Consider the following 56,586-nt stretch of genomic DNA (forward strand, 5'->3'; position numbering starts at 1 on the left):
CACCACCAGTACGCCCATGACCCGGCGGTGGTGGATGATGGGTGCACCGAGGAAAGACGCATAGCGCTCCTCTCCGGTCTCGGCAAAATAACGGAAGCGGGGGTGGCTGGCGGCGTCTTCGAGGTTGAGCGGCTCTTCGCGCGTGCCGACCAAGCCGACCAGGCCCTCGTTGGGGGCCATGCTGACCCGACCGATGGACTTCTTGTTCAGGCCTTCGGTGGCCATGAGCACGAAACGATTGGTGTCCGGGTCGAGCAGATAGACGGAGCAGACCTGCGACTGCATGGCCGCGCGGACACGCTGCACGATGATGGACAGTGCCGACCCCAGATCCTTGGCGGCATTGACCTCCTGGACGATCTTGCGCAGGACTCCCAGCATCTAGAGCCTCCGCAGTTGACACCCGGCGGGTCCGCCGGCGTGCATCACGTGTCGTTCATCCTGCATGACCACAGCTTCTCCTCACCTCTTTCGCACCGGCCGCGCCGGCAGTCAGGCCAGCAAGCGGGGTGCCAACTCCTTGAGCGCCCGCCGATAGACCTCGCGTTTGAAGGTCACTACCTGGCCCAGGGGATACCAGTAGCTCACCCAACGCCAGCCATCGAATTCCGGCTTGCCCGTGACATCCATCCGTACCCGCTGCTCTTCCGCCGTCAGCCGCAGCAGGAACCACTTCTGCTTCTGGCCGATGCACAGCGGACGGCTGTGCGTGCGCACCATGCGCTGCGGTAGACGATAGCGCAGCCAGCCCCGAGTACAGGCCAGGATACGGACGTCATCGGGGCTCAGCCCCACCTCTTCGTTCAGCTCCCGGTACAGCGCCTCTTCCGGCGTTTCCCGGTCATCGATTCCACCCTGGGGGAATTGCCAGGCATCTTGGTTGATGCGACGGGCCCACAGTACTTGGCCGGCATCGTTGGCGAGAATGATGCCGACATTGGGGCGAAAACCATCAGCGTCGATCACGGCTGCCACCCTTGAAAAATATCGTTGCCCGCATTGTTCCACAAAGCCCGACAGCCCAGCAATGCAAGCTCCGGACCGACTGGGGCGTGGCCGACCGACGCCGTCTCCAGAAGCGCGATAGGGCCGGCAAAGGTCCGCATTATGGTGAGCCCTTGCTGAACATCGGCTTAAGACCCGGCAATCGTCGCGGATTAGCGGAAATGTCGCTGCAGCGCCATGTAGCCGGCCAGGGCCAGACCGATCCAGCCCACCAGCCAGAAATAGTCGAGATAGCCCAGCACCTGACTCTGCCGGGTGACCAGGCTGGAAATCTGCGCCAGGGCACTGTCCGCGCCGGTGGCCTGCCGATAGCGCTCGCCGTAGGCCTGGTAGGCCTGGGCATAGGGATTGACCGAAGCACTGAGGACCGCGGCGTGAAAGGCGTCACGCCACTGCAGGAAGACATTGGACAGCACGATGCCCATGGGCATGACCAGTTGCTGGGTCATGTTCTTGATCTGGTAGGCCTGGCTGAAATAGGCAGGTTCCACGCGCATGAAGGTGTACATGATGATCACCGCGAAGGTACCGATCAGGTAGGTGCCGTGCATCATCAGGCCGGGGACCAGTTGCTGATGGAGAGGCACGTCGGCGTGCTGGCGCACCATCCAGAAGCCATAGCCGGCCAGCAACAGGTAGCCGGCCACCAGGTATTTACGAAAGCCACCCCAGGGAAAGCGCTCGCGCAGCCAGACCGAGGTGATCATCAACAGCGGTACCAGGCCGCACAGCCAGCCGAGCGCCATGACGCCGCCGGCGGTGTGGACCGGCAGTTGCAGGCCGTTGACCACGTACTGGGGGATGACGAAGTTGTAGGCCCCCAACAGGAAGTAGTTGAGCATCATGAACAGCATGCCGGCGAGAAAGCCGGGGGTGATGGCGTTCTTGAAATCCAGGGTCGGCCGCGCCAGTCCACGTTCGTAGTAGACGTACAGGCCGAGGATGGCCGCGCCCAGCAGCAGCTCCAGGGCCAGCCGCAGGCCATCGCTGAAGAAATCGAAGGCCAGCCGTTGGGTGGTGGTGGTGAGCAGCAGGCTACCGGCGGCGAGCAGCACCATGGATAGCAATGAAGGCGCCCCGGAATTCTGCAGCGGATGGGAACGCCGCGGCAGGGACAGCCAGACGCACACCGCCACCAGCAGGCACGCCAATGCCGGCACCATGAAGATGGCGCGCCATTGATGCCCTTCCAGCAATTCCGCGGTGGTGAAAGAGGCCAGGGCACCGCCCAGGGGCACGCCCGAGGCGAAGGCCCGGATACCGGTCGGTAGCTGAGGGCCGGAAAAGTACATCTGCACCAGCACCCGCGCGCCGGCGAAGAAGGTGGCGGCACCGGCGCCCATCAGCGCGCGGCCGGCGATGAAGAGCGGCAGATCGGTGGCGATCAGGCAGCACACCTGGCCGACGAGGTGAATGCCGACCGCGGCGAAGATCAGGTTGCGATAGCCCAGACGCTGGGCGAACCACTGGTGTGGAGCGCTGGTCAGGATGACCGCGACGCTGTAGCAGGCGGTGGCCAGGGAATAGCTGCGCGGGTCGATGCCCAGACCGCCGTAGACGTAGCGATTGGCCAGGGCGATGGACAGATTGTCGAGAAAATACACCAGCACCATGAGGGTGATGCTCAACAGGAGCAGGCCTTGATGATGAGGGCGGTCGGTATCGTCGGCGTACATGGAGACCCAGACTGGCACGGAAGTAGCCAGCCGTGGACCCCTGAGCCTGGGGCGGGTTCAGCACTCGAGGCATCGCGATGTCGCGCAGGTGAACCGAATCGCTGCCGCCGGTCAGTTCGGCAGCAGTGCCCGAACATCGCTTAGCAGACTATCCGGCACGTCCATCCAGCCGCGCGCCTCGTTGCGCGCTCGCGCCTGGTAGCGCCGCTGCGAGGGCAGGCGTGCGCCCTGGGCCTCGATGCCGGCGAACAGGGCTTCGGCGCGCTGCTGGTACTCGGCCACCGCGCCGCCAAGAAAACGCTGGGGATCGAACGCCAGGATGAGTTCGCCGTGATAGGGCAGCCCTCCCGCCCCGGCGTCGAAGTCGGAGGATTCGGGGCTGGTCAGATCGCCGATCAGCGGACCGGCGAGCAACTCGATCATGGCCGCCAGGGCCGAGCCCTTGTGCCCACCGAAGGTGAGCATGGCCCCCTCCTCCAGCACGGTCTGGGCATGGGTGCTGGGGGCACCCTCGGCATCCACCCCCCAGCCTTCCGGCAGCGCCTGGCCGGCGCGCCGGTGCAGCTCGATCTCGCCGCGGGCTACCGCACTGGTGGCAAAATCGAAGACGAAGGGTTGTCCTTTCGGTCGCGGCCAGCCGAAGGCGATGGGATTGGTGCCGAACAGCGGTCGCCGGCCACCCGCCGGAGCGACATAGGCCTGGGTCGGATTGCAGGCCAGGGCCACCAGGCCGCGGGCAGTGAGGGCTTCCATTTCCACCCAGAGCGCCGAGAAGTGGACGCAACGGTTGATCGCCATCGCCGCCAGGCCGCAGGCACGCGCCTTGGCTTCGAGCAGTGGCAGGCCGGCTGTGAAGGCCAGCGGCGAGAAGCCGCCATGGGCATCGACGCGGACGATGGCCGGGGCCACGTCCTCGACCTGGGGTTTGGCATCCGGCACCACCTTGCCGGCCTTGAGCGTCTTGATGATGCCCAGCAGCCGATAGATGCCGTGGGAGGCGCAGTCGTCGCGCTGGCCGGCCACCAGGGTAGTGGCGATGGCCGCTCCCTGGGCCGGGCTGAAACCATGGGCCGCGAGCACCTCCTCAGCCAGGTGCTGCAAGTCTTCCGGGGTCATCTGGGCCATGGCGGCGCTCCGTCGAGAAAACCCGACTATGCCGCAATCGCTAGCGCCCCGCTTGCCCGACCTGGGAGCGGTAGCGCCGATCCCGGCACAATCAACCCTGGTGGTAGCGTGCCGACAGTTCGTGGACCGCCTCGATAAAGGCGCCCGCGTGGGCCGGATCCACCTCGGGGGTGATGCCGTGGCCCAGGTTGAAGACATGGCCGCTGCCCTGGCCATAGCTTTCCAGGATGCGCCCGACCTCGGTGCGGATGGCCGCCGGCTTGGCGTAGAGCACGCTGGGGTCCATGTTGCCCTGCAGGGCGACTTTACCACCCACCCGCCGGCGGGCGTCGCCGATATCGCAGGTCCAGTCCAGGCCCAGGGCCTCGGCGCCGCTATCCGCCAGGCTTTCCAGCCAGAGCCCGCCGTTCTTGGTGAACAGAATGACCGGTACCCGGCGCCCCTCGTGCTCGCGGATCAGGCCGGCGACGATCTTGCGCATGTAAGCCAGGGAGAACTCCTGGTAGGCCGCCGCCGAGAGATTGCCGCCCCAGGTATCGAAGATCTGCACCGCCTGGGCGCCGGCGCGGATCTGGCCGTTGAGGTAGGCGGTGACTGCCTGGGCCAGCTTGTCCAGCAGCAGGTGCAGGGCCTCGGGGGTGTCGTAGAGCATGGCCTTGGCCTTGCGGAAATCCTTGCTGGAGCCGCCTTCGATCATGTAGGTCGCCAGGGTCCAGGGGCTGCCGGAAAAGCCGATCAAGGGCACCCGGCCGTCGAGCGCGGCGCGGATGGTGCGCACGGCATCCATCACGTAGCCCAGATCCTTTTCGGCATCGGGAATCGGCAGCGCTTCGATGTCGGCCGGGGTGTCGATCACCTTGCGAAAGCGCGGCCCTTCGCCGGTCTCGAAGTAGAGGCCCTGGCCCATGGCATCGGGAATGGTGAGGATGTCGGAGAAAAGAATGGCCGCATCCAGCGGATAGCGCTCCAGCGGCTGCAAAGTCACCTCGCAGGCGAACTGCGGGTTCTTGCACAGGCTCATGAAGTCACCGGCGCGAGCCCGGCTGGCGCGGTACTCCGGCAGGTAACGCCCGGCCTGGCGCATCATCCACACCGGGGTGACATCCACCGGCTGCTTGAGCAGGGCACGCAGGAAACGGTCGTTCTTCAGGGCAGTCATGGCGACATCCGGCAGCAAAAGTGCCGGCATTGTCGCAAAGCGGCTGGCAAAAGGCACGGCGCCGGGGCGTGCCTTTTGTCTATCGCGGCGATCGGCTTACCAGCTCTTGTAGGGCAGGAACTTGCCGTTGAGGACGATCTGCACCCGGTCGCCCTTGGGATCGGCCACCCGCGAGATGTCCATGCTGAAGTCGATGGCGCTCATGATGCCGTCGCCGAATTCTTCGTGGATCAGGGTTTTGATGGTATCGCCGTAGACGTTGATCATCTCGTAGAAGCGATAGATCAGCGGATCGGTCGGCACGGCCTTGTCCCAGTGCTTGTGCGGAAAGGCTTGCAGGGCCTGGGAGACCTCGGCCGGCAACTCCAGTACCTGGCACAGGCGCTCCGCCACCTCGGGCGCCATGCTGTTCATGCCCAGGCAGGCGGAGGTGGTCCAGACCGGCGACATTTCCAGGCTGGCGGCGATCGCGGCCCAGCTCAGGCCGAGGCGCTGCTTGGCGGCGAGAATGGCGGCGGTCATTTCGGGCTTGTTCATGGCGGTACCTCGGAAGAGAGAGCCAGGATCTTTGCAGACCCTGTGCCAGCGGCGGCGAAGGCTCTGGCACAGGCTTCGCCGCGGCCATTGCGCCTTTCACTGCACCACAAGGCAGCCTCGCCCCTGAATGACGCCCAAGAAAAAAGCCGACCGGCTTGGCACCGGTCGGCTCTTGTCCACTCAGGACGGCTTAGACGCCCAGGTAGTCGAGGATACCCTCGGCGGCATTGCGGCCTTCGAAGATGGCGGTCACCACCAGGTCCGAACCGCGCACCATGTCGCCACCGGCGAAGATCTTCGGGTTGCTGGTCTGGTGCTTGAACTCGCTCATACCGGGCGCAACGACGCGGCCCTGGCTATCGAGGTCGATGCCGAACTGCTCGAACCAGGGCGCCGGGCTCGGACGGAAACCGAAGGCGATGACCACCGCCTCGGCCGGCAGGATCTCCTCGGAACCGGGAATCGGCTCAGGGCTGCGGCGGCCGCGGGCATCGGGCTCACCGAGTCGGGTTTCCACCACCTTGACGCCTTCCACCTTGTCTTCGCCGATGATGGCGATGGGCTGGCGGTTGAAGAGGAATTTCACCCCCTCTTCCTTGGCGTTCTTCACTTCCTTGCGCGAGCCCGGCATGTTCGCGGCGTCACGGCGGTAGGCGCAGGTCACGCTTTTGGCGCCCTGGCGAATGGAGGTGCGGTTGCAGTCCATGGCGGTGTCGCCGCCACCCAGGACCACTACGCGCTTGCCCTTCATGTCGACGAAGTCGGCCGCATCCTTCTCGAAGCCCAGGTTGCGGTTGACGTTGGCCACCAGGAAATCCAGGGCATCGTGCACGCCGGGCAGGTCTTCACCCGGGAAGCCGCCCTTCATGTAGGTGTAGGTGCCCATGCCGAGAAAGACCGCATCGAATTCCTCGAGCAGCTGGTCCATGGTCACGTCCTTGCCCACCTCGGTGTTGAGGCGGAATTCCACGCCCATGCCACCGAAGACTTCGCGCCGGCGGCTGAGCACGGTCTTTTCCAGCTTGAATTCGGGGATGCCGAAAGTCAGCAGACCGCCGATCTCGGGATGCTTGTCGAACACCACCGGGGTCACGCCGTTGCGCACCAGGATGTCGGCGCAACCCAGGCCGGCCGGGCCGGCACCGATCACGGCGACGCGCTTGCCGGTGGGCTTGACCTTGGACATGTCCGGGCGCCAGCCCATGGCGAAGGCGGTGTCGGTGATGTACTTCTCCACCGAGCCGATGGTCACCGCGCCGAAGCCGTCGTTGAGGGTGCAGGCACCCTCGCAGAGACGATCCTGAGGGCAGACCCGGCCACAGACCTCGGGCAGGGTGTTGGTCTGGTGCGACAATTCCGCCGCCGCCAGGATGTTGCCTTCGGACACCAGCTTGAGCCAGTTGGGAATGAAGTTGTGCACCGGGCACTTCCATTCGCAATAGGGGTTGCCACAGCCCAGGCAGCGGTGCGCCTGTTCGGCGGCCTGCTGCGGCTTGAAGGGATCGTGGATCTCGACGAATTCCTTCTTGCGCTGGCGCAGCAGCTTCTTCTTCGGATCCTTGCGACCGACCTCGATGAACTGGAAGTCGTTGTTCAGACGTTCAGCCATTTCCAAACCTCTTGAAGCGACGCCCCATCAGCTGGGCGCCACGAGCTAGCACGGTGAAACCGGCTCCCGCAGGAGCCGGCATCGAAGTCGTTATTCCGGACGGGCGCGGGTGCTGACCAGCAGCGATGCCAGGCTTGCGGCCTTGGGCTTCACCAGCCAGAACTTGCGCAGGTAGTCGTCCAGGTTCTCATGGAGATGGCTGCCCCAGGCACTGCCGGTCTCGCGCACGTATTCGGCCAGTACCCCTTCCAGGTGGCTACGGTAGGCCTCCATGGCCTCGCTGTTGATGCGCTGGATTTCCACCAGTTCGTGGTTGACCCGGTCGTAGAAACCGTTGTCCAGGTCCAGCACATAGGCGAAGCCGCCAGTCATGCCCGAGCCGAAGTTGTAGCCGGTCTTGCCCAGCACGCAGACGAAGCCGCCGGTCATGTACTCGCAGCAATGGTCGCCGGTGCCTTCCACTACGGTGTGGGCCCCGGAGTTGCGCACCCCGAACCGCTCACCGGCGGTGCCGGCGGCGAACAGTTTGCCACCGGTGGCGCCGTAGAGGCAGGTGTTGCCGATGATGGCCGACTCCTGGCTCTTGAAGCCCGCGCCCTGGGGCGGGGTGATGACCAGCTTGCCGCCGGTCATGCCCTTGCCCACGTAGTCGTTGGCATCGCCTTCCAGGTACAGATGGAGACCGCCAGCGTTCCAGACACCGAAGCTCTGGCCGGCGGTGCCCTTGAAGCGGAAGGTCAGCGGCGCCTTGACCATGCCCTGGTTGCCGTGGCGCCGGGCGATTTCGCCGGAAACGCGAGCCCCGATGGAGCGGTCGCAGTTGCCGATGCTCAGGCTGAACTCACCGCCTTCGAGCTGTTCGATCCCCGGCAGCGCCAGCCGCACCATTTCCTCGGCCAGCAGGCCCTGGTCGAACGGCGGATTCTTCTCCACCTGGCAGAACTGCGGCTTCTCGGCCGGAATGAGGTCGCTGCCCAACAGCGGGGTCAGGTCCAGATGCTGCTGCTTGGCGGTCTCGCCCGGCAGGATTTCCAGCAGATCGGTACGGCCGATCAGCTCGCCCAGGCTGCGCACGCCCAGCTTGGCCAGCCACTCGCGGGTTTCCTCGGCGATGAAGGTGAAGAAATTCATCACCATTTCCACCGTGCCGATGAAGTGCTCCTTGCGCAGTCGGTCGTTCTGGGTGGCCACGCCGGTGGCGCAGTTGTTCAGGTGGCAGATGCGCAGGTACTTGCAGCCCAGGGCGATCATCGGCGCGGTGCCAAAGCCGAAGCTCTCGGCGCCGAGGATGGCCGCCTTGATCACGTCCAGGCCGGTCTTCAGGCCGCCGTCGGTCTGCACCCGCACCTTGCCGCGCAGGTCGTTGCCGCGCAGCGTCTGGTGCGCCTCGGCCAGGCCCAGCTCCCAGGGCGAGCCGGCATATTTGATGGAGGTGACCGGCGAAGCACCGGTACCGCCGTCGTAGCCGGAGATGGTGATGAGGTCGGCATAGGCCTTGGCCACACCGGCGGCCACGGTGCCCACGCCGGGCTCGGAGACCAGCTTGACCGACACCAGCGCCTTGGGGTTGACCTGCTTGAGGTCGAAGATCAACTGGGCAAGGTCTTCGATGGAGTAAATGTCGTGGTGCGGCGGCGGCGAGATCAGGGTCACGCCGGGCACAGCGTAGCGCAGCTTGGCGATCAGGCCGTTGACCTTGCCGCCGGGCAGCTGACCGCCCTCGCCAGGCTTGGCGCCCTGGGCCACCTTGATCTGCAGCACTTCGGCGTTGACCAGGTACTCGGGGGTGACGCCGAAGCGGCCGGTGGCCACCTGCTTGATCTTGGAACTCTTGACGGTGCCATAGCGCGCCGGGTCTTCGCCGCCCTCACCGGAGTTGGAGCGACCGCCCAGGCGGTTCATGGCCTCGGCCAGGGCCTCGTGGGCCTCCGGCGACAGGGCACCCAGGGAGATGCCGGCGGCATCGAAGCGGGTGAAGATGTTGGCCAGCGGCTCGACCTCTTCCAGCGCCAGGGGCTGGTCGCTGGTCTTGACCTTGAGCAGGTCGCGGATCATGGCCACCGGGCGCTGGTCCACCAGCGCGGTGTATTCGCGGAACTTGGCGTAGTCGCCCTGTTGCACGGCCGCCTGCAGCAGATTGACCACGTCCGGGTTGTAGGCGTGGTACTCGCCGCCATAGACGAACTTGAGCAGGCCACCCGGCTGGATCGGCTTGCGGTTGTTCCAGGCTTCGCCAGCCAGGAGCTTCTGCTCGGCCTCCAGATCGACGAAGCGCGCACCCTTGATGCGGCTGGTGACGCCAGGGAAGCAGAGGTCGGTAACCTCGTCCGCCAGGCCCACGGCCTCGAACAGCTGGGCGCCGCGGTAGGATGCGACGGTGGAGATGCCCATCTTGGAGATCACCTTGAGCAGGCCCTTGGTGATGCCCTTGCGGTAGTACTTGAACACCTCGTAGAGGTCACCCAGCACCTCGCCGGTGCGGATCAGGTCGCCCAGCACCTCGTAGGCCAGGAACGGATAGACCGCGGTGGCACCGAAGCCCAGCAGCACGGCGAAGTGGTGCGGGTCACGGGCAGTGGCGGTCTCCACCAGGATGTTGCTGCTGGTGCGCAGGCCCAGGTTGACCAGGTGGTGATGCACGGCGCCGGTGGCCAGCACCGCATGCACCGGCAGCTTGCCCGGCTCGATATGGCGGTCGGTCAGCACCAGCAGCACCTTGCCGGCGCGCACGGCTTCCTCGGCCTGCTCGACGATGTTGCGCAGCGCCGCCTCGAGACCCATGGACTCGGGGTAGTTGAGGTCGATCTTGACATGCTCGAAGCCGGGCTTGGGCATGTTGAGGATGGTCCGCCACTTGGCCGGCGAGATCACCGGGCTACTCAGGATGGCGCGATCGGCGTGCTCGGCGGTTTCCTCGAAGACGTTGCGCTCGGCACCCAGGCAGGTCTCCAGGGACATGACGATGGACTCGCGCAGCGGGTCGATCGGCGGGTTGGTGACCTGGGCGAATTGCTGGCGGAAGTAGTCATAGGGCGAACGGATGCGCCGCGACAGCACCGCCATGGGCGTGTCGTCGCCCATGGAGCCGACGGCTTCCTGGCCCTGCTCGCCCAGCGGACGCAAGACCTGGTCACGCTCTTCGAAGGTGACCTGGAACATCTTCATGTACTGACGCAGCTGATCCTGGTCGTAGAAGGCCGAACCGTGATCGTTGTCGTCCAGGGTCGCCTGGATGCGCATGGCGTTCTTGCGCAGCCACTGCTTGTAGGGATGGCGCGCCTTGAGGCGGTTATCGATGTCGTCGGTCTGCAAGACCTCGCCGGTCTCGGTGTCCACCGCGAGGATCTGGCCCGGGCCGACCCGGCCCTTGGCGATGACGTCGTCGGGCTGGTAGTTCCAGACGCCGACTTCCGAAGCCAGGGTGATGTAGCCGTTCTTGGTGGTCACCCAGCGCGCCGGCCGCAGGCCATTGCGGTCGAGCAGGCAGACGGCGTAGCGACCTTCGGTCAGCACCACGCCGGCCGGGCCGTCCCACGGCTCCATGTGCATGGAGTTGAATTCGTAGAAGGCGCGCAGATCGGCGTCCATGGTCTCGACGTTCTGCCAGGCCGGCGGAATGATCATGCGCACGGCGCGGAACAGGTCCATGCCACCGGTCACCAGCAGTTCCAGCATGTTGTCCATGCTGGAGGAATCGGAACCGACCCGGTTGACCAGCGGACCGAGCTGGTCGAGGTCCGGGATCAGTTCGTTGACGAACTTGGTCCGCCGCGCCTGGGCCCAGTTGCGGTTGCCGGTGATGGTGTTGATCTCGCCGTTGTGGGCGAGATAGCGGAAGGGCTGCGCCAGCGGCCACTTCGGCAGGGTGTTGGTGGAGAAGCGCTGGTGGAACACGCAGATGGCGGTGGCCAGGCGCGGATCGCCGAGGTCCGGATAGAAGGCGGCGAGATCCGCCGGCATCATCAGGCCTTTATAGACGATGACCCGGGACGACAGGCTGCAGATGTAGTGCTCGGCGTCGTCGGCATTGCGCACCGAGGAGCGGCGGCGTGCGGAGAACAGCTTGACGGCGAATTGCTGGTCATCGAGGCCGGGACCGGCGACGAACACCTGCTCGATGCGCGGCAGGCGCGCCAGGGCCAGCTCACCCAGCACGGAAGTATCGATGGGCACCTGGCGCCAGCCGACCAGAGTCAGGCCGGCGGCCTCGATCTCCAGGTTCATATTGGCGCGAGCCTGCTCGGCGCGGGCTTCGTCCTGGTTGAAGAACACCACACCGGCAGCGTACTGCTCGGGCAGCTCGGCGCCGAACTGCTCCTGGGCGATGGCCCGCAGGAAGGCATCCGGTTTCTGCATGAGCAGACCGCAACCGTCGCCGGTCTTGCCGTCGGCGTTGATACCGCCCCGGTGGGTCATGCAGGTCAGGGCTTCGATGGCCGTTTCCAGCAGGTCATGGCTGGGCTCGCCCTGCATATGGGCGATCAGGCCGAAGCCGCAGTTGTCCTTGAAGCTATCGGGATTGAACAGGCCTGCTTTCATAGCGCTCTCACCGGCAATCAGGTTATTGCGAAGGCATCACAAAACTGTACGTTTATTTGAACTTTTTTCGGACAGTCAAAGGCTGACCAGTGTATCGAAAAAATCGTTTGCGACAAATACCGATGACACCTGATGAAAATTCGATGACGCAAAACAGAAAGCCCCGGCGTCACTCTCGTGATAGCACCAGGGCTTTCTTTTCCTGCCAGACAACAATCAGCGGCTGGTAGCTATGTCCTGCTGGATGCTGGCGAAGGTCCGCGGCCAGGGCTTGCTGGCCTGTACCTTGGCCGGTAGTCGCTTCGCCGCCGCCTCGGCCGCCGCGCGGCTGGCGAAGTCGCCGTAGGTCACCACATACAGGGGTTTGCCCTGGTGGATCTTCTTGAAGTAATGGAACTCGCCACTGTCGGACTGGGCGGCGATGAAGGCTTGAGCGGCCTTCTCGGTGCTGGTCCCCACCACCTGCAACGCATACTTGCTACCGGACTGGGTACCGTACCAGCCGGAACCCCCAGCAGCATGAGTGGGGGCTGCAGCCGGCGCCGGCTTGGCCGGAACCGGAGCCGGCGTCGCAGCGGGCGCGGTATGCCGGGTGGCGGGTGCCGCGACGGCAGGTGCGCTGGGCGCCGGCGCCCGGGACGGCGTGCGGCTGGGCAGTTCGTCTTCGTCACTGATGGGTGGCGCCTCGGACGTGACGGTCGGTGGCACACCGCCTGCGCCGGCATCATTACCCGTAGCCGTACCGGCCTGACGTCCACCCGCCGCTTCGGCGAGCGGTTCGCGGATCACCGGTTGCGACTCCCCTACCAACGGCAAGGGCAACGGCTTGGAAGAACCATCGAACTGAATAGGGGCGCTCTGGGCATCCTTGCCGGCGGCCGCGGTGTTCTGACCACTCATGGGTAGATCCTGACCACTGGCGGTGGTGGCCGGCGCTTCGCTCTTGCCGCCCTTGAGCGACAGGGCGGCAGCACCTACGGCCAGCACCACGACGCCGAGGATGACCAGGTGCTTGCGCGGCAGGGCCGCCAGCAGATTGCGCGAGGCTTTCGCCGGAGCGGCCGCCTTCTTGCGGCGGGCGCTCATACCCGCCACCAGCACGTCGCGCGCCTCTTCGTTGAGACGGCCGGGCCAACCTTCGGAGCGCTCATGAATGGTCGCGAGCTGCTCGTCGGTGAAAATCTCCAAGCCCTGACCGGCACCTTCCAGACGCTGGGCCAGATACTCCTCGGCCTCGCTTTCGCTGTAGGGCAGCAATTCGATGGCGTGGTAGCGCTCTTCGCCCTGGGCGATGTCTTCGAGGCGCATGACCACTTCCGCCTCGCCGAACAGGAAGACGTGCAGGCGCTCCCGCTCGGCGCCACCGGCCAATTCCAGCAGGGCTTCCAGGGCAGGAGTCGCCAACGCCTCGGCGTCATCGACCAGGATGTAGACCTCCTGACCCGCCAGGCGTACTTCCGCCGCCTGCTCGAGGATGGCGGCGGGCGTCTGGCTGCTCGCCCCTACGCCCTTGGCGACTTGCGCCAGCACGGTACGGGCATCGCCGCCGTTCTGCGCGGAAATCACCACACAGTGCACGGCTTCCTTCTTGGTACTGGCCGCCAGCGCCTGGCGCAGCAGCGTCTTGCCACTGCCCTCAGGGCCGGTGACCACCAGCAGCAGCTGACTGTAACGCGCTAGGTGATGCAACTGGCCCAGTACCGGCTTGCGTTGCGCCGGGAAGAACTTGAAGCCGGGAACGCGCGGGGCGAAGGGATCGTGGGTGAACTGATAGTGGCCGAGAAAGGCTTCGTCGGCGTGCAGATTGGACATGAGACTCTCTTGCTCTCCTTACTGGGCGATCAGCGCTTGGTAATCGGTACGCAGCGTCTGCTCGAGAATGTCGCGGGCGAAGTCGGCGGTGACCACGGCCTGGCCCAGGTCACTGAGCAATACCAGCCGGAGTTGTCCGTCCAGGACCTTCTTGTCCACCGCCATGAGGCGCTCGAAATCGGCCGGCAGCATATCCGCCGGCGGCACCACGGGCAGCTTGGCCCGCACCAATAGCCGTATCGCGCGATCACGCTGCTCCAGGCTCAGCCAGCCAAGCAGCAGGGACATCTGCAGCGCCATCACCATTCCGGCGGAAACGGCTTCGCCGTGCAGCCAGACGCCATAACCCTGGTGGGTCTCGATGGCATGGCCGAAGGTATGGCCCAGATTGAGGATGGCGCGCAACCCAGACTCCCGCTCGTCGCTGCCCACCACCTGGGCCTTGGCCGCGCAGGAGCGTTCGATTGCCTCGGTGAGCGCCGCCTGATCCAGCGCCAGCAGTGCCTCGACGTGCTCCTCGAGCCAGCCGAGGAAGGGCTCGTCACAGATCAAGCCGTATTTGATGACTTCGGCCAGCCCGGCCGACAACTCACGGGGCGGCAAGCTGGCGAGGCTGTCGGTATCTATCACCACGGCCTGCGGTTGGTAGAAGGCACCGATCATGTTCTTGCCGAGGGGATGGTTGATGCCCGTCTTGCCACCGACCGAGGAATCCACCTGGGACAGCAGCGTGGTCGGCACCTGGATGAAATCCACCCCGCGCTGATAACAGGCCGCGGCAAAACCACCCATGTCGCCGATCACCCCGCCGCCCAAGGCGATGAGGGTGGTCTTGCGATCATGACGATCCTGCAGCAGCCCGTCGAAGATCAGTTGCAGGGTTTCCCAATTCTTGTGCGCCTCGCCATCGGGCAGCACGATGGTGCTGATGAACCGCTCGCCCAGTGTCTTGATCAGACGCTCCAGATAAAGCGGCGCGATGGTTTCGTTGGTGACGATGGCCACCTTGCGCCCGGCGAGATGGGGCAGGAAGCATTCCGGCCGATCCAGAAGGCCTTGACCTATATAGATAGGGTAGCTGCGCTCACCGAGCTCGACGTGAAGAGTCCGCATGCCGTCACCTTGATTCAAAGGGCGCCTAGCATAGCGCAGAACGCCAAAGGCTTTAATGCGGCGCCAGGGCTTTCAGACGGTCGAGTATCTGCAACACCACCAGCCGCGGTGGCCGCTCGTCGGTTTCGACGATGATGTCGGCGATCTCGCGATACAGGGGATCACGCATCGCCATGAGCGTGCGCAGCACCGCGGCCGGATCGGCCGTTTGCAACAGTGGCCGATTGCGATCCCGGGCGGTCCGTTCGATCTGCTGCTCGATGGAGGCATGCAGATAGATGACCCGTCCGCCGCGCTTGAGCGCCTGGCGATTGTCTTCGCGCAGCACAGCGCCGCCTCCGGTCGCCATGACCAGGCCGTTCTCGGCGCACAGCTCGGCTATCGCGGCGCGTTCACGCTCGCGAAAGCCTTGTTCGCCTTCCATATCGAAGATCCAGGGAATAGCAGCGCCGGTGCGTTCTTCGATTACCTTGTCGGAATCCTTGAACGGCAGCCGCAATTCCTTCGCCAGGAGCCGACCGATGGTGCTCTTGCCCGAGCCCATCGGTCCTACGAGAAACAGATTACGCACTTATGTCATCGACCAACCGCTATCGCCTGGTTGTTCATGATACGCGGCGTGAGGAAGATCAGCAGCTCGACTTTGCTGTCGGTGACCGAATCGCGGCGGAATAGCCGGCCGACATAGGGAATATCGCCCAGCATCGGCACCTTGGTGGTGGACTTGGTCTGGGTGTTGGAGAACACCCCACCGAGCACGATGGTCTCGCCATCGCTCACCAGCACCTTGGCATTGACCTCGTTCTTGCTGATCGGCGGTACGCCATTCAGGGCGTTCTGGTAATCCGGCGCATCCTTGTTGACCTTGACCTCCATGATGATGCGGTTATCGGGCGTGATCTGCGGCGTAACTTCCAGCGACAGCGCCGCCTGCTTGAAGCTGGTGCTGGTGGCGCCACTGGAGCTGGCTTCCTGGTAGGGAATCTCGGTACCGCGCAGGATCTTGGCGGTCTCCTTGTCCGAGGTGACGACCTTGGGCTGGGAGATGATCTCGCCGTTGCCGCTGGACTGCAGCGCAGACAGCTGCAGGTCGAGCATATTGCCGCCGGCCATGAAGCCGATACCGATGCCCGACGTACTGCCGGAGACACCCATGTCGACGAAGGGCGTGGGCGCAAGGCCGCTGGCGGCGGTAAAGTTACCGATGGTGCTGGTTCCGGGCAGGAAAGCTTGGTTAGTGGTGCTATCCACAGTCGTCGCGCCGTCCTTGCCATAGACCGAAAAATTGCCCTGGCGAGTAGCGCCACCCCAGCGCACCCCCAACTGCTTGCTGTAGTCGACGTTGGCTTCCACCAGACGCGCCTCGATCATCACCTGGCGCACCGGGATATCCAGTTGCGAGACGATACGGCGCAGCTCGTCCAGGCGATTCTGGGTCTGGTAGGCGATGATGCTGTTGGTCCGCTCGTCCACCGAGATGGACCCGCGCTCGTCGGCGGTCTTGTCGGCACTGGTCACCGACTGGAACAGCTTGGCGATGTCGGCGGCCTTGGCGTAGTTGACCTGGATCAGGTCACGCCGCAGCGGGGCCAGTTGCTGGATCTGCTTTTGCGACTCCAGTTCCTGACGTTCGCGGGCGGCGATCTCGTCGGCCGGTGCCACCAGCAGCACGTTGCCGATCTGACGCTTGTCGAGGCCCTTGGTCTTGAGGATGAGATCCAGCGCCTGGTCCCAGGGTACGTTCTGCAGGCGCAGGGTGATGTTGCCCTGTACGGTGTCGCTCGCCACCAGATTGAGGTTGGTGAAATCGGCGATCAGCTGCAGTACCGAGCGGACATCGATGTCCTGGAAGTTCAGCGACAGCTTCTCACCGGTATAGGTGAAGCGATCGGCCGCGCGCTTTTCCTTCTCTTCGGTGGTGAGCGGCTTGACGCTCAAGGTCAGCCGATTGTTGGTCTGGTAGGCCAGATAGTCGTAGGTACCGGTCGGCTCGATGACGATGGTCGCACCGCCGTTGTCGGCCGAGGCATTGACGAACTGCACCGGCGTGGCGAAGTCCTTGACGTCCAGCCGTACGCGCAGCTCTTCGGGCAGTTGGGTACCGGCGAAGGCCAGGCGGATCTTGCCGCCCAGCTCCTGGATATCGGGGTTGATGCCGGTCTCACTCAGGTCGATGACCACGTTGCCCTCGCCCTGGGGACCACGCTGGAAGTCGATGTGACGGATCGCCTTGCCGCGCAATGGGGGACGGCTTGCGGTCATGGCTGCCACGGTCGAGGCGGCCGGGGTAGGTGGCAGAGCCGTCCGCGCCGTGTTACCGGACATGACGTTCGTCGCACTCACGGTAGCGGGCGCGGGGGAACGCGGTAGATCCGGAGTCAGGTTGGCCTGGGCACTGGTCACCTGGCGCGCCACTGCCCCACCGATGGTGACGAAAAGGTTGCGCCCGTCGACACGGGTGCTGTAATCGGCCAGGGAGGTGAGATTGATGATCAGCCTGGTCCGATTGCCCGCCTCGACCACCGTCACGCTACGAGCATTGCCATTGCCCAGCTCGCGACTCTTGGTGCCCAGCTTGTTGGCCACTCCAGGCAGGTCCAGCGCGATCCGCGCCGGCTGCTCGATGGTATAGCCCTTGGGCGCAGCGACCGGCTGATCGAAGGTCAGCTTGAGTTCGACGCGATCGCCAGGCAGGGAGGCGACGTTCAAAGATTGCAGATCCGCGGCCATGGCCTGGCCGGCCAGACTGCTCAGCAGCATGGCCACACCCAGCCCCAGTCGCGCGATAGTAGTGTTCACAGTGCTCGCCCTGCCCATTAAGTCTTTTCCTTCAAGGTGATGGTGCGCGGCCGCTCCAGCCAGCCACCCTCGCCATCCGGGACGATTTCGATCACGTCGATCTCGCCGTCGGTGATCTTGGTAATGCGTCCGTCGTTACGCCCCAGGTAATCCCCCACCTTGACGCGATGCACGCCGCCCGCGCCACTGACCAGCGCATAGCGCCCCTCGGCGTTGGCCAGGGTGCCGACCATGTTGAAGGTTTCGATATTGAAGCCTTCGAGAAACTGCTTGGGCCGATTCAAGTCCGGCTTGATATTGCCATTACCTCGCTGCCGCGCCGTGGGATCGATCCGCACCGGCGCCTGGAAGGGGCTACGCAGCGCAGCCGCAGCATAGGTAAAAGGCTCGTAGGCTCGAAACTGCGGCAGCGGTTCGATGGAGCCGCGCGGCTTGGCCCGGGTTTCGTCCATGAAGGCCTGCAGGTCGCTGGTATCACTGGAGCCACAACCGGCCAGCACGGTGGCCAGGAGGCACAGCAGCAGGGGCTTACTCATTTGCCGAGCCCCTTATCGTTGTAGCGGTAGGTCTTGGCCAGTACGTTCATGCGCAGCTTGCCACCGGCACCGGATACCAAGCCAGCGCCATTGCCTGTCTTGTCGTCCACCGGCTTGAGGTCGAAGTCGTGCAGGGTAACGATCCGCGGCAGACTGGAGACGCTGCTGACGAAGGTTGCCAGGTCATGGTAGGTACCCACCACGGTGATCTGGATCGGCAGCTCGACATAGAACTGCTGCGTCACCTCCGGCAGCAGCTTGATCTGTTCGAACTCCAGGCCACTGCCGAGCCCGGTGCGGGTGATGTCCTCGAGCAGCGCCGGCACCTCGGTATCGCCCGGCAATTGCCGCAACAGCGCACCGAAGGATTCTTCCATCTCTACCATCTGCTGCTTGTAGGCATCCAGATTAGCGGCCTGGAAGGCCTTGCTGGCGTATTGCTGCTTGAGGGTTTCTTCCTGGGCGCGTTGCGTCTCCAGCTGCGCCTGCATGTCGCTGAGATGGAACTGATAGCCGAGCAGCAGCACCACCAGCACGATCAGCAGGCAGGCGATGACCTTGACTGGTTTGGGCCAGGAGCCCAGGTTCTCGAGACTGAGCTCGTTGACATCGATCTTACGCAGACTGGCCAGGGAATCGGCGAGACTCATGGTTTGCCTCCCTTGGCGAGCGGCGCGGGCTCAGCCGCACCGGGCTGGGTCTGTTTGACGGTGAGCTGAAAGGTGTTGGCCTGATCCACGGCGCCAGCGGTAGTTGCCTTTACCTCGATGAGCGTAGGCGAAGTAAACCAATCCGAGGCATCCAGATTGCGCATCAGATTGGAGACCCGGTTGTTGGATTCCGCCTCGCCGCTGATCGACAGGGTATCGCCCCGCATCTTCACTTCCCGGAAATACACGCCATCCGGCAGCGTCCTTACCAGTTGATCGAACACATGACCGATGACCGGCCGGTTGGCCTGCAGGTCCTGGATGATCTTCATCCGCGCCAGCAGCTGTTGCCGCCGGGTCTTGAGTTCGCTGATTTCCTTGATGCGGACGTCCAGCTGGGCGATGTTCTGCTGGACGAAGGCGTTACGCGCCTCCTGGCGGGCAATTTCCCCGGACAGGTACTGGTCGCCCAGGAACACGGCGCCGCACGACAACGCGAAGACACCTCCCAGGATCACCAGGAACTGCTTGCGTCGTTCTTCGCGCAGCTGTTCCCGCCAGGGCAAGAGGTTGATGCGGGCCATCTAGTCGAAACTCCTCATGGCCAGGCCACAGGCGATCATCAACGCCGGGGCGTCGCCGGCCAGGGCCGCCGCATTGACCTTGCTGCTGACAGTCATGTCCGCGAAGGGATTGGCCAGGACCGTCGGGGTGCCGATTTTCTGTTGGATCAAACGGTCGAGTCCGGAAATTGACGCTGTACCTCCGGCAAGCAAGATGTAGTCCACATCGTTGTATTGCCCAGCGGCGAAAAAGAACTGCAGCGAACGGGCGACCTGCTGTACCACGGCCTCACGGAAGGGGCTCAGCACCTCGTTCTGGTAATCGTCCGGCAGACCGCCCTGCTTCTTGGCGAGCCCAGCCTCTTCCACCGAGAGGCCATAGCGACGCTGGATCTCTTCGGTGAGCTGACGCCCGCCGAACAGCTGCTCGCGGGTGTAGATGGTCCTGCCATTGTGCAGCACGCTCAGCGTGGTCATGGTGGCGCCGATGTCGACTACCGCCACGGTCAGATCATCCACGTGCCCGCCCAGCTGATTGGCGAGCAACTGATAGGCACGCTCCAGCGCATAGGCCTCGACATCGACTACCTTGGCCGAGACCCCGGCCAGGGCCAGGGCCGCCTCACGGACCTCGACGTTTTCCTTCCGGCAGGCGGCCAGCAGTACCTCGACGCGCTCGGCGTTACGTGGCGACGGGCCCTGCACCTCGAAATCGATGGCGACCTCGTCGAGGGGATAGGGAATGTATTGATCGGCCTCGAGCTTGATCTGGTTTTCCAGCTCGTCGTCGGACAGGCCGGCATCCATCTCGATGGTCTTGGCGATCACCGCCGAACCGGACACCGCCACGGCGGCGCTGCGCGCGGAAGTACGCGCCTTGACCAGCACCCGGCCGATGGCCAGCCCGACGCCCTCGAGCTCGGCGATGTTCTTCTCGACCACGGCATTGGCCGGCAGGGGCTCGACCGCATAGGCCTCCACGCGATAGCGCCCGCCTGCGCGGCTCAATTCGATGAGCTTCACCGATGTCGAACTGACGTCGATACCCAGCAGCGTATTCGCCTTCTTTCTGAATAGCCCTAGCACATCAGTTCCCTATGAACGACGGTGGTTTTCCGCGGACGGGCATTAGATAACAGACTTGACACCCGAGCAAATAGCGGCCAACCGCCAAACGCGCCTATAATGGCGACGCCGTGTAGGCTGACCGTCACCTGTCGCCTTTTCCCTCTTTCCATTCGAAAAGTCTCTTGATGCGTGTTCTGAAATTTTTCTGGTGGTCGTTGGTCGCCCTGATTTGCAGCCTGTTGCTGGGCCTGAGCGGCACCTTCCTCTACCTCAGCCCCAGCCTGCCCTCCATCGATGCCCTGCGTAACGTGCAACTGCAGATCCCTCTGCGGGTGTACAGCTCGGATGGCAAACTCATCGCTGAATTTGGCGAAATGCGCCGCTCGCCGCTGCGTTTCAACGAAATTCCGCCTGATTTCATCCATGCCCTGCTCTCCGCCGAGGACGACAACTTCGCCAATCACTATGGCGTGGATCTGAAAAGCCTGGCGCGCGCCCTGAGCCAGCTGGTCACCACCGGGCACATCCAGACCGGCGGCAGCACCATCACCATGCAGGTCGCCAAGAATTACTTCCTCACCAGCGAGCGCAGCTTCTCGCGCAAATTCACCGAGATCCTGCTCGCCCTGCAAATAGAGCGCCACCTGACCAAGGACGAGATCCTCGAGCTCTATGTCAACAAGATCTACCTGGGTAACCGGGCCTACGGCATCGAGGCCGCCGCCCAGGTGTACTACGGCAAGTCCATCAAGGACTTGAGCATAGCCCAGATGGCGATGATCGCCGGCCTGCCGAAGGCGCCCTCGCGCTACAACCCAGTGGCCAACCCCGAGCGCAGCCTGGAAAGACGCAACTGGATTCTCGAGCGCATGCTCAAGCTCGGCTATATCAACCAGGCGACCTACCAGGAGAGCGTCAAGGAGCCCCTGGAGGCCTACCACCACGTGGCCGTGCCGGAGCTCAACGCGCCCTACATCGCCGAAATGGCCCGTGCCGAGATGGTCGGCCGTTATGGCAGCGATGCCTATACCGACGGCTACCAGGTCTACACCACCGTCGACAGCCATCTGCAGACGGATGCCTTCGAGGCGGTGCGTGACGGCCTGACCGACTACGATCAGCGCCATGGCTATCGCGGCCCGGAAGCCCGCTTCCCCGGCCGCAGCCGCAGCGACTGGCTCGCCGAGCTGCAGAAGCAGCGCACCATCGGCGGCCAGGACCCGGCCATCGTCACCCAGGTGGAGAAGAGCGGCATCCTGGTCCTGACCCGCGATGGCAAGGAAGAAGCGGTGCCCTGGGACAGCATGAAGTGGGCCCGCCCCTACCTCAGCGCCAACAGCATGGGGCCGCGCCCCAACGGACCGGCGGACGTGGTCAAGGTCGGCGATCTGATCCGCGTCGAGCGCCAGGCCGACGGCAGCCTGAAGTTCTCGCAGATTCCCAAGGCCCAGAGCGCCCTGGTCTCCCTGGACCCGCAGGACGGCGCTATCCGCGCCCTGGTCGGCGGTTTCTCCTTCGAGCAGAGCAACTACAACCGTGCCACCCAGGCACGACGCCAGCCAGGCTCCAGCTTCAAGCCGTTCATCTACAGCGCGGCGCTGGACAAGGGCTTCACCGCCGCCAGCCTGGTCAATGACGCGCCCATCGTGTTCATGGACGAGAACCCGGACGAAGCCTGGCGACCGAAGAACGACAACAACACCTTCCTCGGCCCCATCAGCCTGCGCGAGGCGCTCTATCGTTCGCGTAACCTGGTGTCGATCCGGGTGCTGCAGGCCATCGGCATCGACTATGCGCTGGACTACGTCAGCCGCTTCGGCTTCGAGCGCGATCAGCTGCCACGCAATCTGTCGCTGGCCCTGGGCACCCCGGGCCTGACGCCCCTGGAAGTGGCTACCGGCTGGTCGGCGTTCGCCAACGAAGGCTACAAGATCACGCCCTATGTGGTGGATCACGTGGTCGACCGCGACGGCAAGGTGGTCTATCGCGCCAATCCGCCGCGGGTGCCGCAACAGCCCGAGGCCAAGTCCAACGCTGGTGTCGAGGTCTCCGCCGCGCCGACCACCGATGGCATCAATGCCGATCCGGCCAATCCCGCGCCAGTGTTCGCACCCCAGATCATCGACCCGCGCAATGCCTACATCATGAACAGCATGCTGCAGGACGTGATCAAGCGCGGCACCGGCCGCAAGGCACTGGAGCTGGGCCGGACCGATCTGGCCGGCAAGACCGGTACCACCAACGAATCCAAGGACACCTGGTTCTCCGGCTACAACGGCGACTACGTGACCACCGTCTGGGCCGGCTTCGACCAGCCGGAGACCCTAGGCCGCCAGGAATTCGGTGGCACCGTGGCCCTGCCGATCTGGATGAAGTACATGGGCGCTGCGCTCAAGGGCAAGCCGGCGCATCAGCTCAAGGAGCCGGACGGCATCGTCTCGGTACGGATCGATCCGGTCACCGGACGCGCCGCACCGCCCGGCACGCCGAACGCCTACTTCGAACTGTTCAAGAGCGAGGACACCCCGCCGAGTCTGGACGAACTGCCCCGTGGCACTGCCCCGGGCACGCCGTTGCCCTCGAGCGAGACGGCGCCGATGGATCTCTTCTGAGATTCTCGGCCCAATAAAAAACCCCGCCGCGGCGGGGTTTTTTATTGGGCATCGCCTTACTTGGCGAAGACGTCGTCTACCGACTTCAGCGGGTAGTTCGCCGGATAGGGCAGCGTGGCCACGCCGGTCTCGATGGCGGCCTTGGCCACGGCATCGGATACCAGGGTGATCAGGCGCGCGTCCATCGGCTTGGGAATGATGTACTCGCGTCCGAAGCTCAGGCTGTCGACCTTGTAGGCCTCGCAGACTTCCTTGGGTACCGGCAGCTTGGCCAGGTCACGCAGGGCCAGGGCGGCGGCGATCTTCATCTCCTCGTTGATGACCCGGGCGCGTACGTCCAGGGCACCACGGAAGATGAAGGGGAAGCCCAGCACGTTGTTCACCTGATTCGGATAGTCCGAACGACCGGTGGCCATGATCACGTCATCGCGGGTGGCGTGGGCCAGCTCGGGAGTGATTTCCGGATCCGGGTTGGAGCAGGCGAAGACGATGGGATTGGCCGCCATGCGCTTGAGGCCTTCGGCCGACAGCAGATTGGGGCCGGACAGACCGACGAAGACATCGGCGCCGTCGAGGGCATCGTCCAGGGTGCGCTTGCTGGTCTCGGTGGCGAAGGTCGCCTTGTACTGGTTCAGGTCGTTGCGGCCGCTGTGGACCACCCCCTGACGGTCGATCATGTAGATGTTCTCGACCTTGGCACCCATGCTGATCAGCAGGCGCATGCAGGATATGGCGGCAGCACCGGCACCCAGGCAGACGATCTTGGCTTCTTCCAGGCGCTTGCCGGCGATTTCCAGCGCGTTGAGCATGCCGGCGGCGGTGACGATGGCGGTGCCGTGCTGGTCATCGTGGAACACCGGAATGTCGCACTGTTCGATCAGGGCGCGTTCGATCTCGAAGCACTCGGGTGCCTTGATGTCTTCCAGGTTGATGCCGCCGAAGGTGATGGAGATGCGCTTGACGGTATCGATGAACGCCTGGGGGCTTTCGGCGTCGACCTCGATGTCGAAGACGTCCACACCGGCGAAGCGCTTGAACAGTACGCCCTTGCCTTCCATCACCGGCTTGGAGGCCAGCGGGCCGAGGTTACCCAGACCGAGAATAGCGGTGCCATCGGAGATCACGGCGACCAAGTTGCCCTTGCCGGTGTAGCGGTAGGCCAGCTCCGGATCGCGGCCGATCTCGCGGACCGGTTCGGCGACGCCGGGGCTGTAGGCCAGGGACAGGTCACGGGCGGTCGCGGTGGGCTTGGTCAGCTCGACGCTGAGTTTGCCGGGACGCGGCTGGGCGTGGTATTCGAGGGCAGCGGTTTTGAGATCAGACATTATTGGTATATCCGCGTGGTGTGGGTCTTGGGTCGGGCGAGAATACGCAAAGACTCAAGGTGCCACAAGCAATCACCCATATACCTGAAATCAATCGCAATACGACTTTCGGCTAAAACGATTCAACTCGCAAACCCAGCATGTGCGGGTCGCTCAGGGTCATCTGCCAGCGCGCTCTGCCCGCCTCTTTTCGCCTGCTGCGATCGGAAATCCAGCCCCGAGCCTCGACGTTGCGGCCGATCCACTGCCGGAGCGGCACCCCGTCGAAGGCGTCGGCGAAACGCTCCGGCACATTGACGACCAGATCGCCTTCGAACTGCAGCCAGAGCCCGCCGCGATTGCGCTCGACCTCCTGCAGACGACCTTGCACCACGGCGAAGCCACCTTCCTCGATACGCGTGGAGGCCTGGGTCGGATCCTGCTTCCAGACGCCGAGTCGACTCTTGCGCGCCTGGCGTTCCGCCGCAGCCTGACAGGCGGCGAGCCGGGTATTGGGCGCGATGGCGACGGCGTAACCGAGGCCCTCGGCGATCAACTGCGCTTCGAGATTGTGACCCTGGCGATCATAGAGATGCGCCAGGGTACGGCCGTAGTGGTCGGTCGCCTCGCTACCCGGCACCAGCCGCAGGCGCTCGTCGCTGGCCTCGACCAGGGCTTGCAGGCGTCGGCGCGCAGCCTCGGCATAGGGCTGGGCGGTACCACCGGACTTGCCCAGCTCAGGAGCATTGACCCCGATCAGGCGTACGGAGCGACCATCGACCAGGCGCAGGGTATCGCCGTCCACCACCTGCCGGACCTCGACCTCCTGTCCACCGGACAGCAAAGGGCACTCCGCGGCCGCCAGAGCCAAGGGCGCGGTTACCAGGGCCGAAACGAAAAAGGCGCCCCAGAGGGACGCCTTTTTCAGTGTCGAGCCATACGGAGATGGTCGACGGCAGCGCATTACTTGCTGCTGCCGAATACGCCGAAGCGCTGCTTGAAGCGGTCGATACGGCCGCCAGCGTCCAGGACCTTCTGCTTGCCGGTGTAGAACGGGTGGCATTCGGAGCAGACGTCCAGGTGAATGTTCTTGCTCAGGGTAGAGCGGGTCTTGATGACGTTGCCACAGCTGCAGGTAGCTTCGATGGCTTCGTACTGCGGATGGATATCAGCTTTCATGGGGCTATCCTCGGGGTCTAGCTGTGCCGCCACCCGGCGCCATTGCCGGATACCGCACAGATTTGGGCTGCGAATCATACCAGAGCGGGTAGGCCGTGCAAGCAACCCCCTCACCGCCCGTCTGCTACCATCGGGCTTTCCGCCTGCGAGCCTTGCCGTGCCCCTGATCCTGCGCCTGGCGCTGCCTTCCCCACTGCGTCGCCTGTTCGACTACCTGCCACCCAAGGGCGTGGCCGAGGAGCAGCTGCGCCCGGGCGTGCGCCTGCGGGTGCCCTTCGGCCGCCGCGAGGTGGTCGGGGTACTGATCGAAGTTGCCCAGGAAAGCGAGGTACCGCCGGACAAGCTACGCAAGGCCCTGCAATTGCTCGACGAGCGCCCGCCGCTGCCGAGCGCCCTGTTCGAACTCTGCCAGTGGTCCGCCCAGTATTATCAACACAGCCTCGGCGATACCTTGAGCTGGGCACTTCCTGCCCTTTTGCGTCAGGGCGAGCCGGCGGAGCGGCGGTTGCAGCGTTTCTGGATCGCCCAGCCCGATGCTCGCCCGGAAGACCCCCGCCTGGCCCGCGCGCCCCGCCAGCGCGAAGCGCTCAAGACCCTGCGCCAGCATGCTCACGGCGTGCTGCACGAATTGCTCGGCCAGCTCGGCCTGGTCAAGGACAGCCTCGATCTCCTGCAGGCCAAGGGTCTGGTCAAGGTAGAGACCCGCTATCACCAGCCGACTCGCCATCAGGGTGCCTGGCTGGCCCAGGCCGAATTGCCGCTCAACGGCGAACAGCGCCTGGCCTACGAGGCGGTTCGCGCTGGCAGCGGCTTTCATTGCTATCTATTGGAAGGAGTGACGGGCAGCGGCAAGACCGAGGTCTATCTGCAACTGATCCGCGCCACCTTGGAAGCCGGCCGTCAGGCGCTGCTGCTGATCCCCGAGATCAACCTGGGGCCCCAGACCCTGGGGCGCTTCGAGCAGCGCTTCAATGCCCGCATCGCCCTACTGCATTCGGCGCTGACCGATCGCGAGCGCATGGATATCTGGCTGGCCGCCCGCGATGGGGAGGTGGACATAGTAGTGGGCACCCGCTCGGCACTGTTCACTCCGCTCAAACACCCCGGCCTGATCATCGTCGACGAAGAACACGACGCCTCCTATAAACAGCAGGAAGGCCTGAGGTATCACGCCCGGGATCTGGCTGTCGTACGCGCGCGGCTGGAAAATCTGCCGGTGGTGCTGGGGTCGGCGACACCCTCGCTGGAGAGCCTGCACAACGCCGAGCAGGGTCGTTACGCTCACTTGCGGCTGTCGCTGCGTGCCGGTGGGGCCCAGCCACCGCGCTTCGAGCGGCTGGACGTACGCAGCCGCCCGCTGGACAGCGGTCTGTCGCAGCCGCTGCTCAAAGCCATGGGCGCGACCCTGGAACGCGGCCAACAGGTGCTGGTGTTCCTCAATCGCCGCGGCTTCGCACCCACCCTGCTCTGCCACGACTGCGGCTGGCTGGCCCAGTGCCCGCGTTGCGATGCGCGCATGACCTATCACCGCGGCTCCGGCGAGTTGCGCTGCCACCATTGCGATCACCGCGAGAGGCCGCCACGCCACTGCCCGTCTTGCGGCAAGCTCGACCTGCGCCCGGTGGGTGCCGGCACCGAGCGTGCCGAGGAGCGACTGCAGCTGCTGTTCCCGGACGTTCCGGTGCTGCGCATCGACCGCGACACCACGGCGCGCAAGGACGCCCTGGGCAAACTGTTGCGCACCATCCACAGCGGCGCGCCCTGCATCCTGGTCGGCACCCAGATGCTCGCCAAGGGGCACCACTTCCCCAAGGTGACCCTGGTGGCCGTGCTCGATGCCGACAGCGGGCTGTTCTCCGCCGACTTCCGTGCCAGCGAGCGCATGGCGCAGCAGATCGTCCAGGTGGCCGGTCGCGCGGGTCGCGCCGAGGAACCCGGCCTGGTGTTGATCCAGACCCACCTGGCCGATCATCCACTGATGGTGCAACTGGCCGAGGAAGGCTATCCGGCCTTCGCTCGCCAGGCCCTGCAGGAGCGGCGGTCCGCGGGACTGCCGCCGTTCGCCTATCTGGCCCTGCTGCGTGCCGACGCCCATCGCCAGGACCAGGTGGAGAATTTCCTGGAGGCGGCCTATCACGTCGCCGAAGGCCTGGCGGTGAATCTCGCCCTGCCCCAGGTGGAATTGCTCGGTCCGGTGCCGGCGCCGATGGAAAGACGCGCCGGTCGTCATCGCGCCCAACTACTATTGCAAAGCAGTAGCCGCGCGCCCTTGCATCGACTGCTGGGGATCTGGGTGGTCCAGCTGGAAAGCCTGCCGGAGGCCCGCCAGGTACGCTGGTCACTGGACGTCGACCCCATCGATCTCTTCTAGTGGCATAGGCTTACCATTGGCAAGGCCGGGCCAGCCACGGATAATGCCGGGTTTTCATCGCAGTGCGCGCCCGGCGCACGCCGAAGGCCAACGACCATGAAAGACAGCATCCGCCAGCTCATCCAGCACGCCCTCGACCGCCTGATCGCCGACGGCACCCTGCCGGCCGACGTGGCCCCGGCCATCCAGGTCGAGAACACCAAGGACAAGAGCCACGGCGACTTCGCCAGCAACGTCGCCCTGCTGCTGGCCAAGCCGGCCCGGGCCAAGCCGCGCGACCTGGCCGAGAAGCTGCTGGCCGCCCTGCCCGCCGATCCGGCGGTGAGCAAGGTGGAGATCGCCGGCCCCGGCTTCCTCAATTTCTTCCAGAATCACGCGCAACTGGCTGCGCGACTGGACGCCGCCTTTGCCGATTCGCACCTGGGCGTGCCCAAGCACGAGCCGCGGCAGCGCGTGGTGGTGGACCTGTCCTCGCCGAACCTGGCCAAGGAGATGCACGTCGGCCACCTGAGATCCACCATCATCGGCGATGCCGTGGCACGGGTGCTGGAATTCCTCGGTGACGAGGTGATCCGCCAGAACCACGTGGGCGACTGGGGTACCCAGTTCGGCATGCTGCTGGCCTACATGGAAGAGCAGCCCCAGGCCGCCGAGGGCGAGCTGGCCGACCTCGAGGTGTTCTATCGCGCCGCCAAGGGCCGCTTCGACGCCTCGCCGGAATTCGCCGCCCGCGCCCGTGAACTGGTGGTGGCGCTGCAGGCGGGCGATGCCCACTGCCTGCGCCTGTGGGAGAGATTCAACGCCGTCTCCCTGTCCCACTGCCAGGAGGTCTACGACCGCCTCAACGTCAAGCTGACCCCGGCCGACGTCAAGGGCGAGAGCGCCTACAACGATGACCTGGCCCAGGTGGTGACCGATCTGGATGCCGCCGGGCTGCTCACCGAGAGCGATGGTGCCCGCTGCGTCTTCCTCGACGAATTCAAGAACGCCGAGGGCAATCCCCTGCCGGTGATCGTGCAGAAGGCTGGTGGCGGCTACCTCTATTCCACCACCGACCTCGCCGCCATGCGCTATCGCAGCCGCCAACTGCACGCCGACCGCGCGCTCTACTTCGTCGACCAGCGCCAGGCCCTGCACTTCCAGATGGCCTTCGAAGTCGCGCGCCGCGCGGGTTTCGTCGACCCGGCCATGGACCTCGAGCACATGGGCTTCGGCACCATGAACGGCGCCGACGGCCGTCCGTTCAAGACCCGTGACGGTGGCACCGTGAAGCTGGTCGACCTGCTCGACGAAGCCGAGGAGCGCGCCTACCAACTGGTCAAGGAGCGCAATGCCGGACGCGCCGAGCGTGGCGAGACGCCGTTCAGCGAAGAGGAACTGCGCCACATCGGCCGCGTGGTGGGCATCGCCTCGGTCAAGTACGCCGACCTCTCCAAGCACCGCACCAGCGACTACAGCTTCAACTTCGAACAGATGCTCAGCTTCGAGGGCAACACCGCGCCCTATCTGCTGTACGCCTACACCCGCGTCGCCAGCGTGCTGCGCAAGGCCGAGCAGGCCGAGCCCGCGGGCAGCATCCGCCTGGACGCTCCCCAGGAGCAGGACCTCGGCGCGCGCCTGGCGCAATTCGGCGAGATCCTCGGCAGCGTCGGCGACAAGGGGACCCCACACCTGCTGTGCAGCTACCTCTACGACCTGGCCGGCCTGTTCTCCAGCTTCTACGAGAACTGCCCGATCCTGACCGCCGAGGATCAGGCGCTGCGCCAGAGCCGGCTGCGCCTGGCCACGCTCACCGGGCGCACCCTCAAGCAGGGGCTGGAACTGCTCGGCCTGCATACCCTGGAACGCATGTAAGAGACGGATCACCGCCTGATGGCCACCAAGAAAGCCCCACCCAAGCGCGGCGCCAGTCGCAATACCTCGGCTCCCAAGAAGCAGCCCCTGCCCGGCTGGGTCTGGCTCGCATCGGGACTGGCCATCGGTGCCTTCGTGGTCTTCTTGATGAAGCTCGAACCGGGCAACAAGGCAGTGCAACGCGCCAAGCCGGAAGAGGGTCGCCCGGCAGCTACCGCGGGCAATGGCAAGACGCCGGCCGCCGCGGCCAAGACCGAGGGCACGCCGCCCACGCCGATCAAGCCCAAGTACGACTTCTATACCCTGCTGCCGGAATCCGAGGTGATAGTGCCGCCGGACGCCGTGCCGCGCGCGCCGGCGGCCAAGCCGACCACCCCGGCCAAACCGGATGCCGCGACGGCGACAGCCCAACCCGGACAGCCGGGCCAGCCCGCCACCGCTACCCCGGCCACGCCGGGTACCGCCCCAGGCCAGACCGCCACCCCAGCCAAGGAAGCGACCACCAAGGCCCAGCCGCCGGTGACCCTGTTCTTCCTGCAGGCCGGCTCCTTCCGCACCCAGGCCGATGCCGACCGGGTCCGCGCCCAGATCATCATGCTCGGCCAGGACGTGCGCGTGGAATCGGGCAAGGTCAAGGACGACACCTGGTACCGGGTACTGGTGGGCCCCTACAGCGATCGCGACCAACTGACCCAGGCGCAGAAGCAACTCGCCGGCAGCGGCTTCAAGAATCTGTTGCTGCAACAGCGCCGCGGTCACTGAGAGCCTGCCCACGGCCTGCTGCGCGTCGGCCAAACGGCGTTGAAAAGACCCTGGCCCGGCGAATCACCCCCGCGACGCTTGAAGGGCGGCGCGGCCATCCCCATATCTCCGCGTAACCGGGGCTGACCGCCCCAAGCAACGCGGAGAGATTCCCTTGACCACCATCGTTTCTGTACGCCGCAACGGCAAGGTCGTGATCGGCGGCGACGGCCAGGTTTCCCTGGGCAATACCGTCATGAAAGGCAACGCCAAGAAGGTCCGGCGGCTGTACCGGGGCGAGGTGCTGGCCGGTTTCGCCGGCGGTACCGCCGATGCCTTCACCCTCTTCGAGCGCTTCGAGGCGCAGCTCGAGAAGCACCAGGGCCATCTGGTCCGCGCCGCCGTCGAGCTGGCCAAGGACTGGCGCACCGACCGCGCCCTGCGCCGCCTGGAAGCCATGCTGGCGGTCGCCAACAAGGATGCCTCCCTGATCATCACCGGCAACGGTGACGTGGTGGAGCCCGAGGAAGGCCTCATCGCCATGGGTTCCGGCGGCGCCTACGCCCAGGCCGCCGCCCGCGCGCTGCTGATGCACACCGATCTGAGCGCCCGCGAGATCGCCGAGACCGCCCTGAATATCGCCGGTGACATCTGCGTGTTCACCAACCGCAACCTGACCATCGAGGAGCTGGACGCGCCCCAGGCGTGATCCGGCTTAGAGACCGACCATGTCCATGACCCCCCGCGAGATCGTCCACGAACTCAATCGCCACATCATCGGCCAGGACGACGCCAAGCGCGCCGTGGCCATCGCCCTGCGCAATCGCTGGCGGCGGATGCAGCTGCCCGCCGAGCTGCGCCCCGAGGTGACGCCCAAGAACATCCTGATGATCGGCCCCACGGGTGTGGGCAAGACCGAGATCGCCCGGCGCCTGGCCAAGCTGGCCAACGCGCCCTTCCTCAAGGTGGAAGCCACCAAGTTCACCGAGGTCGGCTATGTCGGCCGTGACGTGGAGTCCATCATCCGCGACCTCGCCGATGCCGCCGTGAAGATGCTGCGCGAGCAGGAAATGGTGCGCAATCGCCACCGTGCCGAAGACGCCGCCGAAGAGCGCATCCTCGATGCCCTGCTGCCCGCCGCCCGGCCCTCGGTGGGCTTCAGCAACGAACCCCAGCCGGCCGCGACCGATAGCAATACCCGTCAGCTGTTCCGCAAGCGCCTGCGCGAAGGCCAGCTGGACGACAAGGAAATCGAGATCGAGGTGGCCGATACCCCGGCCGGCGTCGAGATCATGACCCCGCCCGGCATGGAGGAGATGACCAGCCAGCTGCAGAATCTCTTCGCTGGCATGCACAAGGGCAAGACCAAGCAGCGCAAGCTCAAGGTCAAGGAAGCCCTCAAGCTGGTCCGCGACGAAGAAGCCGCGCGCCTGGTCAACGAGGAAGAACTCAAGGGCCGGGCCCTGGAGGCCGTCGAGCAGCACGGCATCGTCTTCATCGACGAGATCGACAAGGTGGCCAAGCGGGGCAACACCAGTGGTGCCGACGTGTCCCGCGAGGGCGTGCAGCGCGACCTGCTGCCGCTGATCGAGGGCTGCACCGTCAACACCAAGCTGGGCATGGTCAAGACCGACCATATCCTGTTCATCGCCTCGGGCGCCTTCCACCTGTCCAAGCCCAGCGACCTGGTACCGGAACTGCAGGGCCGCCTGCCGATCCGCGTCGAACTCAAGGCGCTGACCCCGCAGGACTTCGAGCGCATCCTTACCGAGCCGCACGCCTCGCTGACCGAGCAGTATCGTGAGTTGCTCAAGACCGAAGGGCTGCACGTGGACTTCGCCGCCGACGGCATCACCCGCATCGCCGAGATCGCCTGGCAGGTCAACGAGAAAACCGAGAACATCGGTGCCCGGCGCCTGCACACCCTGCTGGAGCGCCTGCTGGAAGAGGTGTCCTTCAGCGCCGCCGATCTGGCCGGCCAGCAGAATGGCGAGCCCATCGTCATCGACGCCGCCTATGTGAATGGCCATCTCGGCGAACTGGCCCAGGACGAAGACCTGTCGCGCTATATACTGTGACGGTAGGTTTGGTGCCTGGTCGCCCTACAGGTGCCGATATATCCTGTAGGAGCAACTGGTCTATCGCAGCCATGGCCGCGATGGACCGTAGGTTGGGTTGAGACAGCTCTATCGTCGAAGCCCAACATTGCCTGTGTCCCGAGCCAATGTTGGGCTTCGCTGCGCTCAACCCAACCTACGGCGGCCTGTAGGAACGGCCGCAGCGGCGGACCGTTAGGGCCGCGATGGCCTCAGGTATAGACTGAAACGCCGCCCAGAGAACACAACATGCGCACCCCCACCGCCATCCAGCTCCACAAGGCCTCGAAGACCCTCAGCGTCAGCTATGGTGCGGAAACCTTCGAGCTGCCCGCCGAATTCCTGCGGGTGCACTCGCCTTCGGCGGAGGTCCAGGGACACGGCAATCCGGTGCTGCAATTCGGCAAACAAAACGTCGGTATCACCGCCGTGGAACCGGCCGGACGCTACGCCATCAAGCTGACCTTCGACGACGGCCACGACAGCGGTCTGTTCAGCTGGGACTATCTCTACGAACTCGGCACTCGTCGCGACCAACTGTGGGCCGACTACCTAGAAAAACTGGCCCGCGCCGGCAAGACGCGGGATCCGCATGTCAGCGCGGTCAAGCTGATGCTCTGAGGCAGTTGGAACAACATTGCCGACCGACTGTGCTCGCGTTAACGTGCCAGTGTCCGTCCTGACAGGGCTTTCCCATGTCATCGAGCCTGATTCTCGCCGCCGTCCTGGGCACGCTGCTGATCGGCGCCATGAGCCCTGGTCCCAGCTTCATCCTGATTTCCCGTATCGCCCTGGAGTCTTCGCGCCGTAGCGCCCTGGCAGCCGCCCTGGCCATGGGACTTGGCGCCGCGCTCTTTGCGGCCCTGGCACTGCTGGGTTTGACCGCCCTTCTGGTAAGTGTCGAATGGCTCTATGGCCTCTTGCGCATCGCGGGCGGTCTCTACCTGCTGTATCTGGGCTGGCGGATCTGGCGCGGAGCCAGCCGGCCACTGGCAATTGCCGGCACGGCGGCGAACACCTCGATGAGCTCGGGACGAGCCCTTTGGCTGGGCCTGCTCACTCAATTGAGCAATCCCAAGACCGCTGTCGTCTATGTCAGCGTCTTCGCCTCCCTGGTGCCACCCTCGACGCCCAATTGGGTACTGCTCGTCCTGCCGCCGCTGGTCATGGCGCTGGAAGCTGGGTGGTACGCAGTCATTGCGCTAGCTTTTTCCGCACAGCGCCCGCAGGCGCTCTACTTACGCGCAAAAGGCGGGATCGATCGCTTTACCGGCGCGGTGCTAGGTCTAGTGGGCGCACGTCTACTGGCTGAAAGCTCACGCTAAAAAGCGCGCCCCGGCTCAGCTCGCCAGGGCCTTGTCCAGCTTACGCTCGATCTCCTTCTCGATCTGGCCGCTGAGCATCGAGAACATCATCCCCAGGGTGGCCGCGACCCGCACGCGGTCTTCCGCCACCTCGATCCGGCCATCCACGCCACTGCGGGCGAACTTCAGGGTGTCGCCTTCCCAGGTGCAGGCCACGCCATAGTCACGCGTGAGTTTCTCGGCCAGTTGGTCGGTCTTCTGGCGCACGCTTTCCAGGCCGAGCGAGTGGCTGCGTTCGATGGTGATCTGGGACATCGGGGAACTCCGGATAAGGGGCCCTGACTATAGCGAGGGCCCGCTGCGTCGCCAATCGCGAGAACCGAGCGGTCAGCCAGGTTTTAGCCAGGCAAGCCGGGCGATCGGCCTGCTAGAATGCCCTCTTGTCCCTGTCCCAGGTGTAGCCCCATGAGCGATCCGCGCAAAGGCCCCGAGGCCGAATCCCAGACCCACTTCGGCTACCAGAGCGTTCCGGAAAGCCAGAAGGCTTACAAGGTCGCGGAAGTCTTCCATTCGGTGGCCGCCAAGTACGATGTGATGAACGACCTGATGTCGGCGGGTATCCACCGGCTGTGGAAGAGATTCACCATCGAACTCTCCGGCGTGCGCCGGGGCAATCGGGTGCTGGACATCGCCGGCGGTACCGGCGACCTGACCAAGCAGTTCGCCCGTCTGGTCGGCCCCACCGGCGAGGTGGTCCTGGCCGACATCAACGACTCCATGCTCAAGGTTGGCCGCGATCGTCTGCTCGACGAAGGCGTAACCAGCAACGTGCGCTTCGTCCAGGCGGACGCCGAGAAGCTACCCTTCCCCGACAACCACTTCGACTGCATCACCATCGCCTTCGGCCTGCGCAACGTCACCCACAAGGACCAGGCCCTGGCCTCCATGCTGCGCGTGCTCAAGCCCGGTGGCCGGCTGCTGGTGCTGGAATTCTCCAAGCCCACCAATCCGCTGGTCTCCAAGGCCTATGACGCCTACTCCTTCGGCTTCCTGCCGCTGATGGGCAAGCTGGTGGCCGGTGACGCCGACAGCTATCGCTACCTGGCCGAATCCATCCGCATGCACCCCGACCAGCAGACCCTCAAGGCCATGATGGAGGAAACCGGCTTCGCCCGTGTCTCCTACCACAACATGACCGGCGGCGTGGTTGCCCTGCATCGGGGTATCAAACCCTGATGGCGCTCGTCACCCAGGCGTTGCTGGCCGCGCTCGAGCGCGGCCTGAATCCCTTGCTGGCACTCGACCCGGTGGCCCTGCCGCGCCTGGCAGGCCTGACCGGTCGCGTCATAGCCGTGCAGGCCCGGCAGCCCAGCCTGCGCCTCTATGTCCTGCCGGCGGGTGACGGCCTGCACTTTGCCGCCCATCACGAGGGCGACATCGACTGCACCCTGAGTGCCCCGGCGACGCGCCTGGCCGAGCTGGCTCTCGCCCGTGACAAGCAGCGCGTATTGCACCAGCCGGACGTACGCCTGGAAGGTGACAGCACCCTGCTGATCGAGCTGGCCGACATCCTGCAAAACCTGGAGTTGGATTGGCAGCACGAGGTCAGCCGTTGGCTGGGGCCGCTGCCGGCAGCCCTGCTGGGCGATCTGGCACGCCGTGGTCAAGCACTCGGCCAGCAGGGTCGCGACAGTCTGCAACTGACGCTGTCCAACTGGCTGAACGAGGAAAGCCGCCATCTCGTCGGTCGTCTCGAAGGCGAAGCTCGCTTCGCCGAAATCGATGCCCTGCGCCTGGACGTGGACCGCCTCGAAGCCCGTCTCGACCGCCTGGGCGCTGCCCGCAACGCCAGGGATAACCCCGACGAATGAAGCTGTTCGCTGCTCTCAGCCGCCTGCTGCGGATCCTCTTCGTGGTCATCCGCTATCGGCTCGACGATATCGTCTTCGCCCTGCCACTGCCCTGGTACCTGCGCGCCACCCGCTACTTCATGCCCTGGCGCTGGCTGCCGCGCCCGAGCAAGACCCTGCCGCGCGGCGCCCGGCTGCGCCTGGCCCTGGAAGGCCTGGGGCCGGTGTTCATCAAGTTCGGTCAGATCCTTTCCACCCGGCGCGACCTGATGCCCGAAGATATCGCCGACGAGCTGATGTTCCTGCAGGACAAGGTGCCACCCTTTCCCCCGGAAAAGGCCGTGGCGCTCATCGAGTCCCAGCTCGGGGTGCCACTGCAACAGGCCTTCGCCCGCTTCGACCATCAGCCGCTGGCCTCGGCCTCGGTGGCCCAGGTGCACGCCGCTCAGCTGCGCACTGGCGAGGAAGTGGTGGTCAAGGTGGTACGCCCCGGTTTGAAAGGCATCATCAGCCAGGACATCGCCTGGCTGTTCCTGCTGGCCCGTACCGCTGAAAAGCTCTCCGCGGAAGCGCGCCGGCTGCATCCGATGGACGTGGTCAGTGACTACGAAAAAACCATCTACGACGAACTCGACCTGCTGCGCGAAGCCGCCAACTCCAGCCAGCTGCGGCGCAACTTCGAGGGCTCCGAGCGCCTCTATGTGCCGCAGATCTACTGGGACTGGTGCCGCGAGCGGGTGCTGGTCATGGAGCGCATCTACGGCATTCCGGTGACCGATCTGGCCGCGCTGCGCGACCAGGGGACCGACTTCAAGCTGCTGGCCGAGCGCGGGGTGGAAATCTTCTTCACCCAGGTATTCCGCGACAGCTTCTTCCATGCCGACATGCACCCCGGCAACATCTTCGTCAGTACCGCCAAGCCCTGGGACCCGCTCTACATCGCGGTGGACTGCGGCATCATCGGCAGCCTGACCCCCGAGGACCAGGACTACCTGGCGCGTAACCTCTGGGCCTTCTTCCAGCGTGACTACCGCAAGGTCGCCCAGCTGCACATCGACTCCGGCTGGGTGCCGGCCAACACCCAGGTCAACGAACTCGAGGCGGCCATCCGTACCGTCTGCGAACCCATCTTCGAGAAGCCACTGAAGGACATCTCCTTCGGCCAGCTGCTGCTGCGGCTGTTCCAGGTGGCCCGCCGCTTCAACATGGAGATCCAGCCACAACTGGTGCTCCTGCAGAAGACCCTGCTCAACATCGAAGGCCTGGGTCGCCAGCTCTATCCGGACCTGGACCTCTGGTCCACCGCCAAGCCCTATCTGGAAAAGTGGATGCGCAAGCGGCTCAGCCCGCCGCAGATCGCCCGCAACATCCAGCAGCAACTGGAGCAGATCCCGCACCTGGCGCAGATGGCGCGCGATACCCTGGAACGGATCACCCAGCCGCACCGCAAGGACCCGCCCAATCCCTGGGGCAGCCGCAACGACGACTGGGTCGTCCGGGTGATCGGCGCGGTCCTGCTGGTCGGCGCCACCCAACTAGGGCTGGAGCCCCACGCTCAGGCCTGGCCCGCCTGGGCCATGCTGGTCGGCGGCCTGGTTCTGGTGATCAGGCGCTGAACTCCTTTAAGCTGTTGCGCGCCGCCTATTCATTGGGTGCAATACACGCCCTCTGCCACTGGTACCCTGCCGCTGTATTCGAGATGCGTCTTGTGCGAGGCTGGTACCCTAATTCGTAGTGCTGAACAGACCGATGAGCGACTGGCTAGACGAGATCCACTGGAACAGCGATGGCCTGGTACCGGCCATTGCCCAGGACCCCGCCACGGGGCGTATCCTGATGATGGCCTGGATGAACCGCGAATCCCTGGCCCTGACCGCCGCCGAAGGGCGTGCCGTCTACTGGTCGCGCTCGCGCAACCGACTGTGGCGCAAGGGCGAGGAATCCGGGCATATCCAGCGCGTGCTGGAGCTGCGCCTGGATTGCGATGCCGACGTGGTGGTGCTGCAGGTGGAACAGCTCGGTGGCATCGCCTGCCACACGGGCCGGGAAAGCTGCTTCTATCGCGTACTGCGCGACGGCCAGTGGGAAATCGTCGATCCCGTGCGCAAGGACCCCAGCGCCATCTATGCCGGAGGTCACAGCCATGACTGACACCCTCGCGCGCCTCGCGCAGGTGCTGGAAGAACGCAAGCAGGCCGCACCGGACTCCTCCTACGTGGCCAGCCTCTACCACAAGGGTCTGAACAAGATCCTGGAAAAGGTCGGCGAGGAAAGCGTCGAGACCATTCTTGCCGCCAAGGATGCCGCCGTCAGCGGTCAGTGCGACGATCTCATCTACGAGACCGCCGACCTCTGGTTCCACAGCCTGATCATGCTCTCGGCGCTCGGCCAGCACCCGCAGGCCGTGCTGGACGAGCTGGACCGCCGCTTCGGCCTCTCCGGGCACGCCGAAAAGGCAGCCCGCACTCAATCCTGACCCCAAGCTTCGCAACGAGGAAAAACCATGGGTATCTTCGACTGGAAACACTGGCTCGTCATCTTGCTCGTCGTGGTGGTCGTCTTCGGCACCAAGCGCTTGAAGCACCTCGGCTCCGACGTCGGCGAAGCCATCAAGGGCTTCCGCAAGGCCATGCATAGCGATGAGGACGACAAGCCCGAGCAGCCGTCCACCACCACGACCAATCCCAATGCGCCCCTGAGCCGCCCCCAGACCTTCGACGCCGAGCACCGCAAGGTCGAAGAGCCGGTGGTACGCAAGGACTAAGGCCCCACATGTTCGGAATCAGCTTTCCCGAGATGATGCTGGTGGGGTTCGTCGCCCTGCTGGTGCTGGGTCCGGAGCGCCTGCCTGGTGCGGCGCGCACCGCGGGCCTATGGATCGGGCGCTTGCGGCGGAGCTTCAACAACATCCGCCAGGAGGTCGAGCGGGAGCTAGGTGCTGACGAAATTCGCCAGCAACTGCGCAACGAGCATATCCTCTCCATGGAACAGCGCGACAACCGGCCCAAGCCCAGCGCCGCCGCGCCGGAAGCCCCGACGCCTCCTGCGACCGTTGCTCCGCCCATGCCCCAGGACGTGGTTGCCGAACGCCCGCAGGATCCGCCCCAGACGCCGCCAAGAGCACCATGAGCGACAAGCCTTCCGAACACGACGACCAGGAAATGCCCCTGGTCTCGCACCTGACCGAATTGCGTACGCGCATCCTGAGATGCGTGCTGGCGACCTTTCTGATCTTTCTCGGGTTGTTCTACTTCGCCCAGAAGATCTACGCCTTCGCCTCCGAGCCGATCCGTCGCGTGTTGCCCGAAGGCGCGACCATGATCTCCACGGACGTTACCTCGCCGTTCCTGGCACCCTTCAAGCTGACCCTGGTGGTGTCCCTGTTCATCGCCATGCCGGTGATCCTGCACCAGGTCTGGGGCTTCGTGGCGCCCGGCCTGTACCGACACGAGAAGAAGATCGCCATCCCGCTGCTGATCTCCAGCATCATCCTGTTCTATGCCGGCATGGCCTTCGCCTACTACCTGGTGTTCCCGCTCATCTTCCACTTCTTCAGCAGCATCACGCCGGAAGGCGCCATGATGATGCCGGATCTGAACGCCTACCTGGATTTCATCCTGACGCTGTTCTTCGCCTTTGGCGTCGCCTTCGAGATCCCCGTGGCCACGGTACTGCTGATCTGGATCGGCGTGGTCGACGTCGCCTACCTGAAGAAGATCCGACCCTACGTCATCATCGGCTGCTTCGTGGTCGGCATGCTGCTGACGCCGCCCGACGTCTTCTCCCAGACCATGCTGGCCGTGCCCATGTGGATGCTGTTCGAGATCGGCCTGCTGTTCGGCCGCTTCGTGCAGAAGCGCGAGCGCCCCTTGGACGCTGAAGACGTCAACCCCGAGCCACAACCGCCCGCCGAACGCCCGTGAATCTGATCCTGCTCGAGGCGGCCGATTTCACGGCCGCTGGCGAGGTCCTGTTGCGCGATCAGCGCCGCCTCGCCCACCTTCGTGAAGTGCACCAGGCCGAGGCTGGAGATCGGCTGCGGGTAGGTCTGCTGGGTGGGCTGATGGGCACAGGTCAGCTCGAGGCCCTCAATGCCACTCAGGCCCGCCTGCTGGTGACCCTCGACCACCCGCCACCGGCCAAGCTCCCGCTCACCCTGCTGCTCGCCCTGCCCCGACCCAAGATGCTGCGCCGCGTACTGCAGACCGTTGCTGCCATGGGTGTCGCGCGGCTGGTGCTGCTCAACAGCTACCGGGTGGAAAAGAGTTTCTGGCAGACGCCCTTTCTCGAACCTGCTGCTATCGAGGAGCAGTTGCGCCTGGGGTTGGAACAGGCACGAGATACGGTGCTGCCGGAGGTACTGATCGAAAAACGCTTCAAGCCCTTCGTCGAGGATCGGCTACCAGCTCTGGCCGCCAATACGCGCGGCCTGGTCGGCCATCCAGGCGACTATCCGGCCTGCCCCCGCGCCCTGAACGAGCCCGTGACCCTGGCGATTGGCCCGGAAGGCGGCTGGATTCCCTATGAGGTCACCAAGCTCCAGGAAGCCGGCCTGCAGCCTGTCCAGCTGGGTGAGCGTATCCTGCGCGTGGAGAACGCCGTACCCGCCCTGCTCGCCCGCCTCTTCTGAATTCGGTAGCGCTAACGAAAAAGCCCCGGCGTCTGGCGACAGCGGGGCTTTTTCATGACGCGACACTAGCTCGTCAGGAGGCAGGCCGCGGATTCAGATTGGCCGGATTGGCCACGGCATCCGCCGCCGAGTCGCTGTGGGAACGCGGCCTGAGGGTGGCATAGGCCTCGCGCCAATTGCGGTGCTCTTCAGCCTTCCAGACCTGCAGGTGCAGTTGCGCCATGCCGTCCGGATCACTGAGCAGACGCCACTGGTCATCACCCTTGGTCTTGTCCGGACCCGCTGCCAGCACCCGCGCCACCCGCTCTTCGCGCAGGCGTCGCGCCGGCTCCACCACCTTGCCGTGGCGTGCGCGGGCCATGCCGATGGCCAGGGCGTTGAGCACCGGATCGACAGCGGCACGCAGGAAGCCTTTGGTCAGGGCATTGCGGTTGTTCAGGTGTAGGTACTCGTCGGTCGCTACCAGCTCCCGCGGGGGGGCGTACTCTTCCGGAATCAGGAACAGATGATGCCGACGACTACCCAGGCCCAGGTTGGTCCGGCTGGAGATCACCGAGACCGGCGCCGAAAGGATCAGCGACACCACGATGGGCGACAGCCACCAGAGGAAGCGCGGATCCAGCCAGGCCACGCCTGCGGTCCAGATCAAGCCGAGCAGCATCTGCGAGCCGTGGCGGCGGAAGGCCTCGCTCCAAGGCGTGTCATCGTCGTCACGCTGGGGCGAATTCCACTGCACCGACCAGCCGAGGAAGGCGGCGGTGACGAACACGGTGTGGAACAGCATCCGCACCGGTGCCAGGAGCACCGAGAAGAGCATTTCCAGCAGCATGGAGACGAACAGCCGCAGGCCACCGCCGAACTCCTTGGCGCCCTTGGCGACGATCAGCACCACGCTGAGCAGCTTGGGCAGGAACAGCAGCACCAGGGTGGTGGAGAACAGGGCGATGGCCTGTTCCGGATGCCACTGCGGCCATACCGGGAACAACTGCCGCGGCTGGAAGAAGTACTGGGGTTCCAGCAGCTTGTGGATCGCCAGCAAGGCCGTGGACAGCACCAGGAACAGGAACCACAGCGGCGCCGACAGGTAGGACATCACCCCGGTGAGGAACACCGCACGGTGCACCGGGTGCATGCCCTTGACCAGGAACAGCCGGAAGTTCATCAGGTTGCCATGGCACCAACGGCGGTCACGCTTGAGCTCGTCCAGCAGATTGGGTGGCAGTTCTTCGTAGCTGCCCGGCAGGTCGTAGGCGATCCACACGCCCCAACCGGAGCGCCGCATCAGCGCCGCTTCGACGAAGTCGTGGGAAAGAATGGCACCGGCGAACGAACCCTTGCCTGGCAGCGGTGCCAGGGCGCAGTGATCGATGAACGGCTTGACCCGGATGATGGCGTTGTGGCCCCAGTAGTGGGATTCACCCAGCTGCCAGAAATGCAGGCCCGCGGTGAACAACGGTCCATACACCCGGGTGGCGAACTGTTGCAGGCGGGCATAGAGGGTGTCCATGCCCGACGCCTTGGGCGCGGTCTGGATGATGCCGGCACGCGGATTGGCCTCCATCAACCGGACCAGGCTGGCCAGGCATTCGCCGCTCATCACGCTATCGGCGTCGAGCACCACCATGTACTTGTACTGGCTGCCCCAGCGGCGGCAGAAGTCGTCGATGTTGCCGCTCTTGCGCTTCACCCGACGGCGGCGACGGCGGTAGAAGATATGACCGAAGCCACCGACCTCGCGGCACAGCTCCAGCCAGGCCTTCTCCTCGGCCACGCATTTGTCCGGATCGTTACTGTCGCTGAGGATGAAGAAGTCAAAGTGCTCCAGCTCGCCGCTGGCCCTGACCGATTCATAGGTGGCGCGTAGACCGGCGAACACCCGCGGCACGTCTTCGTTGGCGATGGGCATCACCAGGGCGGTACGGGACTGCGGATCGATCGGCTCGGTGCCGGTGGAGCTGGCCGAGATGCTGTACTTGTCGCGCCCGCTCAGCAGTTGCCAGAAGCCCATGAGGGCGGTCCAAAAGCCGGCGGAGACCCAGCAGAACAACAGGGCGAAGAGCAACAGGATGCTGGTCTGCACCACATAGGGCAGTACCTGGCGGATGGACTCGCCCCAGCCCTGGCGATAGACCTCGCTGAGATCCACCAGCGCCCAGCCCTGGTAAGGCAGGACGGCCTTCATGTACCAGGTGGCGATGCCGGTTTGCACCAGCATCAGGATGAGCAGGATGAAGCGCCGGAAAGAGCCTACCTTGCGCCAATTGGCATGGGCATCGGCCTCGGGATCGGGCTGCCAGCGGCTGTGATCCTTGCGACCGAGCAGGCGCTTCCAGCCCCGCGCCACGGGATTGGTGCGCCAAGGATCGGGCACCATCATGGAGCGGGTCATGGGCGGCGTGGCCTTGATGAAGACGCGCCCCTGGGCATCGCTGCCGAGGAGTTCCCCGTCTTCCAGGGTATCGTCCCAGCCAGCGGCGAGACGGGCCTCGGTGGAGGCGATCACCGCTTCCGCGCCTCGGGCACCCTCGCCCCGAGCGCCGGCCAATTGCCGGTGCAGCGTCTCGATGTCGGTCGGCGTGTCCAACACCTGCCGCTGCCCAGCGGGCAGCGGCAGGTGTTCGAGGTAGTCGCCGGTAGTGGCGACCGAAGTATCGCGGGTACTGTTATTCATTGGCAGGTAGCTGGTAGGTCCAGGTTTCGCTGAGCGGCTTGTCGCCTTGGGCGAGGTTGGCGCGCATTTCCACCGGCTTGGTCGCGTCCTTGACCTTGAGTTTCAAGGTCAGGCGATAGCCCTTGGTCACCGGGTTGTAGCGCACCGAGTGATCGACCAATTCACCGTTGGCGTCCAGGCTGACCTGGGAGTCGACTTGGGAATCGTCCGGCAGATCTTCGAGATTCGGACCGACGAAGTCGATGATATAGGCCAGGCTGCCATCGGCCTGGCGGACCAGGTTGGGCTGCCGCACATCACCAGTGGACATTCGGGTCTGGGCCACCCAGGCCAGATTCTTGGTGTGGAATTTCGGCTCGTCGATGGTGAAGTTGATCCGATAGTTCATATCGATCGACTGGCCTTTCTCCGGCAACTTTTCCGGCGTCCAGAAGGCCACGATGTTGTCGTTGGTCTCATCCGGTGTCGGGATCTCGACCAGTTCGATACGGCCCTTGCCCCAGTCGCCCTTGGGCTCTACCCAGCCACTGGGACGCTTGTCGTAGCGCTCGTCCAGGTCTTCGTACTGATAGAAGTGATGACCGCGCTGCAGCAGGCCGAAGCCGCGGGGATTCTCGATGGTATAGGTGCTGACCGACAGGCGACGGGGGTTGTTCAGCGGGCGCCACAGCCACTCGCCATTGCCCGCCGCGATGGCCAGGCCATCGGAGTCGTGCAGGGCCGGACGGTAGTTGACCTGGGGACTCGGCTGGGTCGGGCTGAACAGGTACATGCTGGTCAGCGGAGCGATGCCGAGCTTGTTGACGTTGTCACGCAGGAACACCTTGGACTCGACATCGACGGTGCTGTCCGAGCCGGGGGTCAGCACCAGGCGGTAGGCGCCGGTGGCCCGCGGCGAATCCAGCAGGGCGTAGATCACCAGGTTGCGGCGGTCCGGCTGGGGCTGCTCGATCCAGAATTCGGTGAAGCGCGGGAATTCTTCGCCGGACGGCAGCGCGGTGTCGATCGCCAGGCCACGCGCGGACAGGCCATAGACCTGGTTCTTGCCGATGACGCGGAAGTAACTCGCGCCCAGCATGGTCATGACTTCGTCTTGTTTACCCGCCTTGTTCAGCGGATAGAGCACCTTGAAGCCGGCGAAGCCGAGGTCCTTGAGTTGCGCCTGGTCGACCTGCAGCTTGCCGAAATTGAACATCGACGGATCGTACTTGATCTCCTCGACGCCCGTGGCGGTGACCTCGTTGATCTTCACCGGCACGCTGTACTGCATACCCTCGTGATAGAAATTGAGGCGGAAGGGGGTCTTGGCATCCTTCCAGTAGGCCTTGTCCTGATTGAAGGTGATCTGCTGATAGTCGGCGTACTTCATGCCGCTGAAGGATGCGGGCAGGTTGCTCTTGGGCGCGACGAATTTCTGGCCGGAGAGTTCTTTGGCCTTGGCGGCCACGTCGTCCAGGCTGAAAGCCAGGGCTTGAGCACTGAACAGGCCCAGTGCGACGGATAGCCCGACGAGGGCAAAGCCCTGCTGGCCCAGCTTAACTTTGGAATTGGATAACACGCAGCCTCCTAAATCAGCGTACGAATACGTTAGGCGACCCGCGGTCGCGAAACGGATAGGCAGTGGTCCGACTCCCCCGGGACGGGATGATTCCCCGGTTGGACGACCGTTCAAACTCGAACTGCGCAATCATAGACACTTGGCAAGGCGCTGTAAGGGGCGCCCTCACTAAATCGACAATAAAAATGTCACGGGTCCATCGTTGATCAGGGAAACCTGCATATCGGCACCGAAGCGGCCAGTCTGAACCTCGGGATGCAGATCGCGAGCGAGGCTCACCAGGTGCCCGAACAGGCGCTCGCCCTGGGCGGGTGGCGCGGCGGTGGAAAAGCTCGGCCGCCGCCCGCTGCGGGTATCGGCGGCCAGGGTGAACTGGGAGACCAGCAACAGCCCACCGCCGACGTCCTGCAGCGACAGATTCATGCGCTGCTCGCCATCGGCGAACACCCGGTACTCCAGCAGGCGCTTGAGCATCCGAGCACAGGCTGCTTCGTCATCCTGCGGCTCGATACCGACGAACACCAGCAGGCCGGGGCCGATGGCGCCGACCGTGGCACCCTCGACTTCGACACTGGCGCGGGTGACCCGCTGCAGCAGCGCCTTCACTCGGCCTCCTGGGGCAGGTCGAGCAACTGCCGGGCGATCTGGTCGGTCGCCCGCACCAAGGCATCGCAGATACCGGGTTCGCTCGCCGCATGGCCGGCATCGCGGATGATCTGCAGCTCGCTGCCGGGCCAGGCCTGGTGCAGGGCCCAGGCGTTGTCCAGCGGACAGATCATGTCGTAGCGGCCATGGATGATCACCGCCGGGATATGGGCGATCTTCGGCATGTCCCGCAACAGCTGATCCGGCTCGAGGAAAGCATCGTTCACGAAGTAATGGCATTCGATGCGGGCGATGGCCAGGGCATGTTCGCTGAATTTCTCCAAAACATCGGGATTGGGCCTCAGCGTGGCGGTGCGGCCCTCCCAGCAGGACCAGGCGCGGGCGGCGGACATCTGCGCCAGCTCGTCCGGCCCGGTCAGGCGCCGGTAATAGGCGTTGATCAGGTCGTCGCGCTCTTCTTCGGCGATGGGGTGCAGGTAGTCCTGCCAGAAGTCGGGAAAGAGCCGGCTCGCCCCCTCCTGGTAGAACCAGTGCAGATCCACCGGGCGGCAGAGAAAGATGCCGCGCAGGATCATCGCGCGGACGCGCTCGGGATGGCGCTGGGCATAGGCCAGCGCCAGGGTCGAGCCCCAGGAACCGCCGAACAGTACCCACTGCTCGATGCCCAGGTGCTCGCGCAGCCGCTCGATGTCCTCGACCAGCTGCCAGGTGGTGTTGTTTTCCAGGCTGGCATAGGGCGTGGAGCGACCACAGCCGCGCTGGTCGAAGGTGACGATGCGATAGAGGTTGGGATCGAAGAAGCGCCGGCTGAGGCGATCGCATCCGGAACCCGGCCCACCGTGGATGAACAACACCGGCAGGCCGTCGGGCGAGCCGCTCTCATCGGCGTAGAGCACGTGGGGCGCTTCCACGGCCAGCTCGTGGCGGGCGTAAGGCTTGATTTCCGGATACAGATTCAACATATCACGCTCCACAGGCAGGTCTGCCCCTTCATCATAGACCTGCACCTTACCGGGTTTCCATGCCGCCTGGACTTGCCTCGTATCGGCTCGCGCCGCACCATCTGCCTGATCGCCGGAGGAGCCCGCCATGTCCCGTTCCACCCTGCAGTTGTTGCTGATCGACCCCCAGAACGATTTCTGCGATCTGCCGGGGGCTGCCCTGCCAGTACCCGGCGCGGTCGCCGGCCTTAGGCGCGTCGCCGGCCTGATCGAGCGCCTCGGCGCGCGACTCGATCAGGTCCATGTAACGCTGGATTCGCACCAGCCGCTGCACATCGCCCACCCGCACTGGTGGCAGGACGCTGCGGGCCAGCCGCCAGCGCCCTTCACCCAGATAGGTGCCGACGAGGTGGCCAGCGGACGCTGGCAAACCCGCGATCCAGCCGAACGGGCCCGCGGCCTGGCGTATGTGCAGGCCCTGGAAGTGGGCGGGCGCTATCGGCTGGTGATCTGGCCGGAGCATTGCCTGGTCGGTGGCTGGGGACATGGGGTGCAGCAGGACGTGCACCAGGCCCTCAACGCCTGGGGCCGTACCTGCGGGCGGCTGGTGGACTTCGTTGCCAAGGGCGGCAATCCCCATACCGAGCACTATTCGGCGCTCCGTGCCGAGGTGCCGGATCCGAAGGACCCCAAGACCTCGGTGGATGCCGGACTGATCGCGCGGCTGGCCCAGGCCGGGACCCTGCTGGTCGCCGGCGAGGCCCTGTCACACTGCGTGGCCAGCACCCTGCGCGACCTGCTGGGTTTCTGGCCGGCGAGTCGGCATCAGGATTTGGTGTTGCTGACCGATTGCAGTCATTCGGTGCCCGGCTTCGAAGCCCAGGGCACGGCCTTCTTGGAAGAGATGCGTGCGGCCGGGGTACGGCTGGCGGCATCGACGGACGAGCTGTTCTAGGCTTTGTCCAAAAAGTGCCTGCGCTCGGTCATGCGGCGTTAAAAATCCGTTCGGAATGCTCATTTACCACTCGTAAACTCCGCTTCCTCACGAATTTTTGCCTTGCCTGACCTTCCCTCGGCGACTTTTTGGACAAGCCCTAGCCCGCCCGTCCGCTGACTCACTTGATCTCGTAGAGTCCGGTATAGGTCGCCGAGGCCAGTTGATTGAGGTGGATCATGAAGCGGCCGACCGCATTGGTCGCTTCCGCCGGCACCGGCAGGTGTTCGACCTTGAGCGCATGCAGCTGGAAGATATAGCGGTGCGGCTTGTCGCCCTTGGGTGGCGCCGCGCCGCCGAAGCCGCGGGTGCCGTAGTCGTTGATCAGTTGCAGGGCGCCCGCCGGCAGGCCCGAACCATCAGCGCGCCCGGCATTTTCCGCGAGGCCCTGGGTGGTCACCGGAAGGTTGACCACCACCCAGTGCCAGAAACCGCTACCGGTGGGGGCATCGGGATCGTAGACGGTCAGCGCCAGACTCTTGGTGTCGGCCGGCAGATCCGACCACTGCAGGGCGGGTGAGATGTTCTCGCCGTGGGCGCCGAAATCGGCGACGTCGAATTCGTGGCGCTTGGGCATGAAGCCGTTGTCGGTAAAGGCGTCGGTCCAGAGTTTCACGGGCAGGCTCCTGGGTTCAGGGCATGTTGGCGTCGGTCTCGCGCCAGACGAGACGCTTGAGGTCGTAGCCCTTCTCGCGGGCGATGCGCAGCAGCTTTTCACGCTCCGCCGCAGAAATCGTCGGCTTGCGGGCCAGCACCCAGAGGTACTTGCGATCCGGACTGCCGACCAAGGCGGTCTTGTAGTCGTCATCGACATAGAGGATCCAGTACGGACCCTTGGCGATGTTGGGCAGCACGCCGCTGAACCAGGTGTCGAAGCGCACGTCCAGACGATCGGTCACACCGGGTTTGATCGGTGCCGCGGTGCCGGTGGCTTCTTCGACCTTGCCGTCCAGAGTACGGCAGCGATTGAACACGGCCAGCTTGCCGTCGGCCATGACGTGGTAGTTGGCCTCGGACTGGGCGCAGTTGCGCTGGAAGAACATCGGCAGCCGGGCGATCTCGTACCAGTGGCCCTGGTAGCGTTGCAGATCGACATTACCTGCCGTGAGCGGCGGCACCGGCCGCGGGCCACTGGCGCAGGCCGCGAGCAGACCCGCGGCGCCGACTAGCAGCAACAACTTGGTAGAGGTTTTCATCGCAGGCCCTGCCCGGCAAACATCGCCACCTTGTCATTGAGGTACTGCACGCTGATGAAGGAACCGCGATCCCCCCAGGTGCAGGTCGTGACGCCCAAGGCACCCGCGCATTCGGTAGGCGCGCCCAGGATATGCTCCACTTCTGCCTTGGTCTGCCCAGCCTTGAGCCGGGAATAGTTCTCCTGGGTGACCTTGCCACAGGCAACCAAGGCCAGGCTGCCTGCCAGAAGAAGCGCCATGCGCAGCTTCATACCTTTTTCCTCCATCCTGACGGCAAGGTTATAGAGCTCACCCAGCCGTCAGGGTTCGCTTCGTCAGCCAGCCAGATAGGAAGAGCGGGTCAGCCCCAGGCGCATGGCGTCGAGGAACTGGGTCCGCTCACGAGCGGTGAGACGGGCACTGGCGACCTTGTCGCGGTAGTAGGTCATCAGTTCCTCAGGCGAGAGGTGCACGTACCTGAGCATGTCCTCGATGGTGTCGTGGGTCTCGATACCCCCGTGGCGCACGCTGCCGTCGGCGTCCTGGTAAACGTTCACCGAGTCGGTGTCGCCGAACAGGTTGTGCATGTCGCCGAGAATCTCCTGGTAGGCACCCACCAGGAACACCGCCAGCAGGTAGTCCTCGCCTTCGCGCACCTCGTGTACCGGCAGGCTGGTCTCGATGCTCTGCTCGTCGACGTATTGCTTGATCTTGCCGTCGGAGTCGCAGGTCAGGTCCTGCAGCACGGCGCGCCGCACCGGCTCTTCATCCAGCCGGGTCAGGGGCACGATGGGCAGGATCTGGTCGATGGCCCAGGTGTCGGGCAGGCTCTGGAATACCGAGAAGTTGCAGATGTACTTGTCGGCCAGCTTGTCGTTGAGTTCGTCCAGCACCTGGCGATGGGAGCGCTGGCGGGCCTTGAGCTGGTTGTAGAGGCGGCGGCAGATGGCGAAGTAGCACTGCTCGGCCAGGGCCTTGTCGCTCAGATTCAGGGTACCGGCGGCGTACTGGGCGGCGGCCTCGCTGACGTACTGGGTGGCACGCCAGTAGGTTTCGGTGACCATCTCCGGATCGGTGTCGCCGAGCAGCTCGGCCAACCACTGCACCACCTCGGCCTTGCCCTCGAAGCGCTCCATGGCCGGCACGGCATCGTTGTGGCGCTCGACGTCGGTGACCTGCATCACCAGCATGGCGTGGTGGGCAGTCATGGCGCGGCCGCTTTCCGAAAAGATGTTGGGATGCGGCAATTCCTGCTGGTCGCAGAATTCCTTGAGCATGCCGACCACCGTACCGGCGTAGTCGTCCATGTCGTAGTTGATCGAGCTGGCGTTGCGCGAATGGGTACCGTCGTAGTCGACACCCAGACCGCCGCCGACGTCGATGTGATCCAGCGGCAGACCCAGGGCGCGCAGCTCGGCGTAGTAACGGATGGCTTCGCGGAAGCCCTGGCGGTAGTCGGCCAGGTTGGCGATCTGCGAACCCATGTGGAAGTGCAGCAGGCGCACGCCCTGCTCCAGACCGGCGGCGCGGAAGCGCTCGATCACCGACAGCAGCTGAGCGGCGGAAAGGCCGAACTTGGATTTCTCGCCGCCGGTATCGGCCCACTTGCTCGACGCCAGGGACGACAACCGGACCCGCAGGCCGACCTGGGGCGTGACCTTGAGCTCGGCCGCCTCCTCGATCACCAGCTGAACCTCGGATTCCTTCTCGATGACGATGAAGACGCTATGGCCGAGCTTCTGGCCCATCAAGGCCAGGCGGATGAATTCGCGGTCCTTGTAGCCGTTGCAGACGATGGTGCCACCCTTGGGCGCCAAGGCCAGCACCGCCATCAGCTCGGGCTTGGAGCCGGCTTCCAGGCCGATGGAGACATCGCGGGTGGCGATGATGTTTTCCACCACCGCTTCCTGCTGGTTGACCTTGATCGGATAGAGCGCGGTATAGCGGCCCTGGTAGTCGAGTCGCTCGATGTTGCGATCGAAGGCGCCCGTCAGATGGCGCACCTGGCCCTGCAGGATATCGGGGAAGCGTACCAGCAACGGCAAGGACAACCCCGCCTCGCGCAACTGGCCGACCAGGACGTGCAGGTCGATGGCTTGACCGTCCGGGCCATGGGGCCGGACCTCCACGTTGCCAGCGTCACTGATGGCGAAATAGCCAGCGCCCCAGTGGCGAATACCATAGACACTGCGGCTGTCCGCCACGGTCCACTGGCTGCCATCGTCTTTGCGCGTGCGTCGTGGGGACATTCGCGGGAATCTCCTGTAAGGAATCTTGCTTGGATGGACCGCCGGCAGGGGCGGTAAGTTGTACGCAGGGGCCCGAAGGTACGGCCTAGCCGCCTGAGCGCTTGGTCTTGAAGCCGCGCTTCTCGAGTTCGCCGACCAACAGGTCGACGTGATCACCCTGGATCTCGATGACGCCATCCTTGAGTGCGCCGCCGGTTCCGCAGCGGCGCTTGAGCACGCTGGCCAGCTCCTTGAGTTCATCACCCGTCAATGGCACGCCGGTGACAGTGGTCACCGTCTTGCCACCACGCCCCTTGGTCTCGCGCCGGACCCGGGCGATGCCATCGCCGGCCGGTGCCGGAGCCTGGGGCTCTTCCGGGCGGATGCGCCCCACATCGGTTGCGTACACCAGCCGGCTGAGGTCCGACAGGGATGCGGTTTTCTTGCTCATGGGGCGGTCCTCCCAGCGTGGGGACAGGCGTCGGGCATCAGGCGTCGGGCGCCTGGAGGAAACCTTGGATGTAGCGCCAGCCGGCACGGGCCGCGCTATTCCGGGGCCGCGCAATGTAGCAGCATCGCCGCCGGATGCTAAGGGACGAATGCGAGAAATTAAGGCAGGGATGCGACATCTGCATGACTGACGACGAGTCGCAGGGCTTCCAGCGAATCTGGGCAGTACGGCAGGGTGCGAGCCTGCTGCAGAACGACCGCGGGCGGCAGGAAGCGCGCTTCCAGGACCTCTTCCGGCTGCAAGCGCAAGGGGCCGTCCCAGCACGCGCTGAATACCCCGCCCCAGAGGCGGTTGCCCGGTTCCTCGTAATAGAAGGTGCCATGCTCACGCAGCGGTACGCCACTCACGCCCAGCTCTTCTGCCAGCTCCCGGGCGGCCGACTCGGCATAGCTCTCCCCCGGCGCCACCATGCCGCCGGCCGCCACGTCCCAGTAGCCCGGATAGAGTGCCTTGCTCAGGGTACGCCTGTGCACGCACAACTCTCCGGCGGTATTGAAGAGCAGGATGAAGGTGCAGCGACCGATCAGGCCACGGGCGCGCAACTCGGCCCGTGGCAGGTTGCCCTGTTCACGATCCTCGCGATCTACCCAGACCACGAGCTCGCGATCCGACGCGGCGCGATGCGCCGCTTCCCGATCGCTGACCGCCATCAGCCCTGCTCCAGCAACTGACGCAGGTCGATGATGGCGGCATTGGCGCGAGAGATGTAGTTGGCGATCACCAGCGAATGGTTGGCCAGGATGCCGAAGCCGCTGCCGTTGAGGATCATCGGACTCCAGACCGGCTGCTGCGCCGCTTCCAGTTCGCGAATGATCTCGCGCACGTTCACCGTGGCGTTCTTCTTCGCCAGGGTATCGGCGAAGTCCACCTCGATGGCGCGCAGGATATGCGACAGCGCCCAGGCCTGACCGCGGGCCTCGTAGAAGACGTTGTCGATCTGCAGCCAGGGCGTCTCGACACGCTGCTCGTGCACCTCCGGCACCTGGCCGGCCGGGATGTCCTGGTTCGGCCGCAGCTCGGCATCCAGGCGCACCCGGCCGACACTGGCGGAAAGTCGCTGGGACAGCGAACCCAGGCGGGTCTCGACATCACCCAGCCAGTTACGCAGGTTGTCGGCGCGCGAATAGAAGTAGGCGGTAGGTTGTCCCTGGACGTTCTGGCCGCCGAGGCGGGCGAGATAACGATCCAGCGAGGCAATACCGGCGCGGTATTCCGACTCGGACGAGGGCATGGCCCAGCTATGGTTGTCGAAGTTGAAGCGCGGTTCGGCCTGAGCCAGGTCGACGTCCTCGGTGGACTGCGACTGGGAGCGGGCGAAGTCCTTGCGCAAGGCGCGGGCCAGGTCACGGGTCTGCACCAGCACGCCATATTCCCAGGAGGGCATGTCGTCGAGCCAGACGCCCGGCGGCATGATGTCGTTGGACAGGTAGCCACCCGGCTTGTCGAGCAGGGTGGAGGCCACCTGCTTGAGCGTCTCGACGGTGGTGTAGCCCAGCACCAGCTTGCGCCCGCTGGCCGCGGCCGCTTCCTGGGCGTGCTGCTGTACCGGGAAGAAGTCCGGCTCGCGACTCCAGTACCAGCCGAGCGCCAAGGTGACCAGCAGATAGATAGCCACCAGCACCGCCACCAGCCGGAGCCAACCCGACCTCACATTCCACGACCGCATGAACATTTCCTTGCGTGATTTCAAAAGGGTTTGCGCTTGGACTCCTGGCAAGGGCGCCGGTTGCGCCGGGATTTCCAGGAAAAGGCCCAAGGCCGCGTCAGCCGCCACCTTCCAGACTAGAGCAGCAAGCGACGAACGCTACTCCAGAAGCGACCGGCAGTGTCCGTCCCCGCGGCATTGCCGCCGCTAACCAGAGTACCGCCTCCCCCCTGCCAGTCAGCAATTGGTAGCATAGGGCCACCACCTCAAGAATGATGGATCATTTCGTGAGCGAGCATGACGACCCGAATCGAGACCGCCTCAAGCTGCACTTCGCCCAGCGGGTCATTCATCAATCGCGTCAGGTCCTGGAGATCTGGCAGCGGCTGCAACGAAACGAGTGGAATGCCAGCAGCCTCGCCGAACTGACCGACGCCAACGCGCGTCTGCTGCAATACGCCAAGCGCTTCGAGCAGCAGGGGCATGCCGACCTCGCCGAAGCCATTGGCGGCACCCTGATCCAGGTGGTCGCCAACCGGGGCCGGCTCAACAGTCAGGCCATCACCGAACTCAGCCAGGCCATGCAGAGCCTGTCGCACACTGGGCTGCGCCAGGGCGATCAACTGGAAACCACCAGCCTGCCGCCGCTACGCAAGCCGATCTATATCGCCTTGCTCGATATCGAGCGCGCCGAGCGGCTGGCCCAGCAGATGGAGTATTTCGGCGTCATCATCCAGATCAGCCGCGATACCGATGACTTCCGCCAGATGATGGACAGCCGTCACCCCGCAGTGATCGTCATGGATGTGGACTTCGGTGGCACGGGCGCCGGCATCCAGCTGGCCCTGGAAGCCCAGGTCGGCCTGGAGCGCAAGCTGCCGGTGCTGTTTTACAGCCACCAGGAAGCCGATACGCCGTTTCGCCTGGCGGCGGTCCGGGCTGGTGGCCAGGAGTTCTACACCGGCACCCTGGATTCGGCGCGCCTGTTGGAAAAGATCGAAACCCTCACCCGCACCGTCTATTACGATCCGATCCGCGCCCTGGTGGTGGACGACTCCCGCGCCCAGGCCATGGCCACGGAAATGGCACTCAACAGTGCCGGTATCGTCACCCGCACCCTGATGCAACCGGGCGCGGTCATGGCCCACCTAGCCGAATTCGCCCCCGACCTGATCATCCTCGACATGTACATGCCCGAGTGCATCGGGACCGAGTTGGCCAAGGTCATCCGCCAGCACGAGCGCTATGTCAGCGTCCCCATCATCTATCTGTCGGCCGAGGGCGATCTCGACAAGCAGCTGGACGCCATGAGTGAAGGCGGCGACGACTTCCTCACCAAGCCAATCAAGCCGCGCCACCTGATCGCCACCGTGCGCACCCGCGCCGCTCGCGCCCGCAGCCTCCAGGCACGCATCGTCCAGGACAGCCTCACCGGTCTGTACAACCACACCCATACCTTGCAATTGCTGGAAGACGCCTGCTTCCGCGCCCGGCGTACCCAGCGGCCGATCACCTTCGCCATGCTCGACATCGACCATTTCAAGCAGGTCAACGACCACTATGGTCATCCCATGGGGGATCGGGTGATCAAGAGTCTGGCGCTGTTTCTCAAGCAGCGGCTGCGCAAATCCGATCACATCGGCCGCTACGGTGGCGAGGAATTCGCCGTGGTGCTGCCGGATACCGATCTGCCCACCGCCATGCGCTTGATCGAAGAGATCCGCCAGCGCTTCGCTGAAATCTGCTTTCCCGCGCCGCCCAAGGAACTCAGTTGCACCTTCAGCGCAGGACTGGCGCAATTACAGCCCGGCCAGGAGATCACGCTGCTGGCCAAGCAGGCGGACGAGGCGCTCTACAGTGCCAAACGGGCCGGGCGCAATTGCGTACGCCAGTACGGCCAGGACTAGCCGGACGCTGCTGGCACCTCTGTTATGATCGGCCGCTGCCGACCGTTGAGAAGCCCATGCGTGTCCTGCTGCTCCTGCTCACCCTGCTCACCCTGCTGCTGACCCCGCCCGCCACGGCCGGCCTGTTCGATGCGCCGCGACCGGCCGCCGAGCTGGGGCTGAACGGCCAGCGCGCCAGTCAGGCCTTCCTGCCGGTGGATCAGGCCTTTCGCCTGGAGCAGCGCCGCGACGCCGAGGGGCGCACGGTGGTGCGCTTCATCATCGCCGAAGGCTACTACCTCTATCGTCAGCGCTTCGCCTTCGACGCCACTCCCGGCCTGCTGACCGGCCCGGTACCGCTGCCACCCGGCGAGCCCAAGCACGACGAATGGTTCGGCGACGTCCAGGTCTATCACACCGGAGTGGACATACCCCTGCCCCTGGCTCCCAACCGCGGTGGCCAGATCAAGGTCACCTATCAAGGTTGCGCCGATCGCGGACTCTGCTATCCACCGGAAACCCGCGTCCTGGAGATCGCGGGGGCGACGGCCTCCCCGACGGCCACGCAAGAGGCATCCTCTTCCGTCGCCGAGCAGGATTGGCGCACGCGGCTCCTGTTCGCCTTTCTCGCCGGACTCGGGCTGACCTTCACGCCCTGCGTACTGCCGATGTTGCCCATCGTGTCGGCGGTGGTGCTGGCCGGCAAGGCACGCCCGGGACGTGGCCTAGTGTTGGCGTTGGCCTATGTGGTGCCCATGGCCCTGAGTTTTGCCTCCCTGGGCGCGCTCATGGGCGTTTTCGGCGCCAGTCTCAACCTGCAAGCGCAACTGCAATCGCCCTGGGTGCTGATCCCCTTCGCCCTGCTGTTCCTGCTATTCGCCCTGGCCATGTTCGGCCTCTTCGAACTGCGACTGCCGGGCGCCTTGCGCGATCGCCTGGAACACCTGGCCAGCGGTACCCGTGGCGGCTCGGTCGGCGGCGCCGCGGTGCTGGGCGTGCTGTCCAGCCTGATCGTCTCGCCTTGCGTATCGGCGCCCCTGGCAGGGCTGCTGCTCTATATCAGCAGCACTGCCGATTGGCTGGGTGGGGGTCTTGCCCTCTTCGCCCTCGGCCTGGGCATGGGTACCCCGCTGATTCTGGTCGCAGCGGGCGGCGGGGCCCTGTTGCCGCGCAGTGGCGCCTGGCTGGTGGGCATGCGCAATGCCTTCGGTGTGCTCCTGCTGGCCGTGGCGCTCTGGCTGCTCGAACGCCTGCTGCCGGGACCCTTGGCGCTGGCCGCCTGGGGTCTGCTGTCCGCCGGTGTCGGTCTCTTCCTCGGCGCCCTGGAGTTCGTGCCCAAGCCCCCCCGCCAGCGGCTGTTGCAACTGGCCGGCCTGGCCTTGCTGCTGTACGGCGTGACCTGTGGCATCGGTGCCCTGCGCGGTGCCAGCGATCCACTGCGACCACTGGGCGAATCCGCCGCGCCTTCGGCAACCGCACGCCAGGACGGCATGCGTACCCTGAGCGATCCGCAGGCGCTGGCCGCCAGTCTCGGCCAGGGTCGTCCGGTGCTGGTCGATGTCTACGCCGACTGGTGCATCAGCTGCAAGTTGCTCGAACGCGAGGTCTTCGATAACCCGGCGGTGCAGGCGCAACTGCGCGACTTCACGCTGATTCGCTTCGATATGACGCAAAGCACCCGGGAACAACGGCAATGGCTGGAGCGCCAGGGTCTGTTCGGTCCACCCGCCGTGCTGTTCTACGATCGGCACGGCAAGGAAGCCTATGCGAGTCGTATCGTCGGCGAAATCGATGCCGCCGCCTTTCTTGCCCGGCTGGACCAGGCGAAAAGGCTGATCGCCAGCGATTAGATAAATTTCGCCCAACGTGCCGGCATTTCCGGCAAACGTCCAGCGACTGGACAGTCACCTCCGGTTGCGGCATAGTCCGCGGCCAATCTGGTTGCGAAAACGTGAGGCGAGCGGCTATGGCGCATCTGCTGGTACTGCATGGGCCCAACCTGAATCTGCTGGGCACCCGGGAGCCGGGCGTGTACGGGGCCACCACCCTGACAGAGATCAACGCCGATCTCGAGGCGCGTGCCAAGGCCGCCGGGCATCGTCTGCAGTACCTGCAAAGCAATGCCGAGCACCTGCTGATCGAACGCATCCACGCCGCGCGTGACGAAGGGGTGGATTTCATCCTGATCAATCCGGCCGCCTTCACCCATACCAGCGTCGCCCTACGTGACGCCTTGCTC

Annotated in this window: 52 protein-coding genes (2 of these 52 only partly in view); 21 read left to right on the forward strand and 31 right to left on the reverse strand. The window is 64.9% G+C overall.

Annotation, left to right across the window (positions count from 1 at the left end; genetic code table 11):
• The 16 genes from ptsP to FAZ11_RS04130 all read right to left on the reverse strand — a co-directional run.
• A protein-coding gene (ptsP, locus tag FAZ11_RS04055; RefSeq protein ID WP_058762933.1) for a phosphoenolpyruvate--protein phosphotransferase crosses the window boundary here: on the reverse strand, nucleotides 1-381 show its start. The gene continues 1,899 nt to the left of window position 1, outside the view; the window shows 381 of its 2,280 coding nt (coding positions 1-381); it begins with the start codon at nucleotides 379-381; the stop codon falls past the left edge of the window.
• A 111-nt stretch (nucleotides 382-492) separates the two neighbouring features.
• Nucleotides 493-966: an RNA pyrophosphohydrolase gene (locus tag FAZ11_RS04060; RefSeq protein ID WP_007161635.1), complete on the reverse strand. Its 474-nt coding sequence runs from the start codon at nucleotides 964-966 to the stop codon at nucleotides 493-495.
• Nucleotides 967-1,157: 191 nt separating this feature from the next.
• The gene (locus FAZ11_RS04065) at nucleotides 1,158-2,699 is read right to left on the reverse strand and encodes an MFS transporter (RefSeq protein ID WP_193557124.1); all 1,542 of its coding nucleotides are present in this window, start codon (nucleotides 2,697-2,699) and stop codon (nucleotides 1,158-1,160) included.
• 93 nt (nucleotides 2,700-2,792) lie between these two features.
• A complete protein-coding gene (locus FAZ11_RS04070) occupies nucleotides 2,793-3,806 on the reverse strand; it encodes an Ldh family oxidoreductase (protein WP_058773826.1) in 1,014 nt (337 codons plus the stop codon).
• A gap of 91 nt (nucleotides 3,807-3,897) precedes the next feature.
• Nucleotides 3,898-4,965: a uroporphyrinogen decarboxylase gene (hemE, locus tag FAZ11_RS04075; RefSeq protein WP_058773825.1), complete on the reverse strand. Its 1,068-nt coding sequence runs from the start codon at nucleotides 4,963-4,965 to the stop codon at nucleotides 3,898-3,900.
• Nucleotides 4,966-5,061: 96 nt separating this feature from the next.
• Nucleotides 5,062-5,502, reverse strand: coding sequence for a cyanase (cynS, locus tag FAZ11_RS04080; protein WP_058773824.1), 441 nt, complete (start codon nucleotides 5,500-5,502; stop codon nucleotides 5,062-5,064).
• Between the two features lie 190 nt (nucleotides 5,503-5,692).
• Entirely contained in the window at nucleotides 5,693-7,111 is a 1,419-nt protein-coding gene (locus FAZ11_RS04085) for an FAD-dependent oxidoreductase (protein WP_058762928.1), read from the reverse strand.
• A gap of 90 nt (nucleotides 7,112-7,201) precedes the next feature.
• The gene (gltB, locus tag FAZ11_RS04090; protein ID WP_058773823.1) at nucleotides 7,202-11,650 is read right to left on the reverse strand and encodes a glutamate synthase large subunit; all 4,449 of its coding nucleotides are present in this window, start codon (nucleotides 11,648-11,650) and stop codon (nucleotides 7,202-7,204) included.
• A gap of 216 nt (nucleotides 11,651-11,866) precedes the next feature.
• The gene (locus tag FAZ11_RS04095) at nucleotides 11,867-13,462 is read right to left on the reverse strand and encodes an AAA family ATPase (RefSeq protein WP_058773822.1); all 1,596 of its coding nucleotides are present in this window, start codon (nucleotides 13,460-13,462) and stop codon (nucleotides 11,867-11,869) included.
• Nucleotides 13,463-13,480: 18 nt separating this feature from the next.
• A complete protein-coding gene (gene aroB, locus FAZ11_RS04100) occupies nucleotides 13,481-14,575 on the reverse strand; it encodes a 3-dehydroquinate synthase (protein WP_058762925.1) in 1,095 nt (364 codons plus the stop codon).
• A gap of 52 nt (nucleotides 14,576-14,627) precedes the next feature.
• Nucleotides 14,628-15,146, reverse strand: a complete 519-nt coding sequence (gene aroK, locus FAZ11_RS04105) for a shikimate kinase AroK (RefSeq protein ID WP_058762924.1) — start codon at nucleotides 15,144-15,146, stop codon at nucleotides 14,628-14,630.
• Between the two features lie 5 nt (nucleotides 15,147-15,151).
• Complete coding sequence (locus tag FAZ11_RS04110) at nucleotides 15,152-17,392, reverse strand: type IV pilus secretin PilQ (RefSeq protein ID WP_081320060.1); 2,241 nt, start codon at nucleotides 17,390-17,392, stop codon at nucleotides 15,152-15,154.
• Nucleotides 17,392-17,910 carry a pilus assembly protein PilP gene (locus tag FAZ11_RS04115; RefSeq protein WP_137279060.1) on the reverse strand — a complete coding sequence of 173 codons (519 nt, stop codon included), beginning with the start codon at nucleotides 17,908-17,910 and terminating at the stop codon, nucleotides 17,392-17,394. The genes FAZ11_RS04110 and FAZ11_RS04115 overlap by 1 nt, the downstream gene beginning before the upstream one ends.
• Nucleotides 17,907-18,560 (reverse strand): type 4a pilus biogenesis protein PilO, encoded by a 654-nt coding sequence (gene pilO, locus FAZ11_RS04120; RefSeq protein WP_058766202.1) that lies wholly within the window; start codon nucleotides 18,558-18,560, stop codon nucleotides 17,907-17,909. The genes FAZ11_RS04115 and pilO overlap by 4 nt, the downstream gene beginning before the upstream one ends.
• Entirely contained in the window at nucleotides 18,557-19,144 is a 588-nt protein-coding gene (locus tag FAZ11_RS04125) for a PilN domain-containing protein (protein ID WP_058773821.1), read from the reverse strand. Before FAZ11_RS04125 ends, pilO begins: the two co-directional genes overlap by 4 nt.
• Nucleotides 19,145-20,209, reverse strand: a complete 1,065-nt coding sequence (locus tag FAZ11_RS04130; RefSeq protein WP_058762921.1) for a pilus assembly protein PilM — start codon at nucleotides 20,207-20,209, stop codon at nucleotides 19,145-19,147.
• A gap of 167 nt (nucleotides 20,210-20,376) precedes the next feature.
• Here FAZ11_RS04130 and FAZ11_RS04135 point away from each other — a divergent pair, with 167 nt between their 5' ends.
• A complete protein-coding gene (locus FAZ11_RS04135) occupies nucleotides 20,377-22,803 on the forward strand; it encodes a penicillin-binding protein 1A (protein ID WP_058773820.1) in 2,427 nt (808 codons plus the stop codon).
• A 56-nt stretch (nucleotides 22,804-22,859) separates the two neighbouring features.
• Here the strand turns inward: FAZ11_RS04135 and FAZ11_RS04140 are convergent, their stop codons facing one another.
• The 3 genes from FAZ11_RS04140 to rpmE all read right to left on the reverse strand — a co-directional run bounded on the left by FAZ11_RS04140 (nucleotide 22,860) and on the right by rpmE (nucleotide 25,286).
• Nucleotides 22,860-24,128: a malic enzyme-like NAD(P)-binding protein gene (locus FAZ11_RS04140; protein ID WP_058766205.1), complete on the reverse strand. Its 1,269-nt coding sequence runs from the start codon at nucleotides 24,126-24,128 to the stop codon at nucleotides 22,860-22,862.
• A 112-nt stretch (nucleotides 24,129-24,240) separates the two neighbouring features.
• Nucleotides 24,241-25,071: a thermonuclease family protein gene (locus tag FAZ11_RS04145; protein ID WP_058773819.1), complete on the reverse strand. Its 831-nt coding sequence runs from the start codon at nucleotides 25,069-25,071 to the stop codon at nucleotides 24,241-24,243.
• Entirely contained in the window at nucleotides 25,071-25,286 is a 216-nt protein-coding gene (gene rpmE, locus FAZ11_RS04150) for a 50S ribosomal protein L31 (RefSeq protein ID WP_058764925.1), read from the reverse strand. The genes FAZ11_RS04145 and rpmE overlap by 1 nt, the downstream gene beginning before the upstream one ends.
• A 157-nt stretch (nucleotides 25,287-25,443) precedes the next feature.
• Between rpmE and FAZ11_RS04155 the strand changes: the two genes are divergently transcribed.
• The 7 genes from FAZ11_RS04155 (at nucleotide 25,444) to FAZ11_RS04185 (ending at nucleotide 33,673) form a co-directional block, all read left to right on the forward strand.
• A complete protein-coding gene (locus tag FAZ11_RS04155) occupies nucleotides 25,444-27,657 on the forward strand; it encodes a primosomal protein N' (RefSeq protein WP_058773818.1) in 2,214 nt (737 codons plus the stop codon).
• 96 nt (nucleotides 27,658-27,753) lie between these two features.
• Complete coding sequence (argS, locus tag FAZ11_RS04160) at nucleotides 27,754-29,511, forward strand: arginine--tRNA ligase (protein WP_058773817.1); 1,758 nt, start codon at nucleotides 27,754-27,756, stop codon at nucleotides 29,509-29,511.
• 18 nt (nucleotides 29,512-29,529) lie between these two features.
• On the forward strand, nucleotides 29,530-30,273 hold the full coding sequence (locus tag FAZ11_RS04165) for an SPOR domain-containing protein (protein ID WP_058764932.1): 744 nt from the start codon (nucleotides 29,530-29,532) through the stop codon (nucleotides 30,271-30,273).
• 154 nt (nucleotides 30,274-30,427) lie between these two features.
• The gene (gene hslV, locus FAZ11_RS04170; RefSeq protein ID WP_058764934.1) at nucleotides 30,428-30,961 is read left to right on the forward strand and encodes an ATP-dependent protease subunit HslV; all 534 of its coding nucleotides are present in this window, start codon (nucleotides 30,428-30,430) and stop codon (nucleotides 30,959-30,961) included.
• A gap of 19 nt (nucleotides 30,962-30,980) precedes the next feature.
• Nucleotides 30,981-32,330, forward strand: coding sequence for an ATP-dependent protease ATPase subunit HslU (gene hslU, locus FAZ11_RS04175; RefSeq protein WP_058766210.1), 1,350 nt, complete (start codon nucleotides 30,981-30,983; stop codon nucleotides 32,328-32,330).
• A gap of 267 nt (nucleotides 32,331-32,597) precedes the next feature.
• Nucleotides 32,598-32,969: a gamma-butyrobetaine hydroxylase family protein gene (locus FAZ11_RS04180; RefSeq protein ID WP_058764938.1), complete on the forward strand. Its 372-nt coding sequence runs from the start codon at nucleotides 32,598-32,600 to the stop codon at nucleotides 32,967-32,969.
• A 74-nt stretch (nucleotides 32,970-33,043) separates the two neighbouring features.
• Nucleotides 33,044-33,673: a LysE family translocator gene (locus FAZ11_RS04185; protein WP_058773816.1), complete on the forward strand. Its 630-nt coding sequence runs from the start codon at nucleotides 33,044-33,046 to the stop codon at nucleotides 33,671-33,673.
• A gap of 15 nt (nucleotides 33,674-33,688) precedes the next feature.
• Here the strand turns inward: FAZ11_RS04185 and FAZ11_RS04190 are convergent, their stop codons facing one another.
• Complete coding sequence (locus tag FAZ11_RS04190; RefSeq protein ID WP_058764942.1) at nucleotides 33,689-33,967, reverse strand: polyhydroxyalkanoic acid system family protein; 279 nt, start codon at nucleotides 33,965-33,967, stop codon at nucleotides 33,689-33,691.
• A gap of 150 nt (nucleotides 33,968-34,117) precedes the next feature.
• Between FAZ11_RS04190 and ubiE the strand changes: the two genes are divergently transcribed.
• From ubiE to FAZ11_RS04235, 9 genes are all read left to right on the forward strand, one after another.
• Nucleotides 34,118-34,888: a bifunctional demethylmenaquinone methyltransferase/2-methoxy-6-polyprenyl-1,4-benzoquinol methylase UbiE gene (gene ubiE / locus FAZ11_RS04195; RefSeq protein WP_058773815.1), complete on the forward strand. Its 771-nt coding sequence runs from the start codon at nucleotides 34,118-34,120 to the stop codon at nucleotides 34,886-34,888.
• Nucleotides 34,888-35,523, forward strand: a complete 636-nt coding sequence (locus FAZ11_RS04200; RefSeq protein WP_058764945.1) for a ubiquinone biosynthesis accessory factor UbiJ — start codon at nucleotides 34,888-34,890, stop codon at nucleotides 35,521-35,523. Before ubiE ends, FAZ11_RS04200 begins: the two co-directional genes overlap by 1 nt.
• Entirely contained in the window at nucleotides 35,520-37,118 is a 1,599-nt protein-coding gene (gene ubiB, locus FAZ11_RS04205; RefSeq protein WP_058766213.1) for a ubiquinone biosynthesis regulatory protein kinase UbiB, read from the forward strand. The genes FAZ11_RS04200 and ubiB overlap by 4 nt, the downstream gene beginning before the upstream one ends.
• A gap of 133 nt (nucleotides 37,119-37,251) precedes the next feature.
• Nucleotides 37,252-37,653, forward strand: coding sequence for a phosphoribosyl-AMP cyclohydrolase (hisI, locus tag FAZ11_RS04210; RefSeq protein WP_058764949.1), 402 nt, complete (start codon nucleotides 37,252-37,254; stop codon nucleotides 37,651-37,653).
• Nucleotides 37,646-37,978 carry a phosphoribosyl-ATP diphosphatase gene (locus FAZ11_RS04215; RefSeq protein WP_058764950.1) on the forward strand — a complete coding sequence of 111 codons (333 nt, stop codon included), beginning with the start codon at nucleotides 37,646-37,648 and terminating at the stop codon, nucleotides 37,976-37,978. The genes hisI and FAZ11_RS04215 overlap by 8 nt, the downstream gene beginning before the upstream one ends.
• A 27-nt stretch (nucleotides 37,979-38,005) precedes the next feature.
• Nucleotides 38,006-38,266, forward strand: a complete 261-nt coding sequence (locus FAZ11_RS04220; protein WP_058773814.1) for a twin-arginine translocase TatA/TatE family subunit — start codon at nucleotides 38,006-38,008, stop codon at nucleotides 38,264-38,266.
• Between the two features lie 8 nt (nucleotides 38,267-38,274).
• A complete protein-coding gene (gene tatB, locus FAZ11_RS04225) occupies nucleotides 38,275-38,631 on the forward strand; it encodes a Sec-independent protein translocase protein TatB (protein WP_058764954.1) in 357 nt (118 codons plus the stop codon).
• On the forward strand, nucleotides 38,628-39,425 hold the full coding sequence (tatC, locus tag FAZ11_RS04230) for a twin-arginine translocase subunit TatC (protein WP_058764956.1): 798 nt from the start codon (nucleotides 38,628-38,630) through the stop codon (nucleotides 39,423-39,425). The genes tatB and tatC overlap by 4 nt, the downstream gene beginning before the upstream one ends.
• Nucleotides 39,422-40,132 carry a 16S rRNA (uracil(1498)-N(3))-methyltransferase gene (locus FAZ11_RS04235; protein WP_058773813.1) on the forward strand — a complete coding sequence of 237 codons (711 nt, stop codon included), beginning with the start codon at nucleotides 39,422-39,424 and terminating at the stop codon, nucleotides 40,130-40,132. The genes tatC and FAZ11_RS04235 overlap by 4 nt, the downstream gene beginning before the upstream one ends.
• Before the next feature lie 73 nt (nucleotides 40,133-40,205).
• On the opposite strand, the gene mdoH is transcribed toward FAZ11_RS04235, so the two are convergent.
• From mdoH to pip, 4 genes are all read right to left on the reverse strand, one after another.
• Nucleotides 40,206-42,803, reverse strand: coding sequence for a glucans biosynthesis glucosyltransferase MdoH (gene mdoH / locus FAZ11_RS04240; protein ID WP_058773812.1), 2,598 nt, complete (start codon nucleotides 42,801-42,803; stop codon nucleotides 40,206-40,208).
• Nucleotides 42,796-44,361 (reverse strand): glucan biosynthesis protein G, encoded by a 1,566-nt coding sequence (locus tag FAZ11_RS04245; protein ID WP_058764963.1) that lies wholly within the window; start codon nucleotides 44,359-44,361, stop codon nucleotides 42,796-42,798. Before FAZ11_RS04245 ends, mdoH begins: the two co-directional genes overlap by 8 nt.
• Nucleotides 44,362-44,529: 168 nt before the next feature.
• A complete protein-coding gene (gene dtd / locus FAZ11_RS04250; protein ID WP_058782984.1) occupies nucleotides 44,530-44,967 on the reverse strand; it encodes a D-aminoacyl-tRNA deacylase in 438 nt (145 codons plus the stop codon).
• Nucleotides 44,964-45,929, reverse strand: a complete 966-nt coding sequence (pip, locus tag FAZ11_RS04255) for a prolyl aminopeptidase (protein ID WP_058764967.1) — start codon at nucleotides 45,927-45,929, stop codon at nucleotides 44,964-44,966. The genes dtd and pip overlap by 4 nt, the downstream gene beginning before the upstream one ends.
• A 127-nt stretch (nucleotides 45,930-46,056) precedes the next feature.
• On the opposite strand from pip, the gene FAZ11_RS04260 reads away from it, so the two are divergent.
• Nucleotides 46,057-46,863, forward strand: coding sequence for a cysteine hydrolase family protein (locus FAZ11_RS04260; protein WP_058782983.1), 807 nt, complete (start codon nucleotides 46,057-46,059; stop codon nucleotides 46,861-46,863).
• A gap of 160 nt (nucleotides 46,864-47,023) precedes the next feature.
• On the opposite strand, the gene FAZ11_RS04265 is transcribed toward FAZ11_RS04260, so the two are convergent.
• The 7 genes from FAZ11_RS04265 to FAZ11_RS04295 all read right to left on the reverse strand — a co-directional run bounded on the left by FAZ11_RS04265 (nucleotide 47,024) and on the right by FAZ11_RS04295 (nucleotide 52,482).
• Nucleotides 47,024-47,518: a YbhB/YbcL family Raf kinase inhibitor-like protein gene (locus tag FAZ11_RS04265; protein WP_081320675.1), complete on the reverse strand. Its 495-nt coding sequence runs from the start codon at nucleotides 47,516-47,518 to the stop codon at nucleotides 47,024-47,026.
• Between the two features lie 16 nt (nucleotides 47,519-47,534).
• Nucleotides 47,535-48,098 carry a lipocalin family protein gene (locus FAZ11_RS04270; protein ID WP_058764972.1) on the reverse strand — a complete coding sequence of 188 codons (564 nt, stop codon included), beginning with the start codon at nucleotides 48,096-48,098 and terminating at the stop codon, nucleotides 47,535-47,537.
• On the reverse strand, nucleotides 48,095-48,349 hold the full coding sequence (locus FAZ11_RS04275) for a hypothetical protein (RefSeq protein ID WP_058764974.1): 255 nt from the start codon (nucleotides 48,347-48,349) through the stop codon (nucleotides 48,095-48,097). Before FAZ11_RS04275 ends, FAZ11_RS04270 begins: the two co-directional genes overlap by 4 nt.
• 63 nt (nucleotides 48,350-48,412) lie before the next feature.
• Nucleotides 48,413-50,326, reverse strand: a complete 1,914-nt coding sequence (speA, locus tag FAZ11_RS04280; RefSeq protein WP_058764976.1) for an arginine decarboxylase — start codon at nucleotides 50,324-50,326, stop codon at nucleotides 48,413-48,415.
• 85 nt (nucleotides 50,327-50,411) lie between these two features.
• The gene (locus FAZ11_RS04285; protein WP_058782982.1) at nucleotides 50,412-50,756 is read right to left on the reverse strand and encodes a translation initiation factor Sui1; all 345 of its coding nucleotides are present in this window, start codon (nucleotides 50,754-50,756) and stop codon (nucleotides 50,412-50,414) included.
• Between the two features lie 158 nt (nucleotides 50,757-50,914).
• On the reverse strand, nucleotides 50,915-51,466 hold the full coding sequence (locus FAZ11_RS04290) for an NUDIX hydrolase (RefSeq protein WP_058766221.1): 552 nt from the start codon (nucleotides 51,464-51,466) through the stop codon (nucleotides 50,915-50,917).
• Nucleotides 51,466-52,482 (reverse strand): DUF2333 family protein, encoded by a 1,017-nt coding sequence (locus FAZ11_RS04295; RefSeq protein WP_058765003.1) that lies wholly within the window; start codon nucleotides 52,480-52,482, stop codon nucleotides 51,466-51,468. Before FAZ11_RS04295 ends, FAZ11_RS04290 begins: the two co-directional genes overlap by 1 nt.
• A gap of 266 nt (nucleotides 52,483-52,748) precedes the next feature.
• Here FAZ11_RS04295 and FAZ11_RS04300 point away from each other — a divergent pair, with 266 nt between their 5' ends.
• The 3 genes from FAZ11_RS04300 to aroQ all read left to right on the forward strand — a co-directional run.
• On the forward strand, nucleotides 52,749-54,368 hold the full coding sequence (locus FAZ11_RS04300; protein WP_058765005.1) for a response regulator: 1,620 nt from the start codon (nucleotides 52,749-52,751) through the stop codon (nucleotides 54,366-54,368).
• A gap of 56 nt (nucleotides 54,369-54,424) precedes the next feature.
• Nucleotides 54,425-56,197, forward strand: coding sequence for a protein-disulfide reductase DsbD (gene dsbD, locus FAZ11_RS04305; RefSeq protein ID WP_058782981.1), 1,773 nt, complete (start codon nucleotides 54,425-54,427; stop codon nucleotides 56,195-56,197).
• Nucleotides 56,198-56,313: 116 nt separating this feature from the next.
• Nucleotides 56,314-56,586: the 5' portion of a type II 3-dehydroquinate dehydratase gene (gene aroQ, locus FAZ11_RS04310; protein WP_058782980.1), read on the forward strand. It continues 174 nt past the right edge of the window; the window shows 273 of its 447 coding nt (coding positions 1-273); it begins with the start codon at nucleotides 56,314-56,316; its stop codon lies off the right edge, out of view.

Origin of the sequence: Pseudomonas rhizoryzae (assembly GCF_005250615.1) — a bacterium.
Classification (GTDB): domain Bacteria; phylum Pseudomonadota; class Gammaproteobacteria; order Pseudomonadales; family Pseudomonadaceae; genus Chryseomonas; species Chryseomonas rhizoryzae.

What these genes read in the sequence shown, in the direction of transcription:
- FAZ11_RS04070 (WP_058773826.1), bottom strand. Translation starts at nt 3,806, where the DNA reads ATGGCCCAGATGACCCCGGAAGACTTGCAGCACCTGGCTGAGGAGGTG.
- hemE (WP_058773825.1), bottom strand. Translation starts at nt 4,965, where the DNA reads ATGACTGCCCTGAAGAACGACCGTTTCCTGCGTGCCCTGCTCAAGCAG.
- cynS (WP_058773824.1), bottom strand. Translation starts at nt 5,502, where the DNA reads ATGAACAAGCCCGAAATGACCGCCGCCATTCTCGCCGCCAAGCAGCGC.
- FAZ11_RS04085 (WP_058762928.1), bottom strand. Translation starts at nt 7,111, where the DNA reads ATGGCTGAACGTCTGAACAACGACTTCCAGTTCATCGAGGTCGGTCGC.
- gltB (WP_058773823.1), bottom strand. Translation starts at nt 11,650, where the DNA reads ATGAAAGCAGGCCTGTTCAATCCCGATAGCTTCAAGGACAACTGCGGC.
- FAZ11_RS04095 (WP_058773822.1), bottom strand. Translation starts at nt 13,462, where the DNA reads ATGTCCAATCTGCACGCCGACGAAGCCTTTCTCGGCCACTATCAGTTC.
- aroB (WP_058762925.1), bottom strand. Translation starts at nt 14,575, where the DNA reads ATGCGGACTCTTCACGTCGAGCTCGGTGAGCGCAGCTACCCTATCTAT.
- FAZ11_RS04110 (WP_081320060.1), bottom strand. Translation starts at nt 17,392, where the DNA reads ATGGGCAGGGCGAGCACTGTGAACACTACTATCGCGCGACTGGGGCTG.
- FAZ11_RS04115 (WP_137279060.1), bottom strand. Translation starts at nt 17,910, where the DNA reads ATGAGTAAGCCCCTGCTGCTGTGCCTCCTGGCCACCGTGCTGGCCGGT.
- pilO (WP_058766202.1), bottom strand. Translation starts at nt 18,560, where the DNA reads ATGAGTCTCGCCGATTCCCTGGCCAGTCTGCGTAAGATCGATGTCAAC.
- FAZ11_RS04125 (WP_058773821.1), bottom strand. Translation starts at nt 19,144, where the DNA reads ATGGCCCGCATCAACCTCTTGCCCTGGCGGGAACAGCTGCGCGAAGAA.
- FAZ11_RS04135 (WP_058773820.1), top strand. Translation starts at nt 20,377, where the DNA reads ATGCGTGTTCTGAAATTTTTCTGGTGGTCGTTGGTCGCCCTGATTTGC.
- FAZ11_RS04140 (WP_058766205.1), bottom strand. Translation starts at nt 24,128, where the DNA reads ATGTCTGATCTCAAAACCGCTGCCCTCGAATACCACGCCCAGCCGCGT.
- FAZ11_RS04145 (WP_058773819.1), bottom strand. Translation starts at nt 25,071, where the DNA reads ATGCGCTGCCGTCGACCATCTCCGTATGGCTCGACACTGAAAAAGGCG.
- rpmE (WP_058764925.1), bottom strand. Translation starts at nt 25,286, where the DNA reads ATGAAAGCTGATATCCATCCGCAGTACGAAGCCATCGAAGCTACCTGC.
- argS (WP_058773817.1), top strand. Translation starts at nt 27,754, where the DNA reads ATGAAAGACAGCATCCGCCAGCTCATCCAGCACGCCCTCGACCGCCTG.
- FAZ11_RS04165 (WP_058764932.1), top strand. Translation starts at nt 29,530, where the DNA reads ATGGCCACCAAGAAAGCCCCACCCAAGCGCGGCGCCAGTCGCAATACC.
- hslU (WP_058766210.1), top strand. Translation starts at nt 30,981, where the DNA reads ATGTCCATGACCCCCCGCGAGATCGTCCACGAACTCAATCGCCACATC.
- FAZ11_RS04180 (WP_058764938.1), top strand. Translation starts at nt 32,598, where the DNA reads ATGCGCACCCCCACCGCCATCCAGCTCCACAAGGCCTCGAAGACCCTC.
- FAZ11_RS04185 (WP_058773816.1), top strand. Translation starts at nt 33,044, where the DNA reads ATGTCATCGAGCCTGATTCTCGCCGCCGTCCTGGGCACGCTGCTGATC.
- FAZ11_RS04190 (WP_058764942.1), bottom strand. Translation starts at nt 33,967, where the DNA reads ATGTCCCAGATCACCATCGAACGCAGCCACTCGCTCGGCCTGGAAAGC.
- ubiE (WP_058773815.1), top strand. Translation starts at nt 34,118, where the DNA reads ATGAGCGATCCGCGCAAAGGCCCCGAGGCCGAATCCCAGACCCACTTC.
- FAZ11_RS04200 (WP_058764945.1), top strand. Translation starts at nt 34,888, where the DNA reads ATGGCGCTCGTCACCCAGGCGTTGCTGGCCGCGCTCGAGCGCGGCCTG.
- ubiB (WP_058766213.1), top strand. Translation starts at nt 35,520, where the DNA reads ATGAAGCTGTTCGCTGCTCTCAGCCGCCTGCTGCGGATCCTCTTCGTG.
- hisI (WP_058764949.1), top strand. Translation starts at nt 37,252, where the DNA reads ATGAGCGACTGGCTAGACGAGATCCACTGGAACAGCGATGGCCTGGTA.
- FAZ11_RS04215 (WP_058764950.1), top strand. Translation starts at nt 37,646, where the DNA reads ATGACTGACACCCTCGCGCGCCTCGCGCAGGTGCTGGAAGAACGCAAG.
- FAZ11_RS04220 (WP_058773814.1), top strand. Translation starts at nt 38,006, where the DNA reads ATGGGTATCTTCGACTGGAAACACTGGCTCGTCATCTTGCTCGTCGTG.
- tatB (WP_058764954.1), top strand. Translation starts at nt 38,275, where the DNA reads ATGTTCGGAATCAGCTTTCCCGAGATGATGCTGGTGGGGTTCGTCGCC.
- tatC (WP_058764956.1), top strand. Translation starts at nt 38,628, where the DNA reads ATGAGCGACAAGCCTTCCGAACACGACGACCAGGAAATGCCCCTGGTC.
- mdoH (WP_058773812.1), bottom strand. Translation starts at nt 42,803, where the DNA reads ATGAATAACAGTACCCGCGATACTTCGGTCGCCACTACCGGCGACTAC.
- pip (WP_058764967.1), bottom strand. Translation starts at nt 45,929, where the DNA reads ATGTTGAATCTGTATCCGGAAATCAAGCCTTACGCCCGCCACGAGCTG.
- FAZ11_RS04260 (WP_058782983.1), top strand. Translation starts at nt 46,057, where the DNA reads ATGTCCCGTTCCACCCTGCAGTTGTTGCTGATCGACCCCCAGAACGAT.
- FAZ11_RS04270 (WP_058764972.1), bottom strand. Translation starts at nt 48,098, where the DNA reads ATGAAAACCTCTACCAAGTTGTTGCTGCTAGTCGGCGCCGCGGGTCTG.
- FAZ11_RS04275 (WP_058764974.1), bottom strand. Translation starts at nt 48,349, where the DNA reads ATGAAGCTGCGCATGGCGCTTCTTCTGGCAGGCAGCCTGGCCTTGGTT.
- speA (WP_058764976.1), bottom strand. Translation starts at nt 50,326, where the DNA reads ATGTCCCCACGACGCACGCGCAAAGACGATGGCAGCCAGTGGACCGTG.
- FAZ11_RS04285 (WP_058782982.1), bottom strand. Translation starts at nt 50,756, where the DNA reads ATGAGCAAGAAAACCGCATCCCTGTCGGACCTCAGCCGGCTGGTGTAC.
- FAZ11_RS04290 (WP_058766221.1), bottom strand. Translation starts at nt 51,466, where the DNA reads ATGGCGGTCAGCGATCGGGAAGCGGCGCATCGCGCCGCGTCGGATCGC.
- FAZ11_RS04295 (WP_058765003.1), bottom strand. Translation starts at nt 52,482, where the DNA reads ATGCGGTCGTGGAATGTGAGGTCGGGTTGGCTCCGGCTGGTGGCGGTG.
- dsbD (WP_058782981.1), top strand. Translation starts at nt 54,425, where the DNA reads ATGCGTGTCCTGCTGCTCCTGCTCACCCTGCTCACCCTGCTGCTGACC.